The following is a 57,671-nucleotide window of genomic DNA, read 5'->3' as shown; positions in this document are numbered from 1 at the left end:
CCATCTTAAAATTGGGAATGGAGCTATTATTACCGATCAAAATGTAATTCGTAATTCATCACTCTTAATTGAAAGAGGCTACACCAGCCATGAGCATTTTACAGAAGTAGGAATCATTCATATGAACGGAAGGTTGTATGATCCTCTATTAAGAAGATTTTTAAATGCGGACGAGAATATACAGGACCCCACCAACACCCAGAATTATAATAAGTATGGATATGTATTGAATAATCCTTTAATGTTTAATGATCCCAGTGGAGAAGAATTGGTCACATTATTAGGGATTTCAATGTTTGCAATATGGAAAGCTGTATTTATAGGAGCTGCTGTAGGGCTGGTATCTTATACATTGACACTGGGACTCACAGGAAATATAGATAAATGGAGTTTTGGGGGAGCCTTAAAATCGATGTTCTTTGGCGCGGTCGGGGGTGCTGCTACCTTTGGGATAGGAACTATTTTTTCCGCCGCCGCGAAAACCTTTGGTAATGCAGTATTACAAGCCGGGGCTCATGGCCTCTCACAAGGAGTATTGGGAATGGTGCAGAATAATGGCAGTGGGTTTCTTCAGGCTTTTGCTTCAGGAGCTCTGGGAAGTTTAGGGGCAGCAGGTTTTCAGAAACTTGTAGGCGATGCTGCCAACAGTACCGTGGGTACGATTGCTTTTGGAGCCTTAGCAGGAGGGATTGGATCAGAACTCACAGGAGGAAACTTCTGGCAAGGAGCCGTTATAGGTGGTATTGTTGCTGGATTGAATCATGCGATGCATAGGATTGGAACTAAATCCATTGCTGAAAAGGAACTAAATGCAGTCGGAGTAAAGGACGTAAATGCAACAGCACCTAACACGCAGGAAAGCCTTGATACGGTTCTTAGTACAGACACATTATCTTCTATGCATAAAAAATCCGGAAATGTTCCTATCGGATATGGGACTACGGATCTTGGCAATGAAGCTGAAACAACACCAAATGCAAGTTCAAGAAGAGCTGTAAGTATTGTTTTAAATAAAAATTCGACATTTTCATACTTCAAACTTTATCAAACCGTTGGACATGAACTTACTCATGCTATTGATTTTATTTCAGGAGCAGCTGTAAGACAGTATGGTATTTATATGAAACGTTTTTCGAACAATCCAGAACGTTCAATGGAAAGGTATAACAATTGGAAAGAATATCGGGCATATGGTTGGGAAATGCGCTATGCAAAAGATTGGTGGTCATCACAACAATACAACAAATATAAATCATTATTAGGATTATGAAAAGAATAGTTTTTTTAATTACTACATTATTTTATGAATTTCTTTTTCCTCAAAATATTGATCTAAAATTGAGTGATAATTTGCAATACATAAATATTACTCTGAAATCAGGCAATAATCTTGAAATCAGGAAGGATATAGAATATGCCAATAATACATTTTATCAGGTCAAAAAATCAGGGATAAGGGAGAAAAAATTAACATTGTTTTTATATGATGAAAAAAATAATTTCATTGAAAGCGGAATTGCTAATAAAATAGGAAATATTAGATTTGAATCTATTGAACAATCTGAAGCGTATTGGAAAGAAAAAGAAATACTTGAAAAGGCACGTTTAGACCTAAGTCAAATCAATATAAATATTTCTAAATCTAAAGGCGTTTTATTGGAATTTCCATTTCGGGTCTATGCTGATATGGAATCTCTTTTCAAAGATTATCCATGTACATTATTAAATTGTTGGTATGAGTTTTATTCTTTAGAAAGAGGAAAAAAGTATAAAATGCAAGTTCAGTTAAAAATAAAATCTAAAATATATAAATCTAATATGGTAGAATTTGTATATTAAAAAATAACTCCTCATTACCGAACGAAATGAAAATCAACGAAGTCAATTCTTTTGTATGGTTAAAGAAAAAAGAGGTTAGATAATAACCCTAGATAAAGATAAAACTCTTACACCCCACTACCGCAAGAATCTTTCGTGTAGTGGGTAATAACAGAAACTTGTAGGCGATGCTGCCAATAGTGCCGTGGGTACGATTGCTTTTGGAGCCTTAGCAGGAGGGATTGGATCAGAACTCACAGGAGGAAACTTCTGGCAAGGAGCCGTTATAGGTGGTATTGTTGCTGGATTGAATCATGCGATGCATAGGATTGGAACTAAATCCATTGCTGAAAAGGAACTACATGCAGTCGGAGTAAAGGACGTAAATGCAACAGCACCTAACACGCAGGAAAGCCTTGATATGGTTCTTAGTACAGACACATTATCTTCTATGCATAAAAAATCCGGAAATGTTCCTATCGGATATGGGAAAACGAATCAATCTAATAGATTAGGAGAAACAAATGATAAAACAGGAAATATCATTTTAAATAAGTCAAAAACATTCTCATATTTCAAACTTTATCAGACTGTTGGCCATGAGCTAGTTCATTCAATAGATTTTATTAATGAAACCGCAAAATCAATATTTAATAGTTATTTGAAGTTTTACAAGAATGATCAAAAGCCTGCAAATATTTATTATAGAGAAGCGCTGGAGTTTAGAGCATATCAATGGGAGATAACATTTGCTCCCTCAGCATTATCTAAACAATGGTATAATTATTATAAAGTAAAAAATAATTGGTAATGAAATATATTATTTTTCTTTTGGCTTTCTGTTGTAGCTATGCTCAACAAGTAAGTATTAACTTGCAAAAACAAAATAATAATTTGAATGTTGGCATAATTTCTAATGAAAAGCTAAATTTAAATACAGATTTAACATCTACGAGTATTAATGGAGCTATGAATGAAACGGAGATATACCCTATGTATGAAAATAATTTATATTTATTTGTTTTTGATGGGGCTACCGTAGTTCCAATGCAAAATGCATACATTTTACCACATCCCGACGAACCACCCTCATTTTATAAAAAAGAGTTAGAAAATATTGAAAAAAGAAAAAATGAGAAAATATTTATTCATAAGGGAAAAATTAAAAAATTAAAGTATAAATTTTTAGTTTACAGAAATGCAAAGGAATTATTTCAAGATTATCCTTGTAGAATGTTTGACTGTTGGTATGCGTTTTATTCTTTAGAAAGAGGAAAAAAATATAAGATGCAAGTTCAGTTAAAAATAAAATCCAAAATATATAAATCTAATATGGTAGAATTTGTATACTAAAAAATAACTCCTCATTACCGCACGAAATGAAAATCAACGAAGTCAATCCTTTTGTATGGTTGAAGAAAAAAGAGGTTAGATAATAACCCTGGATAAAGATAAAACCCTTACACCCGATACCGCACGAATCTTTTGTGTGGTGGATAATAACAGTACCGTGGGTACGATTGCTTTTGGAGCCTTAGCAGGAGGGATTGGATCAGAACTCACAAGAGGAAACTTCTGGCAAGGAGCTTTGATTGGGGGTATAGTTACAGGATTAAATCATGTGGCGCATTTGAGAGACGCACCCTATAATGGTTACGATAAAGCTGGTAAAAAAATCAATAATGATGGAGGGAATACTACAGATTACATGTATGATGATAATGGAAATGTAATATCTTCTACATCGGTAAAAATAGGTACATTCCAGGGTGGAGAAGTTAGTTCAAGCGTAGAAGGCTATGGATACAGAATAAGAACTATTGGAACCGGAGGAGCCTCCTATGATGCTGGCTGGGATGTAACATCTATGTTTATTGGTACAGGAGAAGTGAAAGCTGGATTGGGTTTAATCAAAATGGGAGTAACTAATCTCAGTAAAGCTAAATTAGGTATTCCTGTTCTAGGTAAGGCTAGTAAAACCGTCTTAGAGTCTTCTCTTCACTACTCTAAAATTTATGGTTATAAAAAGATAAATTTATTGGGTGGATTAATAAAAAAACTTCCATATTTCACTGGAGTTAAAGCCGGGCTGACAAGGAATTGGGCTAGTTTTTATGGTCGAAATGCTGTTTGGTTCGGTGCAGGAAGATTCAGTATAGGAGGAGGATTAATCTATAATAATATAAACAAATAATTAAATGGATACAACTGATATTGTAGTAGATTATTTTCAAAAACGTGGGTATTATAATGAAGAACTGAAATATAAAACAATTATTAATGATAAAAATGAAGATTTTATGGATATGGAATGTCTATTTGAATCTTTTTTTAAAGATTTCAATATTAAAAACAGTAATGAGTTTAATGTAAATAAGTATTTTTACAATAATTTTCTGATAGAGAAATTTTTAATAAAAATAGGAATTAAGACTAATACCATTTCTAAACCTTCAATAACAATCGCTCACATGATAGAAGTAGCAAAAAGGCAGAAATGGTTTGATCCGGAATGAAAAAACTAGCTCCTTGCCTTTGCGAGGAGCTAGTTTTTATAACACAGTCATTATCATCCACAACACTTATGCTGCTCTGATAAGTAACTCGGGAAACACTTATGCTTAAGCTATGCTATAAATAATGCAGGGTCTTCTGTAAATGGAGATTGGATAGGTGGTGGATTGAGATATTATTCTTCCGCTACAAGAATGACAATGAATTATTTGAATAATTTCGGATAACAATACCCTTATATTATAATTAACCAAATACCTCGAAGCATAAGATGAGTAGACTACCCTATATATTTTTATTAATTTTGTTATATTCTTGTAATCAAAATAAAAAGAAATCATATTTGAATGGATTTGATGTTTCACCTGATATTAAGACTATAATTTTCTCTTACAAAGAGGATTCACTATATTCTGTATATGCTAAGCTTATTAATACCAATAATAGAATAACATACAATATTTTCAAAGGTCCCGGAAATTATATTAACCCAAAATATTCTGATAATGGTAAAACTATAATTGCTTTATATTATCCTAAAAATAAATTACGTCCCGAATTTCACTTTTACGATCTCCTTAGTCATAAAATAACTAAGAAATTAAAGTTGGTGATGGATTTATTTCCGATTATATATTTTCACAATCCAATAAAATATTTTATCTGCAAGCGAAAACTTTTCAATCGTATTCTCCAACTGTACCAAATGCTTATCATAATTATGACATTTATGAATTAGACATAAATAATTTAAAATCAAAAAAAATTTCAAATTTAAACTCATATTATATGCAGGAGATTTTAAATTTAGGAAAAGATAGCTTAGTAATTTCTATGCGAGGATCCCCAGATGAAAGTGGTTTGTTTTTCTTTAATCCAGACCATAACATAACGAATCCAAAAACACTTAATAAAATTATGATTACAAACGACACATTACGAAAATTCTACAATGTATTCTAACCCTGTATTACTGACAAATAATAATGTACTATGTGCATCATCATATCAATTAGTAATGTTAGACTTAAAAGCTAAAAAAGAATTTCCTGTTTTGCCATCTACAGGTTACCATTATAATATTATAAGAAGTGTAAATGACGTAATTTTTTATCAACAGAACGACAATACAAATAATATATATTATTTCAATTTAAATGAAAAGAAGATAAATTCTATAAACATTCATTACCCGCAATAATTCGGATTATCCTATTTTATAAAAAAATCCCTGTTGATAGAACAACAGGGATTCCTTTCATTAATACTCCTTCATTAAAATAATTCCCCTGCGACTTTCTTTATGTTATCACTTTTACCCATAGAATAAAAATGTAAAACAGGCACTCCAAAATCCAGAAGTTCCCGGCACTGATTGATTGCCCACTCTACCCCAATTTGCTTTACAGCTTCATTGTTTCTGGCATTTTCAACTTCACTGATCAATTCTTCGGGCAAATCGATTTTAAATACTTGTGGTAATAATTTTAAATGCTTTTTGGTTGCAATAGGTTTGATTCCCGGAATAATAGGAACCGTAATTCCCATTTCCCTTGCTTTGTGAACAAACTCAATGTATTTTTTATTATCAAAAAACATTTGCGTGACGATGTAATCTGCACCCGCATCTACCTTTTGTTTTAGCCATTTAAGGTCATAGTTCATTGAAGGGGCTTCAATATGCTTTTCGGGATATCCTGCAACTCCAATGCAGAATTTATTCAGTTCGTCACCAACCTCATCTTCATTATGAAGGTATTTTCCACGTCCGAGATCATTAATTTGATATACAAGATCCATCGCACTTTCATGTCCGCCTGGTGTTGCTTCAAAATACTGATGCCCTTTCATCGCATCTCCTCTCAGTGCCATAATATTCTCAATCCCGAGATACATACAATCTACCAAAAGGTACTCTGTTTCTTCTTTTGTAAAGCCTCCACATAATAAATGGGGAACGGTATCTACATTATATTTATGCTGAATAGCAGAACATATCCCCAAGGTTCCGGGGCGCATTCTTGTAATTCTGCGTTCCATCAGACCATTTCCTTTATCAAGATAAATATATTCTTCCCTGGAAGTTGTAACATCAATAAAAGGCGGTTTGAATTCCATTAAAGGATCTATATTCCTGTAAAGGTCCTCAATACCAATTCCCTTTTGTGGCGGAACCACTTCTAAAGAGAATAAAGTCTTTCCATTTGCTTTTTTTATATGTTCAGTAATCTTCATGCTTGTTTTAATCTGCTAAATTAGGTGACAGCCATTTTTTGGCTTCCTGAATGCTACACCCCCTTCGTGCGGCGTAGTCTTTTAATTGATCTTCTGTGATTTTCCCCAACCCGAAATATTTTGCATGAGGGCTGCCAAAATAATATCCGGAAACTGACGCTGTAGGGAACATTGCTAAACTTTCGGTAAGATAAACGCCTATATTTTCTTCTACTTTTAAAAGATCCCAAATGGTTTTCTTTTCCAGATGGTCAGGGCAAGCAGGATATCCGGGAGCAGGACGTATTCCTTTATATTTTTCGGCAATAAGTTCCTCATTGCTTAGCTCTTCCTGTTTTGCATACCCCCAATATTCTGTTCTTATTTTTTTATGTAAAAATTCGGCATATGCTTCAGCGAATCTGTCTGCCAAGGCCTTTACCATAATGGAATTGTAATCATCATTCGCCTTTTCATATTCTGCAGAAAGCTCATCTGTTCCAAAACCTGTTGTTACACAGAAAGCTCCCATATAATCTGTCTTTCCTGAACTTTGGGGAGCGATAAAATCACTTAATGCGAGATACTCTTTGCCTTTGGACTTTTGAACCTGCTGTCTTAAAGTCAAAAACCTTGTCTGTTCCTGATCATTTTCATCAAAGATGATAATATCATCCGTTTCATTAGCATTGGCTTTAAAAACTCCAAATATGGCCTTTGCAGTAAGAAGCTTCTCATCAAGAATTTTTTTCAGGATCACCTGAGCATCTTTAAATAGCTCTTTTGCCTGAGCCCCTACTACCTCATCCTCTAATATGTTCGGGTATTTCCCATGAAGATCCCAGCTCCTGAAGAAAGGTGACCAGTCAATAAACGGAACCAATTCATTCAGATCCTGATCCTGAAAGATTTGTACACCGATATTGTTGGGTGTAAAGATTTGTTCGCTTTCCCAGTCTATTTTAAAATGATTTCTTCTGGCTTCTTCAATAGAGACGTAATCTTTATCGATCTGTCTGTTCAGGAACTTTTCACGGAAATCCGAATATTCACTTTTTAAGTCATCCACATACTCCTTATTCCGGTCTCCCAATAAAGAACTTACCACATTTACCGCCCGGGAAGCGTCGTTTACATGTACAACAGCGTTTTTATACTTCAGATCTATTTTTACGGCTGTGTGCGCTTTTGATGTGGTAGCTCCTCCTATTAGTAATGGAAAATCCAAATTTTGTCTTTCCAGCTCAGCAGCAATATACACCATTTCATCAAGGCTTGGTGTAATTAAGCCGCTCAGTCCTATAACATCCACGTTTTCTTCAATTGCCGTCTGAATAATTTTCTCAGCCGGAACCATTACTCCAAGGTCTACGATTTCATAATTATTACAACCCAAAACAACACTAACAATATTTTTTCCGATATCGTGAACGTCTCCTTTTACGGTAGCCATAAGTATTTTACCATTCGCAGGTCTTGAACCATCTTTTTCCGCTTCGATGAAAGGCTGAAGATAGGCAACTGCCTTTTTCATTACCCGTGCAGATTTTACTACCTGCGGAAGAAACATCTTTCCGCTTCCGAATAAATCTCCTACAACACCCATTCCCGTCATCAGGTTGACCTCAATAACATGCAATGGTTTTTCTGCTTCTTTTCTTGCTTCTTCTACATCTTCTTCTATAAAACGATCTATTCCCTTTACCAAAGCATGGGTAATTCTGTCCTGAAGAGGTTTTGTTCTCCATTCCAGATCTTCCGTTTTCTCTTTTTTTACAGATTTATGCTTTTCAGAATAATCCAGAAGCCGTTCAGTAGCATCTTCCCTTTTATCTAGAATAACATCTTCTACAAGCTCCAGTAATTCTTTATTGATTTCATCATATACCTCAAGCATCGCAGGGTTCACAATCCCCATATTCATTCCTGCCTGAATCGCATGATAAAGAAAAACCGAGTGCATCGCTTCTCTTACCGTATCATTCCCCCGAAAGGAAAATGAAACGTTACTAACTCCACCACTTACAGAGGCATAGGGAAGGTTTTGTCTTACCCATCGCGTTGCATCGATAAAATCCAAGGCATTTCTTCTATGCTCATCCATTCCTGTTGCAACAGGGAAGATATTTAAATCGAAAATAATATCCTCAGCGGGAAAATCAATCTGATTAACTAAAATATCATATGACCGCTTTGAAATTTCTATTCTTCTGTCTAAGGTATCTGCCTGTCCTTCTTCATCAAAAGCCATCACAATAACAGCAGCACCATATCTTTTTATTGCTTTTGCCTGTCTGATGAATTCTTCTTCCCCTCCTTTTAAACTGATAGAATTCACCACACATTTTCCTTGAACAACCTGTAGTCCTGCTTCCAGGATCTCCCATTTGGAAGAATCCACCATAATGGGAATTCTCGCGATATCAGGTTCGGAAGCAATCAGATTCAGGAATTTAACCATTGATGTTTTTCCATCAATCAGTCCGTCGTCAAAATTAACATCGAGGATCTGCGCTCCCCCTTCCACCTGATGTCTTGCAATATCTAATGCTTCAGGAAATTTTTCTTCCTTGATTAATCTTAAAAACTTTTTAGAACCGGCAACATTAGTCCTTTCACCAACGTTGATGAAATTACTTTCCGGTGTTATGATAAGAGGCTCAAGGCCCGATAATCTTAAATATTTCATCAATTTTTTATTCTTCTAAAATGTAATATGCATTATTTGCATTTTGCCTCAGCAACTCCACATGTTTGCCTAAAGCGGTAAAAATTGGAAATCTTTTGTATACTAAACCATGTTCTCTAGCAAACTCTTCTATTTCTTCTGTTATCTCGTTATAGTACATATAGCTATAATTTGGAAAGAGGTGGTGAGCCACATGAAAATTGAAATTCCCCAATACATTTCTGATCATCCAATTATTATTGGTTAAATCATTGGTTACTTCCAACTGATGCCGAATCCAGCTGTATGGAAGTGAGTTTTTCTCATCTAATTTTGGAAAAGCATTATCGGGAAGCGGATGTAATGGCAATAAAACAAACAAAGCAAAAATGCTTGCTGTAATGACCTGTAAAAACCAGGCTCCTATCGCCAATCCAATCGAAACTTTAAAGAATACAACAGGAACAACAATCTGATAAAAGAAATAAAAGAGTTTATAAACAACCATCTTTACTTTCTCAACAACTGGAATGGCGCCCTGGGTTTTTAAAATAACCCTTTCCTTATCAAAGAAATCCCTGAAATCCCTGATAAACATCCAGTTGAATAAATATAAAGGATACACCAGAAAGAAAAACAGATGCTGGTATTTCTGCACTCCTTTTGCCCGGATCCATGGAACAATCAGCAGTAAACCACTCTGCTCTATATCAGTATCCCATCCGTCTACATTCGGATATGCATGATGGCTTGCAATATGCCTTTTCTTCCAGATATAAGAATTGGCTCCCACAAAATCAAAAATTTGCAGTACCCAGCTATTTAATCTTTTGTTTTTGAATATATTATTGTGAGCCGCTTCATGAATTAAATTCAGATAGATCAACACCAACATAATTCCCATTAACACAAAACTCAAAATATAAAGCAAAGATTTCTCAACATTAATCAACGCAAAAACATATAGCCCAATATAAATAAGGGGCAATAAAACAGCTTTAATCTGAATGTAGATATCTCTGTTTTCCTCTATGTTTTCGACTCTCTGGTTCACCTTTTTTCTTAATTCATTAAAGATTTTTGTGTCTTCTGCACTCTTTAAGTAACTCGGCTTTTCCATATGATTAGTTTTAGTTTAACTTAAAAATAATAATACTAAACCGTTATCTTACAATTGATTCAATGAAAAAAATCTATCAAATCATGCAAATTTCCTCAATTTTCTTGGCTCATACTTATTCACTAAGCCTGCTATAGCCCTGATATGTTCAGGGGTTGTACCACAACATCCTCCAATAATATTGATCAGACCTTTTTCCACATATTCTTGTATCTGTTCTGCCATAAACTCGGGTGTCTCATCATATTTACCGAAAGCATTCGGTAATCCCGCATTGGGATATGCTGAGACATAAAAATCCGAATTATGAGCCAATGTTTCCAGATAAGGTGTCAGCTGATTAGCTCCCAGCGCGCAATTAAATCCGACACTCAAAAGATTCAGATGTGAAACCGAAATTAAAAATGCTTCTGCCGTCTGACCACTCAAAGTTCTTCCCGAAGCATCGGTAATAGTTCCTGAAACCATTATCGGAATTTTTATTCCTCTTTCATCCTGAATTTCATCAATGGCAAATAAAGCTGCTTTAGCATTTAAGGTGTCAAAGATTGTTTCTACCAGCAAGATATCGGAACCCCCATCCAAAAGAGCTTCGGACTGCTGTTTATAAGCAATTCTCAGTTCATCAAATGTAATGGCACGATATCCCGGATCATTTACATCAGGGCTCAGACTTGCCGTTCTGTTCGTAGGACCAATAGATCCTGCTACAAACCTAGGCTTATCCGGGTTCTTAGCCGTGAATTCATCACATACTTTTCTGGCTATTTTTGCAGATTCATAATTCAGCTCATAAACCAGGTCTTCCATATGATAATCTGCCATTGCAATTGTAGTTCCCGAGAATGTGTTGGTTTCGATAATATCAGCTCCCGCTTCCAGATATTTTCTATGAACTTCTTCAATAGCATGAGGCTGTGTGAGGGAAAGTAGGTCGTTATTTCCTTTAACCAGATGCGGATAATCTTTGAAACGCTCACCACGATAGTCTTCTTCTTCAAATTTGTATCGTTGAAGCATCGTTCCCATCGCCCCATCAAGAACTAAAATTCTTTCGGAGAGTGCCTTATATAATTGTTCTGAACTTTTCATTTTGTAGATTGTGGCTAAAGCCGTTAATATTTTTTTCATAAATGGGCTAAAGCCCATTTCAATTGAGTTAATCCAATGCCTGTTTTAAATCAGCAATAACATCTTCCACGTTTTCCAAACCTACAGAACAACGTACAAGGCCGGCAGTGATTCCCACTTCGTTCCTTTCCTCATCAGTTAATTTGGAATGTGTAGTAGAAGCAGGATGTGTAACAATTGTTCTGGTATCACCAAGATTTGCTGAAAGTGAACACATCTTTATTTTATCTAAAAACTTTCGACCTCCTTCAATTCCTCCTTTGATTTCAAAAGCGACAATATTCCCTCCTAATTTCATCTGTTTTTTTGCTACTTCATAGCTTGGATGTGAAGGTAAAAAAGGATATTTTACTAATTCAACATTAGGGTGGCTTTCTAAAAATTCAGCGACTTTCAATGCATTTTCACAATGCTTTTCAACTCTGATGGCTAAAGTTTCAAGACTTTTAGACAAAACCCATGCATTAAAAGGAGACATGGCCGGACCTGTATTTCTTGCAAAAAGATAGATTTCCCGGATAAGGTCTTCTTTTCCTACCGCAACTCCACCAAGAACCCTTCCTTGTCCGTCAATTAATTTTGTTGCCGAATGAACCACAATATCAGCTCCGTACCTGATAGGTTGTTGAAGATAAGGGGTGGCAAAACAATTATCTACAATGAAGATAAGATTATGTTTTTTTGCAATTTTCCCGAAAAACTCAAGATCCAGAATCTCAATTGCCGGATTAGTCGGGGTTTCCAGATATAAAATTTTTGTATTAGGTTTGATAAGCTTTTCAACATTTTCTGCATCTTCTGCCTTAAAATAGGTAGTCTCAATATTCCATTTTGGGAAATACTTTGTAAAAAGTGTGTGTGTAGATCCAAAAACAGACTGGCAGCTTACAATATGATCTCCGGCATCAAGCAAAGTTGCAAATGTTGAATAAATTGCTGCCATTCCGGTAGCAAAAGCATATCCCGCTTCCGCACCCTCCATTTTCACAATTTTATCGGTGAATTCAGTAACGTTTGGATTGGAGAATCTGCTGTATAAATTTTTTGATTTTTCTTCTGCAAAGCTCGCCCTCATATCCTCTGCATCCTGAAAAATAAAGCTGGATGTAAGATAGAGCGGAGTAGAATGTTCATCAAACTGAGTTCGTTCAGTCTGCGTCCTTATTGCAAACGTTTCAAAATTTTCCATATAGTTTTAATTTTAATATCATGTATCAATGCAACAGTTTACCAATGAATCGATCGAATCTGATCTGAGCCATTTTTATCGGCACACTGTTATATCGTTACATTCGTACATTGATTTATTTTGTTTCACTTACTCTTAAAATATCACCAAAAACACCTCTCGCGGTTACCTGTGCTCCCGCACCGGCTCCCATAATTACAATAGGGTTTTCACCATAGCTCTCCGTATAGATTTCAAAAATGGAATCTGATCCTTTTAATTGCCCTAATGCGGAAGTAGCCGGCACAGAAATTAATTTTACATCAAGTTCTCCTTTTTCTTTTTGAAGATCGCCATGTAGATCGCCTACATATCGTAGAACATGATCTGCCTCCTGATTTTGTTTAATTTTCTGGTATTCCTCGTCCAATTCTCCCAATCTGGAAATGAATTCATTTTTGTCAATAGAAAGAAGGTTTTCAGGAATTAGATTCTGAATATTAATATCATTGAATTCATTAATCAGATCCAACTCTCTCGCCAGAATCAAAAGCTTTCTTGCAACATCATTTCCTGAAAGGTCCTCACGAGGATCCGGTTCAGTAAATCCTTTCTCCATTGCTTCTCCTATAATGGTTGAAAATTTCTCATCTCTAACTGAAAAATTATTGAAGATATAACTTAAAGAACCTGAAAACACGCCTTTAATTCTTGTAATATTTTCCCCCGACAGGTGCAATAGTTTAATGGTATCGATCAAAGGCAAACCTGCTCCCACATTGGTTTCGTAAAGGTATCGCCTGTTATTTTTATTCAACGTATATCTTAGTTTACGATATTCTTCTATTGGAAGGGTATTGAAAATCTTGTTGGAAGATACAAGATCAAATCCGTTCTCAGCTAAAGCATGATAATTCTTAACAAAATCCTTACTCGCCGTATTATCAACCACAATAAGATTCTCCAGCTGATTCTCTCTGGAGAAACTGATCAGTTCATCAACATTGGAAGGGTTTTCAGCAACTAAAACCTCATCATTCCAATTATGACCAAAACCTTTTTTATTGAATGCTATTTTTCTTGAATTAGCAACAGCCACTACTTTAAGATCTATTTTTTTCCGTCTCTTAATTTCTTCGGAAGATTCCAATACCTGGTCAATCAGAGTTTTACCCACATTCCCATGTCCAATGATTGCAAGATGAACGGTTTTAGGTTTTTTGGATATTTCAGATTCAATGATATTCTTAGTTTTCTCATCCTGAGAAGAGGTAACTACAATATTTACTCTTTTTTCACTTGCTATCTGATTCAGAAGCAAAGGAAAAACATTATTTCTTGCCAGTTCCGCCAGTATTTTATTAAAATCTTCAGCTACAAACCCCAGAACTGAAACGTTATTAATACTATAAATCTGAGATACTGCTCCTGATTTCCTTTCCGCTTCAAATTCCTCAATCAGACAATTAACCGCATTTTCAGAATCGTTTTCGTGAACCAAAATTGATATTCCGTTTTCTATAGCCTGTTGTGAGATCACTCCTACACTAATCCTGGCTAAAGTAAGTGCTTTAAAAATTCTACCGTCAATACCGATTTCCCCTAAGAAATCTTCTCCTTCAAATTTGATGATTGATCTGTTCTTTAAAAATTTTATTTCGTTAACATTTTTCATCTGTTCATTCTTTATTGTTTAGCTTTATTACAGGTTTCTTGTAATTGTTCAGTTTCTTTCTGTAATAAAATGGTTTTAATGATATTATTTAATTGTTTGTATTCCATTAGGAAGGCATCATGCCCGTGAACTGAGGTGATCTCGTGATAAGAAACATCCTTTTTTTTACCTTTCAGTTTTTCAAAACACATCCGGATTTCGGAAGCAGGAAAGAACAAATCTGTATCAACGGAGATCAAGTGCATTCGTGCCTGTACATTCTCCAGCCTTTCTTCCTCGGCATTAATGTTCATCAGCAAATGATTCATCAGTTGATAAGATTTTAAACTAAATCTTTCATTAAGAGCTTTTCCGTGATATTCAAGCCAATCTTCCGATTCAAGCTTATTTTTTGCGGTATTGTATTTATTTTGAAATCTGTCGTTTAAAGATTGTGGGGTTCTATAACATAGCATTGCATGGATTCTTGCCTTTTGTAACGGAGCGTCATTTCCATTTAATAAAAATTTCTGAACCATACATTGCGCATGCAGCCAATCATGAGTTCTGAAATCACAGGCAATGGGAATAAATACTTCTGCAAGTTCCGGGCGTTTAACCAGCATTTCCCATCCTATTCCTCCACCAAGAGAACCTCCGATAATCGCATATAGACTTTTAATGTTAAGTAATTCTAGCCCTTTTAAAAATATGCCTGCAATATCCGAAGGAGTAAACTCTTCATATTCTTCAATTAAAAAATCATCGTAACCATTTCCGGGAATATTGAAACACAAAACCGTATAGACATTGGTATCAACCACCTGGCCATCTCCTACTAATTGCTTCCACCAGCCATTTGTTCCCGATACATTGGAATTTCCCGTTAAAGCATGGTTGATTAAAATAACAGGTGCTGAAAACAGCTCTTTCCCGAAGGTCTGATAGCTCAACGGGATATTGCATTCCTTTCCGGAATTAGTTTGATACGAAAGATTAATATGTTTTAGTTCTGTTTTCAATTCTATTATACATTATTTATAATACAATTGAAAATGCCACAGGAAATGGCTGAAAAACTCAGTAAGTTATCTGTCCAAAAAATAATTTGGTAGAACGTAGCACCTTCTTCGCTTGCGCAAAGGGTTGCTAAGGTTTCATCGGGTCTAATCCCTCAACCTTTCTTGATAACATTTTCAATATTTGAATGATCGAATGGTGCAAAGATATAACATTTTATTTAATTTTTTCATGAAAAAAATAATTTATTCTGAAAATCCCTGTAATCATTATAGTTACAAGGATGTATTAAGAATTATTCAGATAGAAAAAATTGGAATTATTTTTCAAAAAAATTACCTTCGTAGTGAAAAATGATGAACTATGACTGCAGAAAAACAAAGATTACAGGATATAAAATGGAAAAACTGGGGGCCTTATGTAAGCAACAGACAATGGGGTAATGTTCGTGAGGATTATAGTCCCAATGGCAATGCGTGGAATTTCACCAATCATGATAAAGCTGAAAGTTATGCCTACCGTTGGGGTGAAGAAGGGATTGCCGGAATATCGGACACCAAACAGCTTTTTTGTTTCGCTCTTTCATTTTGGAACAAAAAGGACAAAATGATCAAAGAACGTTTTTTCGGATTGAGTAATCCCCAGGGCAATCATGGTGAAGATATCAAAGAGATCTTTTACTATCTGGACAACACGCCTACCCATAGTTATATGAAGATGGTGTATAAATATCCGATCCATGAATTTCCTTATGATCACCTGCTATCTGAAAACGGCAGACGAAGCAAAAAGGAAGCTGAATTTGAAATCTTTGATACCGGAATCTTTGATAATGATGAATATTTTGATATTTTCATCGAATACTGTAAAGCAGATGCTGAAGATTTTTTAGTCCGTATCACAGTTTGTAACAGGAGCCAAAACGACGCACCTATTGTTGTTGCTCCAACAGCCTGGTTCCGTAACAACTGGAAATGGGGATATAATACTTATAAAGGTCAGCTAAACGCCTCATACAACGGTTGTATTGATATTAACCATGATAGTATTTCCATCAAAAAATTCTATTCAAGAAATACCGGTGCCAAAAGTCTCTTTTGTGATAATGAAACCAATACACCTAAATTATACGGAGCTCCTTTAACAGATAACACCTATTTCAAGGATGGTATAAACGATCACATTATTCATAACTCCAATACCGTTAATCCGGAAAAAAGAGGTTCAAAAGCCGCTTTTGTGATTGAAGAAATTATTGGTGGGGGACAATCAAAAACCTTTGATTTCAGGTTGGCGCCAAACGACACCGATGAACCATTTCATCATTTTGATGAGATTTTCAACACCCGGATTGCTGAGGCCAACGAATTCTATGAAGAAGTTCAGCACGATGTAACGAATGATGATGAAAGAAATGTTCAACGTCAGGCGTTCGCAGGGCTATTATGGAACAAACAATTTTATCATTATAATGTTGGGAAATGGCTTAAGGGAGATCCTAATTTTGATGCACCGAGGGATTTCAATCATTATGTAAGAAATACAGAGTGGAACCACATGCACAATAAGGACATTATTTCAATGCCGGACAAATGGGAATACCCATGGTATGCTACTTGGGATCTCGCTTTTCACTGCGTTCCCTATGCATTAATTGATGCCCAGTTTGCAAAAAACCAACTTCTCTTGTTAACCAAAGAGTGGTATATGCATCCTAATGGACAACTTCCGGCGTATGAATGGAACTTAAGTGATGTAAATCCACCTGTCCATGCTTGGTCTTGTTTCAGGGTATTTAAGATTGATGAAAAGACCAATGGAAAACCGGATCTCCTGTTTCTGGAAAAGGTTTTTCAAAAATTACTTTTGAACTTTACCTGGTGGGTAAACCGTAAGGATAAAAACGGTAAAAATATTTTCGGCGGCGGTTTTCTAGGTCTTGATAATATCGGAGCTTTCGATCGTAATATGGAACTTAAAGACGGTGAGCATCTTGAACAGGCAGACGGTACAAGCTGGATGGCAATGTATGCATTGAATATGATGAGAATTGCAATGGAACTTGCCCAATACTATCAGGTATATGAAGACATGGCCATTAAGTTTTTTGAGCATTATCTTTACATCGCGGAAGCGATGGAAAACATGGGTGATGGAAAAGAAGGCCTTTGGAATGAAGAAGATGGTTTTTTCTATGATGTACTACAACTTGGGAACGGCGAAAGTGTTACGCTTCGTTTAAGAAGTATTGTCGGGCTTATTCCTTTATTTGCTGTGGAGATTATTGATCACGGATTATTGGAAAAAATGCCCAACTTTAAAATAAGAATGGAATGGGTGCTGAAAAATAAGCCGGAACTTACGAAACTGGTTTCCCATTGGGATGAAGAAGGTCACGGCAGAAAACATTTAATGAGTATCCTTCGTAAAAACAGACTAACAAAAGTCTTGACAAGAATGCTGGATGAAAAAGAATTTTTAAGTTCTTATGGTATCAGGGCCATGTCTAAAGTATATGAAGAAAATCCTTTTATTTTCTCTGTTCATGGGACAGAAAATGTGGTTTATTATACCCCTGCGGAAAGTGACAGCAGAATGTTTGGAGGAAATAGTAACTGGAGAGGCCCGATCTGGTTCCCTATTAACTTTTTGATTGTCGAAAGTCTGCAGCGTTTTCATTTCTATTATGGAAACAGCCTGAAAGTGGAATTACCGACAGGAAGCGGAGATAAAAGGAATCTGGATGAAGTAGCACAAAATATCAGTAACAGGCTATGTTCTATATTCCTTAAAGATGAAAATGGACAAAGAGCTTTTAATGGGGGAAACAATAAGTTTAATTACAATGAGCATTTCAAAGATTATATCACCTTTTATGAATATTTTCACGGAGATAACGGACGTGGAGTTGGCGCCTCACATCAAACAGGATGGACGGCAACGGTCGCTAAATTGATGAAACCGAGATAGAATAAAAATGTACCACTTTCTTAAGTGGTACATTTTTTTTATCAATTAATTAACCTTTAGTATTGAACATCATTGATGCCTTAGTTTTAGCCATAAGCTAAAATAAATAACAAAAATAATAATTATAATAGATTATTGATAAATATTTCATATATTTACATCGTTAACCTTTAAGAAAATGAAACTCAATGTTTAAATCTTAAAGAAAGAAAATACCCTCAACAACACATAATAAGCATAAAGCCGGATTTTAACAATCCGGCTTTTTTATTTTGTTTATAACATCCTTAAATTTTTTCCCCATTTACAAATACATCATAACCGATTTCTACATTAGGCTCCAAAGTTTTAGAAACAGAACAGTATTTATCAAATGATAACTGCGCTGCTTTCAAAGCCTTAGTGGGGTCGATGTTACCTTCCAAAAAAAACTGAACTTTAATTGATTTAAAAGGCTTAGCATCATCGACAGGTACTCTCTCTCCTTCTACTTCTGCTTTAAAACCAGTGATATCCTGTCTTTGTTTTTTTAATATGGACACGACGTCTATTCCACTACATCCTGCAACTGCCATTAAAACACTTTCCATGGGAGAAACTCCTTTAGCTCCGGGTTGTGATGTATTATCCAAAAGGATTGAATTTCCTTGAGAATTAGTACACTCAAATAAAAAGTCGTCGTTTATTCTGTTTAATGTAATTTTCATTCTAATTAATATTTTTCTTTATTCGTAAATTAATCCTTCTGCATCCATTTCTTTTTTTTCTTCAGGACTCATATATTTTCTTACAACCTTTATTGTGTAAGCCCCTTTTACAATATTCTTGTCATTATATTTCCAATCACTAATTCTTTCAATGGGAACTTCAACCGAATCTCCTAACTTGACCAATATTTTTTTATCAAACGGCTCATTTTGAACAATCCCATAGTATTTCCCATCCTTAAACTGAATATCTCCGATCCAGATATGTTCTCCACCTCCATCAGATGTGTCAAACTGCTGTTTTAATGTAAAATTGGAATAATCAGGGTTTTTACTTTGTATCGCGTTTTGAAATTCGGGTAAAGTTTCTTTCGCGTTTTTTACAGCACTATTCATTTCCTCATCAGCATTTTTAAAATACATGATATCGGGTTTACCTTCTCTCTTAAGTTTTTCTCGCTTCTCCTGGCAATTTATCAGAAATGCCAAAAGACAGATAACAGTTATTATTCTCATAGGCAAAATTATAAAATTCCTCTGGCTTTTATCTCCAGATATTTATTGATAACATCGATATTTAAATTTTCAGGAAGTGTATATACTGTATAAATCCCATATTTCCGTAGTTCCTGAATGATCAGTTTCTTTTCAAATTCAAATTTTTCAGCAATAACTTCATCATAAATCTCCTGCATACTCTCCGGATTCTTATGAATTAAAGTCTGGAGTTCCGAATTCTTAAAAAATACAACGACCAACAAATGATTTTTTGCAATGCCACGCAAGTACTTTAACTGCCTGTTCAAACCATCCAGCGTTTCAAAATTTGTAAAAAGTAAAATCAGGCTTCTTTGGTTGATTGAATATTTTACATCCTGATAAAGGCGATTAAAATCACTTTCAAAAAAATTGGTTTTTATATTATAAAGTGATTCCGAAATTTTCTTTAGCTGACCGGATTTGTTTTCTGCAGCTATCTTGTTTTCAGTTTTTTTAGAGAATGTCATCATCCCTGCCCGATCTCCTTTTTTTAATATAATATGAGACAGGGCCATTGTCGCATTGATAGAATAATCAAGAAGACTTAACTCTTTAAATGGCATTTTCATGGTTCGTCCAGTATCAATCAGCATGAAAATCCTTTGAGATTTTTCATCCTGAAACTGATTAACCATCAAACGATTGGTCTTTGATGTAGCCTTCCAATTGATTGTCCTGATATCATCCCCGGGAACATAATCCTTGATCTGCTCAAACTCCATGGTATGGCCGAGCTTTCTGATTTTTTTGATACCCCCCAATAAGAATTCACTTTGAAGAGCCATTAATTCATATTTCCGTAAATGAACAAAAGAAGGATATGCCGCTAAATTTGCATTTTTCTGGAATCTATATCTTTTCGAAACAAAACCTATCGGAGAAGAAGTATAAACATTTAAGCTACCAAAATTATATTCACCTCTTTCTTTAGGCTCAAGAATATATTGAAAGAATGCATTTCTGCCGGGATCAATTTCTTTTCGAATTAAAAAATCCCTTTTCTGAAACTGAAACGGAATTTCATCAATGATTTTAGTATTGATCTTAAAACCATAATTATTTTTAATATCAATTTTTATTGGATTCTCATCACCATTTGATAACTTTTCAGGTAAGATCCTTTGTGCTAAAACACCTTCTTTTTGATTAAAAAGTAAAAGATAATCTACCATTGCAGCCAAAAAGCAAAGCAAGAGCACAATATGAGCTACATAAATAAAAATTGGAAAGAAAAAAGCCAGAACATAAAGTATCCCCACTCCAATGAGCGTAAAGAAAAAGCGATTATTAATGTATAAGTTTCTCATTTTTCAGGTTGTGGATAACAGATTTTATAGCAGCCTTATAAATCCACTACAAGGAATCTATTACTCTCTTCAACATTTTGAAATTTTATAATATCACTTATTATTTATCTTGGAATTTCTATTCCCTCCAGAATCTGTCTGATAATTTCGTCAGCACTTAATCCTTCCATTTCTCTTTCCGGCGAAACAATTACTCTGTGTCTCAACACTGCATAACTGGCTTCTTTGATATCTTCCGGAGTTACAAAATCCCGCCCCCTTAAAGCCGCAAAGGCTTTAGATGCCGTAAGTAAGGCTAAACTTGCCCTTGGTGAGGCTCCTAAATATAAAAACTGATTTTCTCTTGTATTTACAATGATTTTAGCAATATACTCCATCAGCTGTGCTTCTACAATGATCTCTTTCACCAACTGCTGATAGTTTTTTAATTGCTGCGCAGTGATAACACGTCCTACTGCTTCTGTTTTATCTTCGGTCCTGCTTTCATGTTGATTCTTAATAATCAGAACTTCCTGTTCAAGATTAGGATACCCAACATTTATTTTAAACAAAAACCGGTCTAACTGTGCTTCCGGAAGCCTGTATGTTCCTTCGTGCTCAATCGGATTTTGTGTAGCAACGACTAAAAACGGCTCCTCCATCGTATATCGGATACCGTCCATTGTAATCTGCCTTTCTTCCATTACTTCAAACAAAGCAGCTTGTGTTTTTGCCGGAGACCTGTTGATCTCATCAATTAAAATAAAATTGGAGAAAATAGGTCCTTTTTTAAACTCAAACTCCGAATTTTTCACGCTGAATACTGAAGTCCCTAAAATATCCGAAGGCATGAGATCAGGGGTAAATTGTATTCTGCTGAAATTTACATCAATAGTTTTTGCCAGCAACTTTGCCGTAATGGTTTTTGCAACTCCTGGAACTCCCTCAATGAGAACATGTCCATTTGAAAGGAGCGCTGCCAAAAGATGTTCTATCATACTCTCCTGCCCCACAATCACCTTACTTATTTCGGCTTTTACTTTTTCTAAACTCACACGGAGTTCAATCATATCGATTCTCGATTGAAAATCGTTTTCTTCTTTATCAAGATTTATAGAACTTTTATTTTCTACATTTTCGTTCTCAAGGTTTTCCATACAATTTTAATTTATCATTTGTCAATGTATCCGTAACCACAGTTACTACATCGTTATATTATTATCGTATTATTTCATCCAGGATCTTATTCATTCTGGTGAGATCTTCTTTCATTACACTAGCATAAGGATCCTGAGCTTTCCGGATAAGAGCAATAGCTTCGGTAATTACCTCTATATTTTTCCCTGTTTTCAATTGCAGTTTCTTTGCAAACTCATTATCGAGATTCTGGGTATCGATAAGAAGATCCATTCTAACTTTATTCAGGAAATATTGGGCTTTTTTAGCCATCATATCATGAAAATCACCTTCCTGCAGATAAAGATTTCCGATACTTTTCACAAATTCCACAGAAGTATTTTTCAGAGGTTCTATTACAGGAACAATTCTCTGTTTCCTTTTTGCATTGAAAAAAATAAATAAGATCATCCCTCCTAAAAATACCCACCATGCATATTTCAGCGCTGGTTTTGACAGAATAAATCTCATAAAAAAGCGGGAAGAAGCCTTGGCATCTGCAGCTTCCACAAACCAAACGGTTTCTTTATCGTTAAGATACGAAAAAACATCCTGTGCATATTTTATATTTCCAGGTTTCAGAAGATAATAGTTGGTGAGAAAAAGTGGCTCACTATGAACGAAAATATTTCCCTTTCCCAACTTTACTTTTATAAAATTTGCCTGATCCGTGTTATTCTTTTCAACAGTCTTTCCTAGTATTTCAACACTGGGTTTAACATAAGAAAATCCTCTTCCAGACGGAAATTTATCTAAGTTAATAAAATCATTCTGATATTTCTTATCTGTAAGCTTTAACACATTCTGATCTTCAAAAGAGATTTGAGAAGCATAAAAGCCTATACTATCAGAAATTTCTTTTGGTATCCTGCCTGCAATCAACATAGCATCCGATCCTTTGGAGACTTCATTCAAGATACTGCGCCAGGATTCCCTGTCAATTTCTTTTTCTATTATTAAAATATTGTGAGACTGCTTTTTATTCTCATTATAATATTCATATGGTGTTTCAGCTATTTTCTTAAGCTGATTTTTAAAAAGATCTTTAGACTCTTTGTTAAATACAAATAACCCAAAAGGTGATTTTTCATTTGGATCAAAGTTCTTTCGCCAGTCTGTAACTTCCTTTTTATTAACTTCAAGCAATGCCAGAATCACCATGATAATGATGAAAATTACAGCATATATTTTGAAAGTTTTATTCATTTTTAAAGATTTTATTATGGCTTAAATGTCTGATATTGATTTTTAAATTTTAAATAATCCTGTTCGGTAATGCTAAATTCACCATACCATACATAATCAAATATATAAGAAAGGTTTGAAAATTCTTTTTTCAGGTATTCTGCTTTAAGCTCTGCCGCATAATCTTTATTTGTCTTTTCAGGATTCCAGATGATAAGCTTTTTATCGCTCAACTTTTTAAGAACGTACAAAAACTGATAACGTACTGCGGAACGGTAATCTCCTGTTACTTCAAATTTTGCAATGCTCTCAGGAAAATTGATTTCATGGATATTTTCATGCAATTCTTCTTCATTGATATTTACTTTTTTATTCTTTTTCCCAAAGAAGAAATTGCCATCTTTACTTATGAGATACCTGACAATAAAATATAGAAGAAAACCTATAAGTACAATGGCAAATAAACGCATCACAATAGTGGTAACCTTTGCAGAGGTTCCAAAGGTATCCTCACCGAAAATGCCCTCAAGAATTCTTGCTATTTTCCGTTGCAGTTTTTGCCAGAAAGATTCCCTGGGTTTTATTGTTGTGTAATCAAATTCATTTCCTTTGTATCTTGACTTAAGATTTTCCCTGAATTTTTTAGGATAAATCGTGTTTTCAGAAACAGGGTGCTCCATCAATACCGAATCTGCACGGTACATATTTTTATAATGCCCTGTACTCAAAGAATCTTCAACATATGCTTCCGGTGGCAATTCAATGTCATCCTGAGCATACACGAATCCTGTTGAGAAAAAGATCAGTAAGAAAAAAATAATTTTATTCATTATTACCGATGGTTTCTATTTCTGCAAGTTCCACCTTCTGATGCAGGTCTGTCCTGCTATCGTAATACATCAATCCAGAATTGATATACATAATATTTGAAAGAAAAAATGAAAGCAGCATGGAAATCCCATAAATCACAAAAAACAGCACTCCCATAGCTCCCTGAAAGGGGTTTTGTTCAAAATTTCCATCAGGAGCTGAAGTAAGAATTGAACTGTAGAAAAATATCATGGGAATAAATGTGAAAATGGTGGTTATGGTATACATGATAAGAAAAATGATCGTTGTAGCTCCCCAATACTTCCAGTAAGGAGACTTTTCCCTTCCGTTGGTATAAGAAAATTGTGATCTTATCGAATAACTTAAACTCTCAAAAAAACCGCGGCCACTATTAAAATAATCATACATCAAAAATGTAACAACATTAAACAATGTCGGATACACCAGTAACATAATAAATAATCCGATGATAATTAGTATCAATGCGTATGAGATGCCGATCATAATCAAAGCCAGGGGAGTTACAATAAATACCATTCCCAGGCAAAGTGTACCTATTCTTCCTGCGTTATTTTTAAAATCGCTGAGAATATCATCTGTCCTTATTTTTTCTTCGCCCTTTGAAAGTCTTTTCAGATAAAAAACAGGATAAAGATAATTGACAATCACCAGGATAAAAAAAAGCAGAAACGTAAGCAAGCAAACAACAATTAACATCCCTGCATTATCTTCAAAATATTGCTGAAAATAGTAACTGTTACCATTCATATTTGACCCGAATATCTGGGAAAACAGTTCCCTGTATCCAAAAACAAAAATGGTAGTCATTAAAATCAGCAACAAACCATTTAGCAAAATATAGTTTTTGAAATAATTCTTTCCATATAATTTGAAAAAATTAAAACTATCACTGATAAAGGTCCCGAAATCTCTTTTTTTATATAGCTGCATCATCTGTGTTTTTAATTTTTTTATTGACAACGGATGGATAAATAAAATAATAATATCCGATAACCGTTAGCGAACCTAGGATAATAATTAAATTTAAAGCTAATGGCATTTTTAAAGCATGCCTTGTAACATAGCCTTCAATAATTCCCGCACAAATGGTAAAAGGAATTGTACTTAAAAATATTTTGAAGGAATCTTTAAATCCATTTTTAAATGAGTTGAATCTCGACAGGGTTCTTGGAAATAAAATTGATGCCCCGAGAATTAATCCGCACATAGCTTCAACAACCATTGCGAAAATTTCAAAAACACCGTGTAACCATATTCCTCTTGCACTCTCCTTAAGTGCCCCATAGTCATAAAAGAAGTACTGGAAGGATCCGAGCATCACACTATTTGAAAGTAATGCATACAGTGTACCGACTCCTCCAAAAACTCCGTAAATATACAATTTAGCACCTACCCCAATGTTATTAAAGATAATCCCAATGGTACTTCCCCATGTAGAACCACTTTGATAGACACCAACCGCATTTCCTTTCTTAATATTCTCTATTGTTTCATTCACATAACTTTCACCCAGAATTATATTTACAAAATCCTTATCATAAATTGCTGAAAGGACTCCTATTGAAGTAAACAATGCAAAAAACAAAAACGCGTAGAGCAAATATCTTTTGTATTGATACACTAACAAAGGAACCTCTGTTTTGAAGAAATAAAGGACTCTGTTTTCCTCTACCCTTTTTGTTTTGTAAATTTTTTGGAATATCTGTGAAGAAAGATGATTTAAATAAACCGTAGTATTACTTTTAGGATAATAAGTCTGAGCAAAAGAAAGATCATTAATGAGGTTGATATACAACGATGACAGGTCATCCGGATTTTTTTTTATTTTCCCTTGAATAACCTGTTCAATTCCCAACCATTTTTCTTTATTTTGTTTTATGAAATAAACTTCTCTCATAATCTAAAGGCTAAAATAATAAAAATTATGTCTCAAATTGCGATTAATACCTCACAAAATGTAAATATTAATTTCAACATTGCCAGTGTTGGAGAAAGAATGCTTGCATTTATTATAGATCTCCTGATCAAAGTCGCTTATGCAGTCGTTACTTTCTATGTATTTTTCAATTTTCTTGATTTGGGATATTTATTAAATGGCCTGGATCAATGGTCTCAGATGGCTATTTATATTGCCATCACATTTCCCATTTACATCTATCCTTTGGTTTTGGAAAGCTTAATGGAAGGGCAGACTCCCGGAAAAAAAGTAATGAAAATCCGTGTGGTAAAAATCGACGGATACCAGGCTGGTTTTGGAGATTATCTGATCCGTTGGGTATTCAGGATAATAGACACATCTTTTGCGGGTGTTATCGGATTAATTTCCATGATTGTTTCTAAAAATAATCAGCGCCTCGGGGATATCGCATCAGGCACAGCTGTTATTTCATTAAAAAATAGCATTAATATTTCTCATACTATCCTGGAAAACATACAGGAGGATTATGTTCCTTCATTCCCTCAGGTTATTGCATTAAGTGATAATGATATGAGAATTATTAAAGATAATTACACAAAGGCCCTAAGAGTAGATGACCGGCAAATCATCAGTAAGCTTTCCGACAAGATCAAGAATATTTTGAAACTGGAAGTTGATCCCGTAAAAATGACGGAAAGACAGTTTATCAATATTATCATCAAAGATTATAACTATTATACAGGAAAAGATAATTAGAATTTCTGTTTGGAATTATCTTTGTCCATAGATTACACTCGAATCCAAGTCGGTGCAGTTTTTGCACGTGATACAATACTAAGCTTTTAATTATGAAATTTGAAAACAATAAATCCGGAAACGGAGGAGTACTTACACTAAACAATGAACTTACAGAAATTGGCAGACTGACCTATACCATCTTCCCGGAAGAAAACAAATTCATTATATCCTTCGTTTTAGTGCATCCTGAATTTGAAGGCAGAGGAATGGGAAAATATCTCGTAGAAGAGGCCATCAGATTCGCAAGAGAAAACAATTGGAAAGTGTATCCTCATTGTTCTTATGCCAGATCAGTAATGATGAGAATGAATGATGTAGATGATATTTTTTTAAAGAATTAAAACCTCGTTTAACAGTATTTGTTCAATATCATCAGGGTAATCTACTTTAATGTGATGATCTGAAGCTACCCATTCCATTATTTCCCCAAGCTTTAATACTTTAGAATTGGGAATTCCCATCGTATCCAGAGCACAGGCATTGCACTCCTGCTCATATTGATTATGAATTGGAATAACAAACAACTTTTTATCCATAAAGAGAGCTTCAGCCGGAGCTTCAAAACCTGCATTACATAAAATACCATCACAATTTTCAAAACAGGTCAGGTATTCCTTTTCATCGATGGGGAATATTTCAACATTTTTTATTTTAAGTCTCACTTTGCTGTACTTGGAAAAAACCTTCCACTGCACAGGAATTTGTTTTAATACTTTAATAATATTTTCATCAGAAAAGCTTGGTAAATAAACCAGGTAGTATCCTTTTTTATCAGGATTAAGATTTCGTATTTTATGTCTTATGACCGGCTTCTTTATTTGTGGATGATAATTTTCAAAATGAAAACCAATCCTTCTTTCACTGGGTACATAATACTTCAAGATAAGTTCACCCAGGAAATCTCTTTTTTTAGGTTTTGGAGTTTCAGCAAAACTCATCGAAGCCTGATGACTAAGCTCAATCATCGGAAGATTCTTTAGCTTGCTTGCCCACCCCGTTAACGGTTCATAGTCATTAATGATGAGATCGTACTGCTTTAGTTCCAGATCATTGATTGTTTTTGCCGCCTCAATAAATTTATTTTCAGTAAATGTTTTTCGATAGGATAAACCACCTGTTTTGTTATAGAGTAAGGAAATCCCTTTATATTGAAAGTTAATGTCAAAATCAGCCTTTAATTGCGATTGATGACCACTGATTAAAGTATCAACCGAAGCATATTTTTTTAATATAGGAATGATCTCCTGAGCCCTTGCAACATGTCCGTTACCTGTGCCTTGAAACGCATATAAGATTTTCATTCAGAAAAGTTAGTTACAATTTTAAGAAGTTCGTTGGTATCAAGATCCTGAATTTCATCTGTTTCATCGTCCTGCAGCAAGTGTTTATGCTCATCATAGTAAAAGATCTTCCATTCTTTATCATGATACTCCAAAGCTGATAAGTTCTCTATCCAGTCTCCGGAATTAAGATAAGTGCAAGCGCCTTTTTTATTGTTAACCTTACGAATTTGAGGCTGATGGATGTGACCACATATGACAAAGTCGTAATGATTATCTATTGCAAGTTCAGAAGCCGTAAGTTCAAAGTCACCAATATACTTTACCGCCTTTTTTACGTTATTTTTGATTTTTTTGGAGAATGAGTATTTTTCCCTACCCATTTTTTCCAGGATCCAATTAACGACGTTATTGATCATGATTAGCAAATCATATCCTTTTCCGCCTAGTTTTGCGATCCATTTAGAATGTTGAACAGATGCATCAAATACATCACCATGAAAGATCCATGTTTTCTTTTTATCAATATCAAGACAGATTTTGTTGCAGACTTTAAGTTTACCTAATTCGAAATCGGTAAACTTTCGGAACATCTCGTCATGATTTCCGGTAATGTAATATACCTTGGTATTTTTTGTTGCAAATGAGAGAATCTTTTTAATTACCTTCAAATGAGGTTTAGGGAAGTAAGACTTTTTGAATTGCCAGATGTCAATGATATCACCATTCAAAACCAGAATTTTCGGTTGAATAGAATTCAGATATCTTAACAATTCTTTAGCCTTACATCCATAAGTTCCCAAATGCACATCCGAAATAACAACTAATTCAACGTTTCTTTTCATAGTTTTATGCAAAGAAACTAATTGAAAGTTAACTGTATATGAATGTTATATTATTTTTTTACAAAGAGTTCATGAGCTCCTCTGTAATTTCCATGTTATGATAAACATTTTGTACATCATCATCTTCCTCAAAGCGATCAAGCATTTTCATATTGGCTTTAAACTGCTCTTCAGTAACTTCTTTTGTATTGTTTGGAATTCTTTGAAGCTCTGCACTTTTAACTTCAATTTTTAGTTCATCTAATTTATGAGATAAAGAACCGAAATCTTCAAATGCAGTAGTAATCATTATTTCTTCATCATCTTTATCAATATCTTCTGCACCACCATCAATCATCTCCATTTCAAATTCATCCCAATCCATTTTTACCTGGCTTGGATCGATGTAAAAGATCCCTTTTCTATCGAAGATAAAGGCAAGTTCCCCGTTTTTCCCCAGGTTACCATCAAATTTATTAAAGACAGCTCTTACATTCGCTACCGTTCTTGTCGTATTATTTGTAGTACATTCTACAAAGAAAGCAACTCCTCCTTGTCCATACCCTTCGTATGTTACCTCTTCATAGTTTTCAGCATCAGCTCCACTTGCTTTTTTGATTGCTCTTTCTACGTTATCTTTCGGCATATTTGCACCTTTGGCATTCTGGATGCATCTTCTTAACGCCGGATTTGATTCCGGGTCTGCTCCACCTGCTTTTACTGCTAACGCTATATCTTTACCAATTTTAGAGAAAGTCTTGGCCATTTTATCCCAACGCGCCATTTTCGAAGCTTTTCTATATTCAAACGCTCTTCCCATTTTTATTTTTAAATTTTGAACAAAATTACTTAAAAGTCAACGAAAAAAAAATACCTCCAAAAAATTTGGAGGTATTAATTATTTAGAAAAATTAATTATTTTTTCTTTTTAGCAGCAGCTTTTTTAGCTGGAGCTTTTTTCTTAGCTGTAGATTTTTTCTTAGCTACTGCTTTCTTAGCAGGTGCATCAGCGTAATCTTTCTTAGCGATTGAATTCCATTGAGCATCATCTTCGATAGCAGTTACAACTACTTTTCTATCAGCTTGTCTTTCAGCATCAGAAGCTGTTGCAGGAACTGTAGCTTTAGCTTTACCAACACCTACAGATTTAAGTGCGTTAGCATCTACTCCTCTTGCATCTAAAGCAGCAACTACAGAAGCAGCTCTTTCTCTAGATAATTTCAAGTTGTAAACTTCAGAACCTTTAGCATCTGTTCTTCCTTCTAATAGATAGTGACCTCCATCTTTCTTAATGATATCAGCTGCTCTATCTAACGCTGGCTTAGACTCAGCTTTGATTGAAGACTTGTTGAAATCGAAATAAACATTTCTGAATTCGTTTTCTACTTCAGTTGCAGTTTGTTTTTTAGGCTTAGGACATCCGTTGTATTCTGGTAATCCAGGAACTGTAGGACAAGCATCATCTTTATCAAGGATACCGTCACCATCTGTATCTGGCCAAGGACAACCGTTGTTTTCAGCTGGACCTGCTACTGTAGGACAAGCATCATCTTTGTCGATAACACCGTCACCATCTGTATCTGGCCAAGGACAACCGTTGTTTTCAACTGGTCCTGCTACATCTGGACATTGATCGTCTTTATCTGGAACTCCATCACCGTCAGTATCAGGACATCCTTGGAATTCTGGTAAACCTGGAGTATCAGGACAAAGATCGTCTTTATCTAAGATACCATCTTTATCTCTATCTCTGTTACCAAATCTAAAGTTCAAAGATGCAGAAGCTTGCCAGAAGTTTGCAACTGTAGATTTATCACCTGGAGTTGAAACATAATCTCCTTGAACACCTAAACCGAAGTTTTTAGTTACCCAGAAGTTGATACCTGCACCAGTAGAAACTGTAAAGAAGTTAGCTTTACCATTTTCATTACCGTTATCCCCGTTACTGATAACATAACCGTTAGCGTCAGTTCTTGGGAAAGTTAATGCAGTATAATCATGTCTTAAATAGTTCGCACCTACTCTTAAGTATGGATCAAACCAAGACTCCTCGTTCCATAAAAGACCCGCTGCCTTAGCTTGGAAACCAAGACCAGTCATTAGGAAAAATTCTTTCCCGCTGTTGAATCTCTTATTGTCAACGTTCCCTACTGAAGTCTGCCAGTCGATTACTAAACCTTTACCGATATTTCTTGCTACAGTAAGTTTAGATAATGGAGGCGTAATAGAGAAGTTGTTCATATTGAACAAAGTCTTTGTTAAATTTCTTGCAGCAAAAGTATTACTGAAGTTGTTTCTCTGAGCTGTATGATTTTCCGCATGAGCACCAACTCCGATCATCCACGGATTGTTGGTAGTCTGTGCGAATACAGTAGAAGCAACAGTAAGTGCCAATGCTGAAATTCCTAATTTTAGATTTTTCATAGAATTAAATGATTAAATAATTGATATTGCAAAATAAATATAATTTTTCTTTATATACAAAGTTTTTTGAATGATTTTTAACTTTTCTTTAATATTCTATCCAGGGTTCGTTTATTTTCTCTATCTTTTATCGCTTCCCTTTTATCAAAAAGCTTTTTCCCTCTTGCAAGGGCTATTAAGACCTTAGCTTTTCCCTTATCCGTAATATATAACTTCAAAGGTATAATTGTGTTCCCTGCATCTTTTAACTTTTTCTCGAATTTTTGTAATTCTTTTTTGTGCAAGAGCAATTTCCGTTCCCTTTTTGTTTTATGATTGTAAAAAGTGCCTAATTTGTATTCATCAATCATCATGTTAATGATGTACAACTCCCCATCAATAAACTGACAGAAGGATTCTGCAATGGATGCTTTTGAAGAACGTAAAGATTTTATTTCTGTGCCTGTTAAAACCATTCCAGCTTCAATTTCTTCAATGATTTCGTATTCAAAACGGGCTCTTCTGTTTAATATGTTAACTGTTTTCTCGATCTTCATTATATTAAAATTTCTTTATGAAATATACAAAAATACCTTTCATTTAAAAACTTGACTATTACATTATTATAAATTACCCAAATTCTTTTCGTATTTTTGCGCCAAATTTACAAAACTATATGTTAACAGTATCTAACTTATCTTTACAATTCGGGAAAAGAGTTCTTTTTGACGAGGTAAACATTATGTTTACTAAAGGAAATTGTTATGGGATTATCGGAGCTAATGGTGCAGGAAAATCAACATTCCTTAAAATACTAACCGGAAAACAAGACCCAACCACAGGAAGTGTATCATTAGAGCCTGGAAAAAGAATGTCTGTTTTAGAGCAGGATCACTTTGCATACGACCAATATAATGTCCTTGAAACAGTATTAAGAGGTAACAAAAAGTTATTCGAGATAAAAGCGGAAATGGATGCGTTATACGCAAAAGAAGATTTCTCTGATGAAGATGGTATCAAAGCTGGAGAGCTTGGTGTTATCTATGATGAAATGGGAGGATGGAATTCAGAATCTGATGCGCAAACAATGCTTTCTAACGTAGGAATCAAGGATGATATGCATTGGCAGATGATGAGTGAACTAGAAAACAAAGACAAAGTAAAAGTTCTTTTAGCTCAGGCATTATTTGGAAATCCTGATGTTTTAATTCTCGATGAGCCTACCAATGACCTTGACATCGACACTATCGCATGGCTTGAAAATTTCCTGGCTGATTATGAAAACACCGTTATTGTTGTTTCTCACGACCGTCACTTCTTAGACACCGTATGTACGCACATCGGAGATTTAGACTATGCAAAACTTAATCTTTATACCGGTAACTATTCTTTCTGGTATCAGGCGTCTCAGTTGGCAACAAGACAGAGAGCTCAGGCAAATAAAAAAGCAGAGGAAAAGAAGAAGGAACTTCAGGATTTCATCGCAAGATTCAGTTCAAACGTAGCAAAAGCAAAACAAGCTACAGCAAGAAAGAAAATGATTGACAAACTGAATATTGATGATATCAAACCTTCTTCCAGAAGATATCCTGCGATTATTTTTGAAATGGAAAGAGAAGCAGGAGATCAGATTCTTGAAGTAAAAAGTCTTGAAAAATCTAAAGATGGAGAACTTCTTTTTTCTGATATTAACTTAAACCTTAAAAAAGGAGATAAAGTTGCAGTTCTTTCAAAAAATTCATTGGCTATAACTGAGTTTTTCCAGGTATTGGCTGGGGAATCACAACCAGACAAAGGAACATTCAATTGGGGAATTACTACTTCTCAATCTTATATGCCTCTCGATAATACTGACTTTTTCCAGGAAGACATCAACTTAGTTGACTGGTTAAGACAGTTCACTAAAAATGATGAGGAACGCCATGAGGAATTTGTAAGAGGATTCCTTGGAAGAATGCTATTCTCCGGTGACGAAGCTTTGAAATCTTGTAAAGTGCTTTCAGGAGGTGAGAAAATGAGATGTATGTTTAGTAGAATGATGCTTCAGAAAGCCAATATTCTATTGTTAGATGAACCTACCAACCACTTAGATCTGGAAAGTATTACAACATTGAACAACTCTTTATCTAATTTCAAAGGAAATCTTTTACTGGCGTCTCATGACCACGAAATGCTTCAAACAGTCTGTAACAGAATCATTGAATTAACTCCTAACGGAATTATCGATAGAGAGATGAGTTATGATGATTATCTTGCGGATAAAAAAGTAAAAGAATTAAGAGAAAAAATGTATTCTTAATTGATCAAGGCAAATTGAAAATAAATAAAAAGTCCTCAAATAAATTGAGGATTTTTTATTTTCAGGTATTTACTATTTAGTAAGTTTAGTTGTTGGTAACGTGACAGTTCCAGGATCTTTCCATAGACCATCCTTTTCTGCTCTTTTCTTAATATTCTGAGCGCGCTTTTCACTATCTGGATGGGAATTAAACATTTTTTGAAAACCGGATTGTGTACTTCCTTCGGAAAGCAAAGCCAACTTTTTAAATGCTGTATATTCTGCTACGACATTATACTTATTCGTTTTCATAAAATCGTATGAGTATACATCTGCTTCAGATTCCTGTTTTTTACTGTGTGAAGCATCCATAAATGCATTAGCCATCTTCCCTATCTGGCTGTCATTTAATGTAGCTACCGCAGAGGATGCTGAAGATGCAGCATCTAATGCCGCAGCCTTTAAATAAGCCGATTTAATAGCGTCTTTAGTATCGTGATTTTTAACATGACCGATTTCATGTCCGATTACCGCCAGCAGTTCATCATCTGTCATTATATCCATTAATGAGGAAAACACGCGAACGCTTCCGTCTGCACAGGCAAAAGCATTAATGTCTTTTACTTTATACACTTTGTAATTAAGATTAAGACCATCTTGTGATTTATGTTTACCGAAAAGTTTATTCAGTCTGATGGTGTATGGGTCTTTAGGGCCGGCTACAGGATTATTTTTATCCATCCATTCTACAGATTCTTTAGATAACTTTACAGCATCTTCATTGGTAAAAGTGAGCGCCTTCGCTCCTTTAGAAGCAACCTCTGTAATTTTTCCTAAACTAATTTTTTGTCCCTGAAATGCGTGAACAGCTCCCAGTAAGCATACGCTTAAAACAATTCTTTTCATATTAATTTTATTTTCCTTTTGGCCGGCGAATATATGATTTTTTTCAACAAAAAAATCCTTTTCTGAAAAATTTCAGAAAAGGATCCACACCTAATATTAAGAAATCACCTACACAATAAATAAAGATGCAATTGCTGTTGCATCACTACCACTTAAAATTTCATCGTAAGCAGCAGAACCTGCTGCAGCTCCAAATGCAGTTGAAGTATTGTATCCGGCTTGATTTGTATTATCCTCACCCGCGTACACAGGGTTTGTTGCAGACGGCATGTTTCCTCCGTTGGCCAGTTCAATCCACCCTTTATTTCCTCTCATTCTTCTTACTTGCGAAGCATGTCTGGCTTCTACAGAGTGAATTTGTAAAGCAGCTTGTAATACTACTTTATTAGACATTACATTTCCTGCCTGTCCCTTATAGGCTCTAACGCCCGTATCTTCAAAGGCTTGCGCCAGAACAAGAAACTGATTATAATCTGTAAACGGAGTAAAATTACCTCCCGCCGTAAAGTCAAAAGTAGGTTTCGATGCGGGTGTAACTCCCAAAGAGGTCAATGTACTTTTCAAGAAACCAACATGTGCAGACTCATGTTTAGAAATTTGCATAAAAACGGTACGGTCAGCATTAGGAATTAAACTTGCTGTAGATAGTCCAATACTGTAATATTCATTTTCTAAGTATTCCAGCGTCAGGGCAAGTTGTAACGCATCGGTTAAAGCACTCTTTAAAAAGCTTCCTGTAACTGGTGTTGTATTTCGGTTTTCAGCTTTCGCCGGAGTTGACATTGCGACTCCTAAGCCCAGAGGAACAGAAGCAATAGCTGCTTTTTTTCCAAATGCTGAAAGATTTGTAATGGTCTCTAATCTTGATGCTTCTGTTGTAAAGAATTTATCATCAGAAAATCTATCTAGTAATTTAAGAATGTTCATAATAGTACGTTTTTAAAAGTAAATAATTTAGTTAATGCCTCTTTCTTTCCAGGTAAAAGGTGTCTTTATAAATCCTCCTGCAGCCATTACAACATCTTTTGGCTCTTTTGCCACATCCAATCCATTGGCATCAATCACATCATCCCCTGAAAAATCAGCAGATCCGGGATTGATAAGATTTCTGATCGCAGAAGCATGTCTTGCTTCCACAGAAACTATTTTCCCTGCAATTACTAAATAATTAGGATCCGTAATATACTTTCCTGCTGCATTATACGCAGCAACACCTGTATCTTCCAAAGCCTTAGCAGTAGCTAATACTGAACTTCTGTTATTAAAATTCACACCCGGATATTGAAATTCAAGCTTTGGCAGTACATTAGCAGTAACTCCTGATATTGCAGCTTTAAAGAAATCCCGATGGATTAATTCGTGATGATAGAGGTCAGTAAATAATTCTTTTTCAATGGTTGAAATACCTGAATAAAAACTGTTAACAACTTTAGTATAGAAATCTGCTTCGAGCTGCTCAAGAGCATAAGCATAATTCAATACCCCGACATCGCCTTTACCAAGGTCGAATACCTGGTCGTCTGTCATTTGAAAATCATCATTATCATCACAGCCTACTAATGCAAGACCTGCCATGGCAAGTCCAATGCCGCCGAGTTTTAAGAAATTTCTTCTACCGGTATCCAGTGTGGCTCCCTGGCTAGAAACATTAATCGTCTTTTTCATAATATTAATTTTTAAAGTGTTTAGTTATTTAATATCATTTACGACAATCAATTATCTTTGGATTTACAAAATCAAAAAAAATGTTAACTTTTCTCTAAAACTTTTCCAAATAACCTATTGAACATCTAAAAAGCGACTCGATAAATATTAATAACAAATCAGAATTGAAAGGTCTTTAACGTCACTTAAAATCTTTGTTTTATATTATTATATTAACAGTTCATCATTCCTTTTTAAAATATATTTTCCCTATTTTTGTGAAATGAGTCAAAAATGGATTTACAGACCTGAACCCGATGAGGAAGTTGTAGACAGATTAAGTTCGTCACTTGGTTTCGGAACTTTTGAATCTAAACTTCTCGTTCTTAGAGGAATTGACAATTATCAAAAGGCAAGAGAATTTTTTAAGCCCAATCTCACTGATATACATAGTCCGTTTTTAATGGCTGATATGCAAAAGGCTGTAGAGCGTATTGCAACAGCTATTGAGAATGGTGAAAAAATATTGGTTTATGGAGATTATGATGTAGATGGAACAACTGCTGTTGCGCTGATGTATTTATACCTCAGCAAAATAGTTCAGAAAAAATATCTTGATTATTATATTCCGGACAGAAACTCTGAGGGATACGGTATTTCAACAGAAGGGATAGATTTTGCAAAGGAGAATGGATTTTCTTTGATTATAGCTCTGGATTGTGGGATCAAAGCAATTGATATGATTAATTATGCGCAGAATTTAGGCGTTGATTTTATTATTTGTGACCACCACTTACCAGGAGAAGAAATTCCTAATGCAGTTGCCGTATTAGATCCTAAAAGAAGTGATTGCAGATATCCTTTCAAAGAGCTTTCAGGGTGCGGAGTTGGCTTTAAATTATGCCAGGGTCTAAATACAATCTACAAAATACCGGATTCGGAGCTGTTTGAATTAACCGATTTGCTTGCAATTTCTATTGCTGCAGATATTGTCTCAATGACCGGAGAAAACAGGGTTCTGGCCAAAATGGGTTTAAAAACCCTTCGAAAAACAAGAAATTTAGGATTAAGACTCTTAATTCCCGAAGATAAACTTTCTCATTTTGAAATTTCAAACATTGTTTTTGAAATTGCTCCAAAGATCAATGCTGCCGGTAGAATTTCTCATGGAAAAGCAGCTGTAGAACTTATGGTTTCAGATAATCTGAAACATGCGCATCAGATTGTAAGTGACATTATGGGACTTAATGATGAAAGACGGGAACTCGATATGAACTCGACGCTTTCGGCACTTAATCAAATCATTGAATCGCAACAGGAAACCAATCTGACAACGATTGTTTACCACCCTGAGTGGAATAAAGGTGTTATCGGAATCGTAGCATCCAGACTCATTGAGACTTATTACAAACCCACTTTGGTTTTTACAGATGGTAACAACGGAGAAATGGTTGCTTCCGCAAGATCAGTTTCTGATTTCGATGTTCATGAGGCGTTGGATATGTGCTCAGAGTACTTTTTGAAATTTGGAGGACATCATGCTGCAGCGGGACTTTCAATGGAAAAATCTAAATTCGAGGCATTTAAGGAAAAATTCGAAAAGGTGGTCGCTGAAAAGATTCAGGAACACCAGAAAGAATCATCGATCATTATAGATTCTGAAATAGAAATTGATGATATCAACCGCGAGTTTATAAATTTCCATAGAAAACTTGCACCCTTTGGTCCACATAATATGAAACCCATCCTCACTTTAAGGAACCAGAAATTATCCGGTTATATAAAAACAATGGGGAAAGATAATAACCACGTGAAATTTTATATTAAGCAGGAATCCACCGGTAGAAATATAGAATGCGTTGGTTTTAAATTAGGGCAATTCTCTGAAGACTTCAGAAATAAGCATTTCGATCTCGCATTTACTCTGGAAGAAAATCACTGGAAAGGAAATGTAACACACTACCTGAATATAAAGGATGTGAAGTTTAGGGACTAAGGATAAAATACAACTTTAACGCTATACTTTGCATCTCATATACACCTGCAAATGAAAATGAAAAAAATCGGTTTATTCTTCGGATCTTTCAATCCTATACATATTGGACATCTTATTCTTGCGAATTATATTCTGGAAAATTCAAATATGGAAGAATTATGGTTTGTTGTAAGTCCTCAAAACCCTTTTAAGGATAAAAAATCATTGCTTAAAGATCATAATCGACTGGATATGGTACAGGCAGCTATTAAAAATTACCCGAACATGAGGGCTTCCAATGTGGAGTTTTCTTTACCCAGGCCAAGTTATACTATTGACACTCTGACGTATCTCAATGAAAAATACCCTAATCATTCATTCAGCTTGATTATGGGAGAGGACAATTTGGAGGGCCTGCATAAATGGAAAAATTCCGAAACTTTATTAAAGAATCACCATATTATTGTTTATCCACGAATTTTTGAAGGCGAGAAAAAAGATTCTGAGTATGTACAACACGAAAATATTTCTTTTATCAAAGCCCCTGTCATTGAAATTTCTGCAACCGAAATTCGCCATATGATCAAGGAAGGTAAAAATGTGCGTCCTATGCTCCCTCCTGAGGTTTTTGAATATTTGGATGGTAGTAGTTTTTATAAGTAACAAATATGAAATTTTATATCTTTTTTTTCATTTTTCTCACTCAAGCCTTTTTATTTGGTCAAGATACATCTACTAAAATAGCAGATTCTTTACGAAAGGAAAAAGAGATAGAATACATAAAAAGATTTCAAGAAAGGCAAAAATATTATAATGAACAATGTAGTAATGATTCAATTAAAGCAGTTGAAGATTCAAAGATTGAAAATAAATATTTTACATACCTTATCGCACCAGGTGGAGATGATTTTCCAGCAAAGAAAGAGATCGAACAAGCTTTAAAAAAGCACAATATTATTTGGGGAGGAGCTTTTATGGGAAGCGACATACCAGCACATTACACCAGTAATTTATGTTATCATCGATATATGAATTACTTTACAGAAAAAAAATTTGGTAAAGATCTTATCGAGGACATTGTAAAACAATCACTTTTAGATCATGTGAATAAAAATCCTTCTATAATTTTTGAATATAATGATAATTTAAATTGGATCTATAAAGGAGATCCTAAATTAGCTGATATTTTACTCAATACCTTTTTTTCAAAAATTTCATGTATCCAAAAGGATACATAGATTCTTCACAAAAGAATCAATCTTTTACTAAAGTTATGTTATATGTAGATGAGAATGACGATACTTTAAAAGTGGAAAGCTTTGATCATCATATAATAAATCGATACAATAAGCAGTTTATTCCTTACTTTGAAAAAAAGATTAAGAGTTTTATAAAATCTAGTAAATTTGTCCTCTCAAAACGAGCCATTCTGTATAATGGTATTAAATATTCTTTTAAAATTTATTATAAGTAATCGAAATGAATTTCATCGAAAAATTTTTCTCAAAATATCCCCAGGAAAAAATCATTAAATGGTTCAAGCAAATCTGTGTAGCTGAAGCAGTTTCCTGTTTTTTACTTTATGGGGTTGCCATGATCTGGAAGAGATATGATGACGAAGGATTGCTTCCCACAATTTTTATTATTGTCATCGGAAACATTCATGGTCTTTTTTTTACTGTATATCTTTTACTTTGTATTCCGGTGAGAAAAATATTCAAATGGGATGACGAAGATTTTGTTTTTGCCCTACTCTCGGCATTTTTCCCATTTGCCACAATATGGGTAGATAAAAAATTAGCCCGTTTCGACAGAGAATAAATCGGTTCTCCACTGAATATACAATATATTAAAAAGGACTGATAAGTCCTTTTTTTATTTATCTACATTGCATTCCTATACATATCTATCACATCACTTTTAATTGAGTAATAATCAACATCGAAATATAACTGAGACAGAAACTTTTTTAAGTCTCTTTTATGTTAATTTTTCCTAATTGCCGATTATGATGTAACAACTTTAGAACTTAAGTTGTCTAAATAATTGAAACATCTTAATCTGTAAAATTTTTAATTTAAAATTTACATCCTGAAAATCAATAAGTTAATAATAAGTCAAAAACATTTTAAGTACTTTGTATTGCATAATACTAAATTTATTATATATCTTTGTAATGTTAAATAATAACAAATACAAGCTATTAACAAACTAAAAATAAAATCATGAAAACGCCACTTCTCATTTCAGCTTTATTTTTCAGCGGATTTATTTTTGCCCAACAAAAATCTGATACTTTAAAAACTAAAAATATAGAGGGTATAACTTTAAAGAAACAGGTCTTCAGAAAACAAAGCGACCGTTTTATTTATGATGTTGCATCATCCCCTATTGCGAAAGGAACAAACTCTTTCAATCTGCTAAAACAAACTCCTATGATTTCCAGCATTGACGGAAAATCGTTAAAAATTATGGGAAAGTCAGAGGTTGTTATCTACATCAATAATAAAAAGACCAACATGGATTCTGAATCATTAATTGAAATGCTAAAAAATACGCCTTCAGAGGATATTCAGAAAATTGAGGTAATTACAGTCCCTGGCAGTGAATTTCAGGTTGAATCCAACGAGGGAGTTATCAATATTGTGATGAAAAAGAAGAGGAATAATGGTTATAATGGAACTTTGAAAATGCAAAATGAACAAAGTTATTATAACAATCCTTCAGCCGGAGTTTCTTTTAATTTCAGACAGAATAAATTTGCTGTAAACACCAATTTCAATACAGGAAGCTGGACAGAAAGAGAAAAATACAGGTTGTCAAACGGAGATTCCACATTTAAAAATGAATCTTTTGGATTTAATGATGATCCAAACAAAAATTTTGGAGGAAGCGTAAATATTGATTATGAAATCGATAAAAAACAGAACCTCAGCTTCACTTATAATATGAGGTATAATAAGAGCTTTAACTCAATCTTAGATATCACAAATATTCAGAACGGAGTTTTAAAAAACAGAACCGTAAATGATGAAGACGCACAAAGAAGAAACCATTCTTTCAATTTAAATTATGAAATAAAAACGGATACATTAGGTAGTAAACTAACTTCCAATATTTCATATTTGTGGTTCAACAGGGATAAATACAGTATTAACGAAACCTTTCCATTTGTAACTGACAAGGATAACAAATATGGAGCGTTTAAACAATGGGTTCCCCAAATCATCAATAATTATGCTGCTAATATCGACTACCTTAAAAAAACAAAATCTGGAGATTCATGGTTGATGGGAGTAAGCTATAACAATACGAAAACAGATAACGATACAAGACAGGATATTTATACTGCTAATGGTTTTGTAAATGACTACGATCAAACAAATTATTTTATTTATAAGGAAAACATCTTAGGAGCATACATCACTTATGAAAGGAAATTAAACGAAAAATTGTCCGGTAAAATAGGAACCCGTTATGAAATGACTAAAAGCAGCGGAGAGATTCTGGGAAAAACCAGCTTCGACAGAAATTATAACAACCTGTTGCCGTATGTTAATATCAACTATGCAATTAATGAAGATAATAACATAAGCTACACTTTCTCAAGCCGGATCAGAAGACCAAGATTCTGGGAACTGAATCCATCAAGAACTTACTTTACACCGGATAATTATACTCAGAATAATCCTTTTGTATTAGCTTCTAAACATTACAATCAGGAAATTAACTATATGTTTAAGAATGCATTTTACGCAAATTTAAGCTTTAACTATGTAGAGGATGCTTCTAATCAGGTGCCATTACAAGGAACAGTCACCAAACCGGAAAAGGACAAAAATGGTCAGATCATTCTGGATGAAAATGGAAATCCTAAAATGGTTACGACTAAATTTCTAAGATATATCAGAACGAATTATGGTAATAACAAACAGCTGGGTCTTACTCTGGGAATGAATAAATCATGGATCAAAGAAATCTGGACAACCAATTACTCAGTTAATTTAGCTTATGTAATGTATTCAGGGACAGTAAGTGAAGATCCGACATCTGTTCAAATACCAGGACAAACAGAAGTTCTTGCCCCGTATATCGTTGATGTGAAAAATTTCAATTTTTCAGCACAGTTTAATAATACCATCCGCTTATCTGCCAAAAAAGACTGGTTCCTGGGAATCAATTATTTCTTTGCAAGCAAAAGTAAAATGGAAATCGGAGAAATGGGTATCAGACAGAGTCTTGACCTGAGTGTCAAAAAGATCATGGGTAACTGGACTTTTGTAGCAGAATTATATGATGTGTTTAACCAAAACTTCAATAAAATCAATGGTGTCCAGCCTAATGGCAGCTATAATAATGTGACCAATTTTGGTTATCCAAGAATATTGAATATCGGGGTCACTTATAACTTCGGAAACCAGAAACTGCAAAAAGCAAGGGAAATAAAATCAGCAAATGATGCTGTAAAATCGAGAACTTAATTAACTAACCTATTACAGCTTTAGATCAAATACATAAGAGTCCAAAGCTGCACAAAAAAATAAATTTCATGAAAACGCCACTACTCATCGCAGCCTTATTTTTCAGCGGATTAGCACTCGCCCAGGAAAAAAAATCAGATTCGGTAAAAACCAAAAATATCGAAGGAGTTACTCTAACAAAACAGATTTTTAAAAAGCAGAGCGACCGCTTTGTATATGATGTAGCTGCTTCACCAGTTGCTAAAGGAAATACAACATTTGATCTTTTGAAGCAAACACCACTGCTATCAACTACAGATGATAAAACATTAAAAATAGCAGGAAAGAATAATGTACTGATCTATATCAACGGACGAAAAACCAATATGGACTCTGAGTCTCTGGTGCAGTTCCTTAAAAATACTCCTGCAGAAAATATCCAGAAAATTGAAGTCATTACGGTTCCCGGAAGTGAATACCAGGTAGAGTCTTCTGATGGAATCATCAATATCGTTTTAAAGAAAAAAATGAGCGACGGATTGAATGGGAATATGAGAATGTCCAATAGCCAAAATAAATACAATGCAAGCTCAGCCAGTTTTTCTGCTAATTACAGAAAAGATAAATTAGGAATCAGTGCTAATCTCAACGGGGGAGAAAATATTCAACCTCAATCTTATATTCTGCGAAATGGTACAGATCAGCTAAAAAATGAATCGGTAGGAGATATTGATGATCCAAATAAAAATATTGGTGGCTATCTGAATATTGATTATCAACTGACCGAAAAAAGTAATCTGGCATTATCATGGAATTCCTGGGCTAACAGAAGTTACAACTCCACGATCGATTTATTTAATACCTTAACGCAGCCAAACTCGTTGGGTGTGGTAGAAACAACGCATACATGGACTAAAAACAGAGAAGATTCCAGAAACTACAATAACTCTGTGAATTTAAACTATGAGCTAAAACTGGACTCCCTTGGAAGTAAATTTAATGCAAATGCTGCATATCTTATTTACAAAAGGTTTCAGTTTTCAAAAAATAACACCATGATTCCGGATGAAAATGGTAACGGTTATTCCAGACCAGGAAAAACAATCACACAAAATACTCCGCAGGTCATTAAGAATTTTTCAGGTACAGTAGATTATATTCAGAAATTTAAGAATGACTTTACCCTCTCTTTAGGTGGAAATTTCAATAAAACCAAAACTGATAATGATACAAAGAACTTTACATATCAGTTTATAGATAAGGATGGTAATTATAACAATAATCCACAGCCAGCACCGGATTTCAACCATTTTATATATGATGAAAATATCTATGGAGTGTATCTCACTCTTGAAAAAAAGTTTTCAGATAAATTTTCAGGAAAGGTGGGTGCCCGATATGAAATTACAAACAGCCTGGGAACAGCGGATAGTCCTACCAATATAATTGAAAGCCAAAAACATCAGAGAATTGAGAGAAATTATAATAATTTCCTGCCGTACCTCAGCTTCAATTATGCTATCAATGATAAGAATAATATTTCCTATTCATTTTCAAGCAGAATGAGAAGACCAAGCTTCTGGGAATTAAACCCGATAAGAAATTACATTACAGAGTTTAACTACACACAAAACAATCCCTTTGTAAAAGCTTCATCAACATACAATCAGGAATTGACCTACATGTATAAAAACTCTTATTTCCTGATTTTAAACCACTCTTATTTTAAAGATCAGATCACACAGGTTCCTTTACAAGGCTTTATAAAATCTGCGGATGGAAAAATAGGCACTCAAAATGTACTGCGTTACATCAGAACAAATTTTGGAGACAAGCAGGAAATGTCTGCCATGGTAGGAATTCAGAAAAATTTCTTTAAACAATACTTGACCCTGAATTTTAATACCGGTGTTCAGCACAATATCAACAATGGTTCTTTGGCTGAAGATCCAACTACAGGAGACACTTTTGTTGATAAGGACGGAAAGCCATTGGTTTATACTAATACTGTAAAATCGACAAGCATTGTAATCACGAGTAATAACACCATTCGTCTAGATAAGAAAAAAACCTGGTTTTTAGGAGTTAATTATTTCTTTATTGACAAACAACAAATAGAGCTTGGAATGCTGAAAAACCTGATGAGTCTTGATTTAAGTATAAAGAAAAACTGGAACGACTGGACCTTTGCTCTTAATGTGAATGATGTTCTAAGAACCAATATCGTAGAAATAGAAGATTATCAGCCAAACGGAAATTACAATTACATCAGAAACGATCAGTACAGAAGAGGAATGACTTTAAGCATCACTTACAATTTCGGAAATCAAAAAATAAAAAAGGTAAGGGATATTGAAAGCGCCTCAGATGATATTAAAAACAGAACCCGATAAAAACATTCATTCTTCATATCAATTATTTTTGCCAAACTCACTGATTTCTCAGTGAGTTTTTTATCTTAGAGCATATGAAAAATCTGATATCCTTTTGTAGTTTATTATTAATCCTGTGTAGCATAAGTTGCAAAAAGAAGACAGTCAGTCTTGGTAATAAGATATGTTTTAAAAGTGAGGAAAATATTTCCTACGGTGAGAGTCCGGACCAAAAAATGGATTTATATTTCCCACCTCATTACAATTCAAAAACTGATGTCTTTTTAATTATACATGGTGGAGGCTGGCGTAGTGGAAATAAATCTCAATTAACATTCTTTACTCTATCCCTGATGCAAAAGTTCCAGAATTCCATTTTCGTTAATATGAACTACAGATTAGCTTCAGTTTCACAGTTTGGAATTCCGAATCAAACCAATGATATTGATCGTGTTTTATCCCATTTGGAAAAAACACTTAAATACAAACCACGTTTTATTCTTCTTGGAAATAGTGCAGGAGCTCATTTATCAATGATATATGCTTATAAATTTAATAAAAACAAGAGGATAAAAGCAGTTATTAACATTGTAGGCCCTACAGACCTGGCAGATGCAGGTTTTAAAGGGTATTTTGATTACTCATTTGTTGAAAAGCATCTGATTGATACAAAAGTGATCCCTTCTGGTATCTCAACAGTACAGTTTGCGAGCCCCGTTAACTGGATTACAAGAACCTCAGCTCCTACTTTATCTTATTACGGAAAGAATGATCAGGTTATCCCCGTATCTCAAAAAAAAATTCTTGATTCTGTTTTAAATAAGAATAATATTTTTCACGAATCTTTTGAATTTAATGGCGGACACCTTGATTGGGATAAAGAATATAACAGTACTTTTCTTATTACAAAGATTGATCAATTTTTAAAGCAAGCTGATAAAAAATAAGCGCTTTGAAAAATCCAAAGCGCTTATTTTTTATTCTGATTTCATTACTTCTGTTCTTTCTGAGATTCCATTAGCGTTGAAAGCTTCTATCTGAAAATAATACGCATCCGTTCTGTCTGCTCCAGTAAAGAAATACTCATTCTTTCCATATACCATGATGCTTCCGTATAATTTATCCGGCGACTTACCCCAATATATTACATACCCATCGGCATCCTGGTTTTGCTGCCATTTCATCCAGATACTTCTTCTTTCTCCATATTTCTTTGCATCAGCACGCAAAGGAACAAAGTTCTGAACTTTTGGAGGTTTTTGTCCCGCTCCTTTTCCAAATACCCTGAAACCACTTAATGCAAATTTTCCGGTAGGCATTTTAAGGTTTTCCATTTTAAGGAATCTTGCTTTTGCCGGTTTTTCCAGCTCCACATAATCGTGAGGAACATCCTTTGTGTTTTTACTTTTATCCACAATAACAGTCCATTTTTTCCCATCATTGGATCCATAGATTTTGTATTGATGCATTTTCCCTAAAGTCTTCCCTAAGAATTCCACGTCCTGATCAGCATAATTGATCTGAATTGCATTGATCGTGGAAACTTCGCCAAGATCCGTCTGAAACCACTCACCAGAATTACCTGTTTTAGCACTCCAATAGGTCTTTATATCTTCATCAACAGCGTAGTTTGAATGATATCCTCCTAAGGTCGAAGAAACCTGGACAGGCTTATTATAATTCAACAGCATCCAACCTGCAAAAAGATCTTTGGAGAAATCTTTTCCCTGAGCATATTGTGGAAGATAAGTAGGGTAATCTCCATAGGATGTATTACAATACATTACATCATCTTTATCGAAACCTGCAGGCCAGATCCCCAGTCTTCTCTCAAAATTATTTTTTGTGGAAATAAAAATTGTTGAAACATGCCACCAGTTTTTATAATTGTCTTCGAAGGTTGCTCCATGTCCGGCACCTCTGGCAAAACCACCTGGTTTGTATGAAAAGGGATTATGCTGTTGATATTCGAAACCTTCTAAAGGGTTTTTACTCACATACACTCCATCAGAATATCCACTGAATTCAGTAGCGGGAGCTCCGTACTGCATATAATATTTGTTATTATGTTTCGTCATCCATGCACCCTCAACAAAAGGTTGTAAAAATACGTTATCATTATATTCTCCAAAACGTTCCCAGCCATGATCCTCCGGCTTTAATCTCAATATAGGTTTTACAAACCCTTCAGATTGTAATGTCTTTACTTTTACTTCTGTTCCAAGCAAGGGCCATTCATTACTTGAACCCCAATACAGGTAGAGTTTATTTTTGTCTTCGTCATAATGAAAGGCAGGATCCCAGGCTCCGACTTTTAAAGTATCTACAGCAATTTCCCAATCATCTTTCGTAGGATTTGTACTTTTCCAGATCGGAAAGTCCTGTTCCCAGGTCGAGCCGAAAACATATAAAGTATCTTTCATGGCCCAAACTGCAGGTGCATTTAGATCATGAATATATTTCTTATCCCGTAAAAATTTTCTTTGTACAAATTTCCAGTCAAGCATATCATCACTATACCAATAACCTTCCTGGTTTGTGGAAAACAAAAAAAGTTTGTTTTTAAAGTTTACGATAACAGGATCAGCAGTCGCCCGGTGTTTTCCCTGTTGAGAAAAAGATTCAAAGGGCGTATATCCGTAGTCAATATTAATGGGATTACAAAATGTTTTTTGCTGGGCTTTCAAACTTGTTCCCAACAAAACAAGCATCATAAAAAAGTACTTCTGCATCTTCATAATTTTTATGTAAGATCCAAATTTACTTAACTTTTTTCGGTTTACTTATAAATTAAAAGTATCAATATCTTCAAGTCTACTCATTTTTAAATAAAATCTTCCGGCATAGAAATCAGGCCGGAAGATAATATGTAATATTTTTTGGTTTATTTTATATTGTTTTTTTGGGTAAAAAAACTTCCGCCAGCATACAACGTGCACTTCCACCACCATTTACTTCTATTGTATTTAGATCTGAATAGATAATTTCACAATATTTTTCAATGGCTGATACTTGATCTGATGTTAAAGATTCATATGCAGTCTGGCTCATTACTAGAAATTTCTGACCCTCCTTATTCTGGACCTGAAGCATATTCCCCGCAAATTGCTGCATCTGTTCTTCTGAAATCTCAATAATTTCTTTTCCTGAATTTTTGATGGTTTCAATAACCTTGCTTCTTTCAAGCTCGCTATCTATACAGTCCAGGCAAATGACAACAAATTTGTCAGCTACACACATCATAACATTGGTATGGTAAATAGGAAGTCTCTCTGAACCTACGGTCTGAAAAGAATGAAAAACAATAGGCTCGAAACCATATTTTTCGCAAAAATCTCTGAATAATTTTTCATCCAATCTTAAAGAAACAGAACCATAAGCGATTTTATTGTCATGGTCAAAGATCATGCTTCCGGTTCCCTCTAAAAAGTGTCCCTGGATTTCAGGAAGTGACCAATCATCTACTTCCGTTATTTCAAAACCTTTACTTTTTATTGTTTCCAGGATATCTTCTCTTCTTTCAACTCTTCTGTTTGAAGCAAACATAGGGTATAAAACTACTTTACCATCATTATGGAAGCTTACCCAGTTATTCGGAAAAATAGAATCCGGAGTATGAGGATCCAATGTATCTTTGATTGTGATTACATTGATTCCTTTATTCCTTAGTTTCTCAACAAAAATATTGAATTCTCCTAATGCTTTAGCCTGAACATCCGAATCTTTCTGTTCAACCTGAAAGTAATTATTTTCTGCGGTCTCCGCATTATAACCGAAAGCAATCGGTTCAATCATTAATACTGTATCTGTAGTTTGCATTGTTTTTTAATTTAAAAATTGAAAGATTGGGCTATTAAAACTCTTTACTCTCTCACACTCTTACTTTATTATTCTCTCACTAATGGCATTGTAGAGCAGCGTAAAAGTCCGCCCATTTTGGAAATTTCACGGTATGGAATCTCTTCTACGGTCATTCCCCATTCATTTCTCAGATGGTTGTTCATTCTTGTAAATGTTTGATCTGAAACCACTATTTCAGGAGATATAGAAAAGATATTGGGAAACATTTCAAACATCTCTTCATCTGTCAAATGGAAACAATTTTCCTCCCCGAAAATATCAACAATCAAACGATAATCGCTTTCGTCCACAAAACCATTCTTATAGATAAGGCATTTATCTTTTCCAACAGGATTAAATGTACAATCCAGATGAAGGATACCCTCGAAAGGAATTTTATCATTCTTTTTTAATTCCAGGTCTATGATCCTCTTTTTAGGAAAGTATTCTTTTAGGATCTCTATGGCGTATTCGTTGGTTCTCGCTGTTTTGTAATTTCTGTAATCTTCGCTAAAGCAAGTTCCTATGAACAGGAAATCATCCCAGACAATAACATCTCCACCTTCAATATGAGCCGTTTCCGGGAGATTAATAATTTTTCTCCAGGCCACTTTCTCAAAAACTTTTTTGTAAGCTTCCTGCTCATCTGCCCTGTCAGCAATTACATTGGAAATAATCATCTTATCATCAATTACAAAAGCAACATCTCTTGCAAAAACCTGATTGTAATCTTTGATAATGCTCGGACGCAAAACTTCCACATCGTATTTTTTCAGTACTGCTTCAAAAGCATTCATTTCATCAATAATATCCGATTCTTTAGGATATATGTTGTGTTCGATTGAGTAGTATGACTTGGCATCATAGCTTTCCTCAAGGGTGGGAACCGGTCCCAGAGAATTAGGTTGGCCCAGAACAACTGATTTTAACCTCCCCGTTTCGTTTTTAATATTTAGTTTCATAAAGATTTATGCAATGTACAAATATAAGTAAAGGTCCCTAGCTGGAAAACTTTTGAATTAGTTTCTCTAAGAATTTATTCTTGGTTACAATAGAATAATGCTACTCATTCATTTCTGAGACCCGTTAAACTTTAAAAAAATCTATAAACAACTGTTTATCATCTACATTTGTTGAAAAATAATAGTAAATATTACAAATAAAACTCCTATATTAGTGATATAATTTTATGTAAAATTAAAACTAAATCATCAACATCAAAAAATCAAAATCATGAACAAGAACATTTCAGTGCTAAAAAATGCACAAAAATTAGGAAGAGATCAACAGAAATCAATTATTGGAGGTGCTGGCCCAACGAAGCCGAGATACTGCTGTGAATGGAATGATGACGGAAGCTGCAGAATCTGGACATGTGGTAATTGTGTATGTCCATAATTAAAAAAAACAAAAACCTGCTATTTCTTGTAGCAGGTTTTATTTTATCTTGATCTATTCTCCTCGTCAGTTTTCTGTATTTCCTTTCCCTGATATTTTGAGCTTCCGAAATTGTAACTTACCGCAACCAGAAATCTCCGGCTGTCCCACCAATGGGTAAATTGGTTATCTATGATTTGCTTATGCCTGAATACCAGACGTTGATCATATGAGTCAAACATATTATTATAACTGATCTTTGTATTCAGCTTATTGTCAAACCATGTTTTTTGTATTGAAAGATCGACCGTATACATGGGCTTAATGATATACAGGCTATTTCCCGTTTTAGATTCATAGTTTGTAAAAAGATTTACAGTGTAGCCCTTAGGTAGTGAAAATACCTGATTAAATCTCAGCTCATAATTGTAAATTGAAAAAGCAAACACCTCATTAAAATAAGGCCGGAATTCGTAATTATAATATCCTGTAATCTGCGTATTGATATTCCACCACTTTGTAATTTTTATAGGAAAGCTCATTTCCAGAATAGCAAAATTCCGATAAGGTAAGTTCGTCCCTAAATATTCTAAAACATTTGTTTTGGGATCATATCTCGGATATCGGACCATAACATCCGTTTCTTTTCCTATCGTTAAATCTGTCACCCAATTTTTATAACGATAAGTTGCCTTGATCTGACTGGTAAATGAAGGTTGCAAATAAGGATTTCCAATCCAATAGTTCAATGGGCTGAAGTAAAACCTAAAAGGATTGAGCTGTGAAAAAATCGGTCGTGTAATTTTCCTGCTGTATGAAACAGAAATCTCATTAGATTTGTTAAAGGCGTAATTTATTCCAAAGGATGGCAACCACTCAACATAATTTCTTGCTACCACAGAATCGGAACTGATTGCATCGGAAATACTTTTTGTGTTTTCAAATCTTATTCCCCCATTGATTTGAAGTTTGTTAAGTTTCCGGCTGAAAGCTACATATCCTGCAAATACCTCTTCCTTGTATGAAAACATATTACTACGCGTAGGATCCGGAACAAACTGATTATTTAACGCCAATGTATCATACCTGATGTTGTTGCTGGTTTCTGTATTGCCATATTTTATTCCGGCTTCAAAATTAGTATTTTTCACTTTTTGACGAACATCAAGTTGAGCAGTATAAATTTTTATCCTATTTGATAAATCGGATTTCCAATATGATAATAACGCATAATCAGGTCGCTTCTTATTAATAAAATCATCTTTTTGCTTGTTGTTAACCAGTAGATAATTTCCTAAGAAATTCACTTCAAAGTTTTTGCCCCTCCATGAATAATCTGTCGATATTCCATAATTCTCCTGACCGTATTCTGTGGGATTATTGCTTTCAGTATTAAAAATTAACTGCGTTTCATCTTCATTGGTAGTATACAATGATCCTGTTCGTGTCCTGTTATTATTTCTAAAATTCCCTCTCAGTGTAAACCGTAGTCGATTCTTACTATTTATCCGGTAATCAATGCCAGTAAGAACAGAGGTTACCTTCCCCGCATCTTTTTGATAGGTTTCAGTTCTCATAACATTTGTGTTAGCAAGTCGTTGCAGCGCATTGTAACGATAAGTTGAAACTCCCTCATTATAACCCACCTGCATTTGATATGCTATCTTTTCAGTGTTATAAGATAACGTCAAAGAGTTTTCCCGGTAATTGAACTTATTAACTGAAATATTTCCATTATAATTTCCTTTCCAGCCCAGATTCGCATTTCTTTTAAGTCTGATATCAATGATACCTTTGAACTCAGCATCATACTTAGATGACGGATTGGTATTTATTTCAATAGATTCAACCATTTCAGGAGATAAGGACCGCAGATAAGCTCGAGTTTCCTGAATACTCATCACTACAGGCTTTCCATCAATGAAAATTGCAGGAGCTATTCTTCCACCGATAAATATCCCGTCTTCCTGATCCACCGTCACTCCAGGTGTTTTCCTCAGTACATCCAGCATGTGAGTTGCCGTTTTAAAATCCTTATTCCCGGCTATATTCATTACCGTATTTCCATCATTCAATTTTACATTACGGGTTGGTGATTGTAAGACAATTTCTTCAATAGTTTTTCCGGATGGAATCATTTCAATGACAGAAATTTCCCTGAATGTATCCAACCGTTTTGTTTGATATCCTCTTTTTTCTACTATTACATAAAGTCCTTCCGGGAAACCTTTAAAACTAAAACGGCCTAGAGAATCTGTCGTTTTTTTCTCAATAAGTTGGGAAGTGAGTCCATTGAAAAATGAAAGATTAACGTCCGAAAGGTTAGCCTTTGTCTCAGAATCCACAATTTTCCCTTGAATATTCTTTTGGGCTTTAGCAAAATATGACAGAAACAATACCATGATCAGCGTCCACAATCTTAGGTTCATAAATTTTAAATTTTATGAAACCAAAAGTAGGATTCGGAAATACAAAGGAGGTTTTAAAGTTTAAATTCCGAAGTACGAAATTATAAATTTGAACTCTGAAGTTCGCTTACAGATGGCGTTTGCGAATGTCTGTATAAAAGAGGTGTAGTATTTTTTATTTTCTTGAATGTCGAAAAGAATGTCGATTTAGAATTAAATCCTACTTCGTATCCGATTTCTTCAATTTTTAGAAATGAACCGTTTTCAATGATCACACAGGCTTCGTGAATCCTGTACTCATTAATGTAAGTTGAAAAACTTTTTCCCAGATTATCATTAAGCAACTGAGAAAGCTGGTGAGAGGATATCCCCATTTTTATTGCCAGATCATTTAATTTCAAATTAGGATTTTTGTGCAGTTCTTCGACTTCCATTAATTTCTCGAGTTTTGAAACAAAGCTGTCTACCTGCTCGTTCGATATTTTCTTATTAGAATACCTGCCAGGCTCCTTTATTTCGGTAGTATGGTACTTTTTATTAAACAAAATGAGAAAATTCGCATACAGAACAAATGAAAACACTAAACTCCCACCTGCACAATAGATCTGAACCCAGCCTGTAGAAATAAGCTGATATGTTAAGAATATAATCAGATTACTAATAAGAACCGGTAGTATGAATTTATCCGGCTTTTGTGATTGTTTTATAGTCCTGTTATAATACTCATACACCGACATGAATACAAATATTGTCCATACTGAATAAATAAAAGTACCGAAATAACTATCCCACGTTACCGGAAAAAAAAGGTATAAAAGACCTACAGTACCCAAAATTAATGTCAAGATACCAAATGACTTTCTGCAATTTTTAAGGATAAACTGTTCTTTTAAAAAAGATGATCGGATATAATAATATATCGCAGGTCCGGTAAAAAACAATGCAGACAATCCAAGATGAGGAATAATCCTGGGTAAGTCCGGATAAAAATAGATGCATACAGATATGCCGACTCTTATGCTTAAAGTTAATAAAATCAGGCCTAGAAAGAAATCAGGAAGGTACTTCAGCTTTTTAACAAACAAAAGGTAAATCCCAAGCAAAAGCCCGTTAAAAGCTCCTACAGCACTAAAGAAGAATAACAATTGTTGCCCGAAAGTCATTGTATATTAGTTTTTTACACCAAGTAAAAATAAGAAATTTCAACATCCGATTTTTAAAATCCCATCATTTTTTTATTATAATTCTTCCTCCTACACCCTACAAAGAATATGATAAGAAACAAAAAATCCCAAAGCTCACTTTGGGATTTTTTTATTGTTGAAGCAGATATTATCTGTTTACCATATCGATATAGTCTCTTTGCTGAGCTCCTTGATATACCTGTCTTGGTCTTCCGATAGGATCTCCTTTTAATCTCATTTCTTTCCACTGAGAAATCCATCCCGGAAGTCTTCCTAATGCAAACATTACAGTGAACATTTCTGTAGGAATTCCTAACGCTCTGTAAATAATTCCTGAATAGAAATCTACGTTTGGATATAATTTTCTTTCAATGAAGTATTCATCCTCAAGAGCTACTCTTTCTAATTGCATTGCAATATCTAGAGCTTTATCCTGGATTCCTAATGCACTAAGAATATCATCAGCAGCTTTCTTAATGATTTTAGCTCTTGGGTCGAAGTTTTTGTAAACTCTGTGTCCGAATCCCATCAAACGGAAGTTATCGTTCTTATCTTTTGCTTTTGCAACATATTTAGAAACATCTCCTCCATCTTTTTCAATTAATTCAAGCATTTCAATTACTGCCTGGTTAGCGCCACCGTGAAGAGGCCCCCAAAGTGCAGATACCCCAGCAGAGATAGAAGCAAAAAGACCTGTATGAGCAGAACCTACCATTCTTACAGTAGATGTAGAACAGTTTTGCTCGTGGTCAGCGTGAAGAATTAATAACTTATCCAATGCACCTACAACTACCGGATCGATTTCGAAATCAGCATTTGGTAATCTGAAAGCCATTTTATAGAAATTCTCAACATAGTTAAGATTGTTATCTCCATGGTTTAATGGTAAACCTTGAGTTTTTCTGTAAGTCCATGCACAAAGATGAGAGAATTTAGCAATCATCAATTCAGCAGCATGGTCCATTTCTTCTTTAGAATTTACGTTAACAGCTTTTGGATTAAAAGCGGTTAATGCAGAAGTCAGGGAAGATAATACTCCCATAGGGTGAGCAGAACGAGGAAAAACATCAATGATCTTTTTCATTTCGTCTGCGATGAAGTTATATTTTTTGATATTGTTTTCGAAAGAACTGTACTGATCCTGAGTAGGTAATTCACCGTGTAATAAAAGATACATTACCTCCGTAAAGTTAGATTTTTCAGCAATCTGCTCGATTGGATAACCTCTGTAGAATAATTCTCCTTTATCTCCGTCCAAGTAAGTAATATCACTAATGGTAGCTCCGGTGTTTTTATACCCTAAATCCAGGGTAATAAGACCCGTCTGGTCTCTTAGTTTTGAAATATCTATCCCTCTGTCTCCGATAGTACTATCCACGATAGGATATTCATATGAATTACCGTCGTAATTCAATATAACTTTGTTGTCTGACATTATTTATTTATTTTTTTTAAATTTACTAAAATTCCATAAAAAAACAGCAAACAAATTATCGTTCGCCGTTATTTATATTTTCAATTATCTTTTAATTTTAAATGCTTCCAATCCTGGGAAAATAGCTGTTTCTCCAAGAGCTTCTTCTATTCTCAATAACTGGTTGTATTTAGCCATTCTGTCTGATCTTGAAGCTGATCCTGTTTTGATCTGCCCGCAGTTCATAGCTACTGCTAAATCAGCAATAGTAGAATCTTCTGTTTCTCCTGATCTGTGAGACATTACTGAAGTAAATTTGTTGTGCTGAGCCATTTGTACAGCAGCCATCGTTTCAGATAGAGAACCTATCTGGTTTACTTTTACAAGGATTGAATTGGCAATACCTTCTTTAACACCTCTTGCAAGTCTCTCAACATTGGTTACGAATAAGTCATCTCCTACAAGCTGAACTCTGTCTCCGATTTTATCCGTTAACATTTTCCAACCTTCCCAGTCATTTTCCTGCATACCATCCTCGATAGAGATAATAGGGTATTTAGCTGCTAATTCAGCAAGATAAGAAACCTGCTCACTGCTTGTGAACTGAGCAGCGTCAGCCGTCTGGAATTTTCTGTAATCGTAAATTCCATCTTTATAGAATTCTGATGCAGCACAGTCCAGCGCCAGCATAATATCATCTCCAGGTTTGTAACCTGCTTTCTCAATAGCCTGAAGTAATGTATCCAAAGCATCTTCCGTTCCTGTAAACGTTGGAGCAAAACCTCCTTCGTCACCCACCGCTGTAGATAAACCTCTTGAATGAAGAATAGATTTTAAGCTGTGGAAAATTTCAGTCCCCTTTCTCAATGCATGGGAAAATGAATCTGCTTTTACAGGCATGATCATAAATTCCTGGAAAGCAATTGGCGCATCTGAGTGTGATCCTCCATTGATTACGTTCATCATAGGTACAGGAAGTGTATTTGCATTTACTCCTCCTACATATTTATATAATGGCATTCTTAACTCTGTTGCTGCTGCTTTTGCTGCTGCTAATGAAACTCCAAGAATAGCATTTGCTCCAAGATTTCCTTTATTCTTAGTCCCATCAAGGTCGATCATGATCTGATCTAAAAGGTTTTGGTCATAAACCGGAAGCCCTACTAATTCTGGAGCAATAACTTCTCTTACATTCTCAACGGCTTTAAGGACACCTTTCCCCAAATATTCTGAACCTCCGTCACGTAATTCAACGGCTTCATGCTCTCCCGTAGAAGCTCCTGAAGGTACCGCAGCACGCCCCATTGCACCATTCTCCGTGAATACATCAACTTCTATTGTAGGATTCCCTCTTGAATCCAAAATTTGTCTCGCTTCAATGTAAGAAATGTAACTCATAATTTTTCTGTTTATACTATCTGCAAAATGCTTCCAGTTGTTTATTATTAATTAATATACTTGAGTTACAAATTTAATGAAAAAAACAGTGGTATGAAAAAACTGGACTTTAATATTTGGTAATAAAAACATAAAATTCTCCAAAATTTTCAGGGTAATTTGGAGAATTTAAAAATGCATGACATAGCAACTGATTTTTGTTGGTTATTTCACGGTGTCAAATCATATTTTTTTCGTTCTTCCGGCGTTAATGTTCTTAAAGTTTTAGCTTTTTCTTCTTCAGCCTGGGCTTTTGCTTTATTAGCTTCCTCTTTTGCCGTTTCTGAAATTTTGCCCTGAAGTTCAGTGATATTATTAACAATATTATTAAAACTAGTCCAATAGAGCTCTCCTTTGCATTGCTCTTCAAAATTAATACAGTGTTCTTCCAATCTGTATAATGCATCTCTAAGCATATTAACCGGAGCAGTCCTTTCACCAAGTCTGGAAAGGCTTTCTGTAATTTTAGTCATTTGTTCAGCAGAAACACTATCCCCCGACTTCAGCTTACCCATGAGCGTACTTGTTATATCTGTGGTTCTGGCAATGGCAGCATCTGGTTGCACCTCCGATAATATTTTGTTGATTTTTCCATCTGGTCTAATGCTTACTATGGCTCCTCTTCGCATGGCATCATACGACATCTGATAGTTTGAGGTTGTACTTTTCAGTTCTTCCAATGTTGCCTTATGCAGGTTACTGCAAGAAGTGAACAAAAGAACTGTTCCCAATGTTAAAAATATATTTTTCATCACATTACATTATAAATTGAGTTATCAGTTGGGTCATATTTGGCTTTGCCTTTTCCAAGTACATGTGCTAATGCACTGAAAGTTTCGTAATCTAAATCCTCCATGATTTCTTCAGATCCTGCATCTTTAAACTTTAAGATGATCTTTCCGCTTCTGGATTTAATGTTCCAATCTAAGAGGTAGTTTGTGATAATTTTAGTCATGATTATAGTTTTTTAGGTTATTTGTTAGGTGAAGGAGCTAAAAGTCCTGCCAGGGCTCCAATCGCTCCTGATGAAATAGCAGTAAAAATGGTAATTAACTGCTCGTTTAAAGTAATTTCCTTGTGCAAGGATAATATAATCAATCCTGTTATGATACCAATAATCGCAAGCCCAA

The 57,671-nt window shown here is 34.7% G+C and carries 51 protein-coding genes and 1 riboswitch (2 of these 52 only partly in view); of the genes, 18 read left to right on the top strand and 33 right to left on the bottom strand.

Translation table 11 applies throughout. From position 1 onward, the window contains the following. The 6 genes from AC0INN_RS13530 to AC0INN_RS13505 all read left to right on the top strand — a co-directional run. Positions 1-1,270: part of an RHS repeat domain-containing protein coding region (locus AC0INN_RS13530; RefSeq protein ID WP_306613557.1), annotated on the top strand (this coding region is incomplete at its 5' end). 417 nt of the annotated region lie to the left of the window's left edge; the window shows 1,270 of its 1,687 annotated nt. Further along, complete coding sequence (locus tag AC0INN_RS13525) at positions 1,267-1,839, top strand: hypothetical protein (protein ID WP_273650582.1); 573 nt, start codon at positions 1,267-1,269, stop codon at positions 1,837-1,839. The genes AC0INN_RS13530 and AC0INN_RS13525, both read left to right, overlap by 4 nt. Positions 1,840-2,023: 184 nt before the next feature. Continuing rightward, positions 2,024-2,629 carry a hypothetical protein gene (locus tag AC0INN_RS13520; protein ID WP_273650581.1) on the top strand — a complete coding sequence of 202 codons (606 nt, stop codon included), beginning with the start codon at positions 2,024-2,026 and terminating at the stop codon, positions 2,627-2,629. Further along, on the top strand, positions 2,629-3,171 hold the full coding sequence (locus tag AC0INN_RS13515) for a hypothetical protein (protein ID WP_273650580.1): 543 nt from the start codon (positions 2,629-2,631) through the stop codon (positions 3,169-3,171). The genes AC0INN_RS13520 and AC0INN_RS13515 overlap by 1 nt, the downstream gene beginning before the upstream one ends. 139 nt (positions 3,172-3,310) lie before the next feature. Then, complete coding sequence (locus AC0INN_RS13510; protein ID WP_273650579.1) at positions 3,311-4,012, top strand: hypothetical protein; 702 nt, start codon at positions 3,311-3,313, stop codon at positions 4,010-4,012. A 4-nt stretch (positions 4,013-4,016) separates the two neighbouring features. Continuing rightward, complete coding sequence (locus tag AC0INN_RS13505; protein WP_306613554.1) at positions 4,017-4,334, top strand: DUF1493 family protein; 318 nt, start codon at positions 4,017-4,019, stop codon at positions 4,332-4,334. A 1,273-nt stretch (positions 4,335-5,607) separates the two neighbouring features. Here the strand turns inward: AC0INN_RS13505 and metF are convergent. The 7 genes from metF to AC0INN_RS13470 all read right to left on the bottom strand — a co-directional run bounded on the left by metF (position 5,608) and on the right by AC0INN_RS13470 (position 15,309). Continuing rightward, a complete protein-coding gene (gene metF / locus AC0INN_RS13500; protein WP_273650577.1) occupies positions 5,608-6,567 on the bottom strand; it encodes a methylenetetrahydrofolate reductase [NAD(P)H] in 960 nt (319 codons plus the stop codon). 7 nt (positions 6,568-6,574) lie between these two features. Continuing rightward, positions 6,575-9,235 carry a methionine synthase gene (metH, locus tag AC0INN_RS13495; protein WP_273650576.1) on the bottom strand — a complete coding sequence of 887 codons (2,661 nt, stop codon included), beginning with the start codon at positions 9,233-9,235 and terminating at the stop codon, positions 6,575-6,577. Between the two features lie 7 nt (positions 9,236-9,242). After that, positions 9,243-10,334 (bottom strand): fatty acid desaturase family protein, encoded by a 1,092-nt coding sequence (locus AC0INN_RS13490; RefSeq protein WP_273650575.1) that lies wholly within the window; start codon positions 10,332-10,334, stop codon positions 9,243-9,245. Between the two features lie 81 nt (positions 10,335-10,415). Further along, positions 10,416-11,426, bottom strand: a complete 1,011-nt coding sequence (locus AC0INN_RS13485; protein ID WP_273650574.1) for a homocysteine S-methyltransferase family protein — start codon at positions 11,424-11,426, stop codon at positions 10,416-10,418. Between the two features lie 67 nt (positions 11,427-11,493). Beyond that, positions 11,494-12,654 carry an O-succinylhomoserine sulfhydrylase gene (locus AC0INN_RS13480; RefSeq protein ID WP_273650573.1) on the bottom strand — a complete coding sequence of 387 codons (1,161 nt, stop codon included), beginning with the start codon at positions 12,652-12,654 and terminating at the stop codon, positions 11,494-11,496. A 115-nt stretch (positions 12,655-12,769) separates the two neighbouring features. Then, positions 12,770-14,308: an ACT domain-containing protein gene (locus tag AC0INN_RS13475; RefSeq protein WP_373428018.1), complete on the bottom strand. Its 1,539-nt coding sequence runs from the start codon at positions 14,306-14,308 to the stop codon at positions 12,770-12,772. An 11-nt stretch (positions 14,309-14,319) separates the two neighbouring features. Beyond that, complete coding sequence (locus AC0INN_RS13470) at positions 14,320-15,309, bottom strand: alpha/beta fold hydrolase (protein WP_373428017.1); 990 nt, start codon at positions 15,307-15,309, stop codon at positions 14,320-14,322. Positions 15,310-15,372: 63 nt separating this feature from the next. Continuing rightward, positions 15,373-15,481, bottom strand: a riboswitch (SAM riboswitch). A 189-nt stretch (positions 15,482-15,670) separates the two neighbouring features. Here AC0INN_RS13470 and AC0INN_RS13465 point away from each other — a divergent pair. Then, positions 15,671-18,277, top strand: coding sequence for an MGH1-like glycoside hydrolase domain-containing protein (locus AC0INN_RS13465; RefSeq protein WP_273650572.1), 2,607 nt, complete (start codon positions 15,671-15,673; stop codon positions 18,275-18,277). A 287-nt stretch (positions 18,278-18,564) separates the two neighbouring features. Here the strand turns inward: AC0INN_RS13465 and AC0INN_RS13460 are convergent, their stop codons facing one another. From AC0INN_RS13460 to AC0INN_RS13425, 8 genes are all read right to left on the bottom strand, one after another. Beyond that, complete coding sequence (locus tag AC0INN_RS13460) at positions 18,565-18,984, bottom strand: OsmC family protein (RefSeq protein ID WP_273650571.1); 420 nt, start codon at positions 18,982-18,984, stop codon at positions 18,565-18,567. A gap of 18 nt (positions 18,985-19,002) precedes the next feature. After that, positions 19,003-19,500 (bottom strand): YegJ family protein, encoded by a 498-nt coding sequence (locus AC0INN_RS13455; protein ID WP_172284421.1) that lies wholly within the window; start codon positions 19,498-19,500, stop codon positions 19,003-19,005. An 8-nt stretch (positions 19,501-19,508) separates the two neighbouring features. Next, positions 19,509-20,831, bottom strand: coding sequence for a DUF58 domain-containing protein (locus AC0INN_RS13450; protein WP_273650570.1), 1,323 nt, complete (start codon positions 20,829-20,831; stop codon positions 19,509-19,511). 104 nt (positions 20,832-20,935) lie between these two features. Continuing rightward, positions 20,936-21,967 (bottom strand): AAA family ATPase, encoded by a 1,032-nt coding sequence (locus AC0INN_RS13445; protein WP_273650569.1) that lies wholly within the window; start codon positions 21,965-21,967, stop codon positions 20,936-20,938. A 61-nt stretch (positions 21,968-22,028) separates the two neighbouring features. After that, a complete protein-coding gene (locus AC0INN_RS13440; RefSeq protein ID WP_273650568.1) occupies positions 22,029-23,192 on the bottom strand; it encodes a DUF4350 domain-containing protein in 1,164 nt (387 codons plus the stop codon). A 14-nt stretch (positions 23,193-23,206) separates the two neighbouring features. Continuing rightward, positions 23,207-24,001 (bottom strand): DUF4129 domain-containing protein, encoded by a 795-nt coding sequence (locus tag AC0INN_RS13435; protein WP_273650567.1) that lies wholly within the window; start codon positions 23,999-24,001, stop codon positions 23,207-23,209. Then, a complete protein-coding gene (locus tag AC0INN_RS13430) occupies positions 23,994-24,956 on the bottom strand; it encodes a DUF4013 domain-containing protein (RefSeq protein WP_172284429.1) in 963 nt (320 codons plus the stop codon). Before AC0INN_RS13430 ends, AC0INN_RS13435 begins: the two co-directional genes overlap by 8 nt. Continuing rightward, positions 24,940-25,920: a stage II sporulation protein M gene (locus AC0INN_RS13425; protein ID WP_273650566.1), complete on the bottom strand. Its 981-nt coding sequence runs from the start codon at positions 25,918-25,920 to the stop codon at positions 24,940-24,942. Before AC0INN_RS13425 ends, AC0INN_RS13430 begins: the two co-directional genes overlap by 17 nt. Before the next feature lie 27 nt (positions 25,921-25,947). Here AC0INN_RS13425 and AC0INN_RS13420 point away from each other — a divergent pair, with 27 nt between their 5' ends. Both AC0INN_RS13420 and AC0INN_RS13415 read left to right on the top strand, forming a co-directional pair. After that, positions 25,948-26,697, top strand: coding sequence for an RDD family protein (locus tag AC0INN_RS13420; RefSeq protein WP_172284431.1), 750 nt, complete (start codon positions 25,948-25,950; stop codon positions 26,695-26,697). 92 nt (positions 26,698-26,789) lie between these two features. Next, complete coding sequence (locus AC0INN_RS13415; protein WP_172284432.1) at positions 26,790-27,080, top strand: GNAT family N-acetyltransferase; 291 nt, start codon at positions 26,790-26,792, stop codon at positions 27,078-27,080. Here AC0INN_RS13415 and AC0INN_RS13410 read toward each other — a convergent pair. The 5 genes from AC0INN_RS13410 to smpB form a co-directional block, all read right to left on the bottom strand. After that, complete coding sequence (locus AC0INN_RS13410) at positions 27,069-28,040, bottom strand: glycosyltransferase family protein (protein WP_273650565.1); 972 nt, start codon at positions 28,038-28,040, stop codon at positions 27,069-27,071. The two genes, AC0INN_RS13415 and AC0INN_RS13410, sit on opposite strands and share 12 nt — an antisense overlap. Continuing rightward, positions 28,037-28,864: a UDP-2,3-diacylglucosamine diphosphatase gene (locus AC0INN_RS13405; protein ID WP_273650564.1), complete on the bottom strand. Its 828-nt coding sequence runs from the start codon at positions 28,862-28,864 to the stop codon at positions 28,037-28,039. The genes AC0INN_RS13410 and AC0INN_RS13405 overlap by 4 nt, the downstream gene beginning before the upstream one ends. A 58-nt stretch (positions 28,865-28,922) precedes the next feature. Next, positions 28,923-29,663, bottom strand: coding sequence for a YebC/PmpR family DNA-binding transcriptional regulator (locus AC0INN_RS13400; protein WP_172284435.1), 741 nt, complete (start codon positions 29,661-29,663; stop codon positions 28,923-28,925). A gap of 95 nt (positions 29,664-29,758) precedes the next feature. Further along, positions 29,759-31,267: an OmpA family protein gene (locus tag AC0INN_RS13395; RefSeq protein WP_172284436.1), complete on the bottom strand. Its 1,509-nt coding sequence runs from the start codon at positions 31,265-31,267 to the stop codon at positions 29,759-29,761. 77 nt (positions 31,268-31,344) lie between these two features. Beyond that, the gene (gene smpB / locus AC0INN_RS13390) at positions 31,345-31,803 is read right to left on the bottom strand and encodes an SsrA-binding protein SmpB (RefSeq protein WP_172284446.1); all 459 of its coding nucleotides are present in this window, start codon (positions 31,801-31,803) and stop codon (positions 31,345-31,347) included. Between the two features lie 119 nt (positions 31,804-31,922). On the opposite strand from smpB, the gene AC0INN_RS13385 reads away from it, so the two are divergent. Then, positions 31,923-33,545, top strand: a complete 1,623-nt coding sequence (locus tag AC0INN_RS13385) for an ABC-F family ATP-binding cassette domain-containing protein (RefSeq protein ID WP_273650563.1) — start codon at positions 31,923-31,925, stop codon at positions 33,543-33,545. Between the two features lie 72 nt (positions 33,546-33,617). Here AC0INN_RS13385 and AC0INN_RS13380 read toward each other — a convergent pair whose 3' ends face one another. The 3 genes from AC0INN_RS13380 to AC0INN_RS13370 form a co-directional block, all read right to left on the bottom strand. Next, positions 33,618-34,430: a M48 family metallopeptidase gene (locus tag AC0INN_RS13380; RefSeq protein WP_306613543.1), complete on the bottom strand. Its 813-nt coding sequence runs from the start codon at positions 34,428-34,430 to the stop codon at positions 33,618-33,620. 108 nt (positions 34,431-34,538) lie between these two features. Then, complete coding sequence (locus tag AC0INN_RS13375; protein ID WP_172284452.1) at positions 34,539-35,357, bottom strand: ferritin-like domain-containing protein; 819 nt, start codon at positions 35,355-35,357, stop codon at positions 34,539-34,541. Positions 35,358-35,384: 27 nt separating this feature from the next. Next, the gene (locus AC0INN_RS13370; RefSeq protein WP_172284454.1) at positions 35,385-36,095 is read right to left on the bottom strand and encodes a ferritin-like domain-containing protein; all 711 of its coding nucleotides are present in this window, start codon (positions 36,093-36,095) and stop codon (positions 35,385-35,387) included. A 262-nt stretch (positions 36,096-36,357) separates the two neighbouring features. Here AC0INN_RS13370 and recJ point away from each other — a divergent pair, with 262 nt between their 5' ends. The 7 genes from recJ (at position 36,358) to AC0INN_RS13335 (ending at position 45,828) form a co-directional block, all read left to right on the top strand. Then, a complete protein-coding gene (gene recJ / locus AC0INN_RS13365; RefSeq protein WP_172284456.1) occupies positions 36,358-38,070 on the top strand; it encodes a single-stranded-DNA-specific exonuclease RecJ in 1,713 nt (570 codons plus the stop codon). A 57-nt stretch (positions 38,071-38,127) separates the two neighbouring features. Continuing rightward, on the top strand, positions 38,128-38,712 hold the full coding sequence (gene nadD / locus AC0INN_RS13360; protein WP_306613567.1) for a nicotinate (nicotinamide) nucleotide adenylyltransferase: 585 nt from the start codon (positions 38,128-38,130) through the stop codon (positions 38,710-38,712). Between the two features lie 5 nt (positions 38,713-38,717). Next, on the top strand, positions 38,718-39,287 hold the full coding sequence (locus AC0INN_RS13355) for a hypothetical protein (protein ID WP_306613539.1): 570 nt from the start codon (positions 38,718-38,720) through the stop codon (positions 39,285-39,287). A gap of 241 nt (positions 39,288-39,528) precedes the next feature. Next, on the top strand, positions 39,529-39,870 hold the full coding sequence (locus AC0INN_RS13350) for a DUF3817 domain-containing protein (RefSeq protein ID WP_273650559.1): 342 nt from the start codon (positions 39,529-39,531) through the stop codon (positions 39,868-39,870). Between the two features lie 404 nt (positions 39,871-40,274). Next, the gene (locus AC0INN_RS13345; RefSeq protein WP_273650558.1) at positions 40,275-42,530 is read left to right on the top strand and encodes an outer membrane beta-barrel family protein; all 2,256 of its coding nucleotides are present in this window, start codon (positions 40,275-40,277) and stop codon (positions 42,528-42,530) included. 68 nt (positions 42,531-42,598) lie between these two features. Then, a complete protein-coding gene (locus tag AC0INN_RS13340) occupies positions 42,599-44,902 on the top strand; it encodes a TonB-dependent receptor domain-containing protein (RefSeq protein ID WP_273650557.1) in 2,304 nt (767 codons plus the stop codon). A gap of 215 nt (positions 44,903-45,117) precedes the next feature. Next, entirely contained in the window at positions 45,118-45,828 is a 711-nt protein-coding gene (locus AC0INN_RS13335; protein ID WP_273650556.1) for an alpha/beta hydrolase, read from the top strand. A 30-nt stretch (positions 45,829-45,858) separates the two neighbouring features. On the opposite strand, the gene AC0INN_RS13330 is transcribed toward AC0INN_RS13335, so the two are convergent. The 3 genes from AC0INN_RS13330 to AC0INN_RS13320 all read right to left on the bottom strand — a co-directional run bounded on the left by AC0INN_RS13330 (position 45,859) and on the right by AC0INN_RS13320 (position 49,683). Next, positions 45,859-47,613 carry a discoidin domain-containing protein gene (locus tag AC0INN_RS13330; RefSeq protein ID WP_273650555.1) on the bottom strand — a complete coding sequence of 585 codons (1,755 nt, stop codon included), beginning with the start codon at positions 47,611-47,613 and terminating at the stop codon, positions 45,859-45,861. Between the two features lie 157 nt (positions 47,614-47,770). Further along, positions 47,771-48,700 carry a citrulline utilization hydrolase CtlX gene (ctlX, locus tag AC0INN_RS13325; RefSeq protein ID WP_273650554.1) on the bottom strand — a complete coding sequence of 310 codons (930 nt, stop codon included), beginning with the start codon at positions 48,698-48,700 and terminating at the stop codon, positions 47,771-47,773. Positions 48,701-48,768: 68 nt separating this feature from the next. Further along, positions 48,769-49,683: a dimethylarginine dimethylaminohydrolase family protein gene (locus tag AC0INN_RS13320; protein WP_172284472.1), complete on the bottom strand. Its 915-nt coding sequence runs from the start codon at positions 49,681-49,683 to the stop codon at positions 48,769-48,771. A gap of 271 nt (positions 49,684-49,954) precedes the next feature. Between AC0INN_RS13320 and AC0INN_RS13315 the strand changes: the two genes are divergently transcribed. Then, positions 49,955-50,119: a hypothetical protein gene (locus AC0INN_RS13315; RefSeq protein WP_172284474.1), complete on the top strand. Its 165-nt coding sequence runs from the start codon at positions 49,955-49,957 to the stop codon at positions 50,117-50,119. 44 nt (positions 50,120-50,163) lie between these two features. Here the strand turns inward: AC0INN_RS13315 and AC0INN_RS13310 are convergent, their stop codons facing one another. The 7 genes from AC0INN_RS13310 to AC0INN_RS13280 all read right to left on the bottom strand — a co-directional run. After that, positions 50,164-52,527, bottom strand: coding sequence for an outer membrane beta-barrel protein (locus tag AC0INN_RS13310; protein WP_273650553.1), 2,364 nt, complete (start codon positions 52,525-52,527; stop codon positions 50,164-50,166). An 80-nt stretch (positions 52,528-52,607) separates the two neighbouring features. Next, positions 52,608-53,669 carry a helix-turn-helix domain-containing protein gene (locus AC0INN_RS13305; RefSeq protein WP_172284476.1) on the bottom strand — a complete coding sequence of 354 codons (1,062 nt, stop codon included), beginning with the start codon at positions 53,667-53,669 and terminating at the stop codon, positions 52,608-52,610. A 169-nt stretch (positions 53,670-53,838) separates the two neighbouring features. Further along, on the bottom strand, positions 53,839-55,125 hold the full coding sequence (locus AC0INN_RS13300) for a citrate synthase (RefSeq protein WP_172284486.1): 1,287 nt from the start codon (positions 55,123-55,125) through the stop codon (positions 53,839-53,841). Positions 55,126-55,209: 84 nt separating this feature from the next. Next, positions 55,210-56,502: a phosphopyruvate hydratase gene (gene eno / locus AC0INN_RS13295; RefSeq protein WP_172284488.1), complete on the bottom strand. Its 1,293-nt coding sequence runs from the start codon at positions 56,500-56,502 to the stop codon at positions 55,210-55,212. A 209-nt stretch (positions 56,503-56,711) separates the two neighbouring features. Then, positions 56,712-57,293 carry a hypothetical protein gene (locus tag AC0INN_RS13290; RefSeq protein WP_172284490.1) on the bottom strand — a complete coding sequence of 194 codons (582 nt, stop codon included), beginning with the start codon at positions 57,291-57,293 and terminating at the stop codon, positions 56,712-56,714. Beyond that, complete coding sequence (locus AC0INN_RS13285) at positions 57,293-57,496, bottom strand: hypothetical protein (protein ID WP_172284491.1); 204 nt, start codon at positions 57,494-57,496, stop codon at positions 57,293-57,295. Before AC0INN_RS13285 ends, AC0INN_RS13290 begins: the two co-directional genes overlap by 1 nt. A 17-nt stretch (positions 57,497-57,513) precedes the next feature. Beyond that, positions 57,514-57,671 carry the 3' end of a hypothetical protein gene (locus AC0INN_RS13280; RefSeq protein ID WP_273650552.1) on the bottom strand. Its footprint extends 169 nt past the window's final position, so the window shows 158 of its 327 coding nt (coding positions 170-327); the start codon falls outside the window, past its right edge; it ends in the stop codon at positions 57,514-57,516.

It is taken from the genome of Chryseobacterium subflavum, assembly GCF_055762745.1.
Note: the sequence above shows the minus strand (reverse complement) of the source record. Positions and strands in the feature narration are given on the sequence as shown.

What these genes read in the sequence shown, in the direction of transcription:
- AC0INN_RS13525 (WP_273650582.1), top strand. Translation starts at nt 1,267, where the DNA reads ATGAAAAGAATAGTTTTTTTAATTACTACATTATTTTATGAATTTCTT.
- AC0INN_RS13515 (WP_273650580.1), top strand. Translation starts at nt 2,629, where the DNA reads ATGAAATATATTATTTTTCTTTTGGCTTTCTGTTGTAGCTATGCTCAA.
- AC0INN_RS13505 (WP_306613554.1), top strand. Translation starts at nt 4,017, where the DNA reads ATGGATACAACTGATATTGTAGTAGATTATTTTCAAAAACGTGGGTAT.
- metF (WP_273650577.1), bottom strand. Translation starts at nt 6,567, where the DNA reads ATGAAGATTACTGAACATATAAAAAAAGCAAATGGAAAGACTTTATTC.
- metH (WP_273650576.1), bottom strand. Translation starts at nt 9,235, where the DNA reads ATGAAATATTTAAGATTATCGGGCCTTGAGCCTCTTATCATAACACCG.
- AC0INN_RS13490 (WP_273650575.1), bottom strand. Translation starts at nt 10,334, where the DNA reads ATGGAAAAGCCGAGTTACTTAAAGAGTGCAGAAGACACAAAAATCTTT.
- AC0INN_RS13485 (WP_273650574.1), bottom strand. Translation starts at nt 11,426, where the DNA reads ATGAAAAGTTCAGAACAATTATATAAGGCACTCTCCGAAAGAATTTTA.
- AC0INN_RS13480 (WP_273650573.1), bottom strand. Translation starts at nt 12,654, where the DNA reads ATGGAAAATTTTGAAACGTTTGCAATAAGGACGCAGACTGAACGAACT.
- AC0INN_RS13475 (WP_373428018.1), bottom strand. Translation starts at nt 14,308, where the DNA reads ATGAAAAATGTTAACGAAATAAAATTTTTAAAGAACAGATCAATCATC.
- AC0INN_RS13465 (WP_273650572.1), top strand. Translation starts at nt 15,671, where the DNA reads ATGACTGCAGAAAAACAAAGATTACAGGATATAAAATGGAAAAACTGG.
- AC0INN_RS13460 (WP_273650571.1), bottom strand. Translation starts at nt 18,984, where the DNA reads ATGAAAATTACATTAAACAGAATAAACGACGACTTTTTATTTGAGTGT.
- AC0INN_RS13455 (WP_172284421.1), bottom strand. Translation starts at nt 19,500, where the DNA reads ATGAGAATAATAACTGTTATCTGTCTTTTGGCATTTCTGATAAATTGC.
- AC0INN_RS13450 (WP_273650570.1), bottom strand. Translation starts at nt 20,831, where the DNA reads ATGAGAAACTTATACATTAATAATCGCTTTTTCTTTACGCTCATTGGA.
- AC0INN_RS13445 (WP_273650569.1), bottom strand. Translation starts at nt 21,967, where the DNA reads ATGGAAAACCTTGAGAACGAAAATGTAGAAAATAAAAGTTCTATAAAT.
- AC0INN_RS13440 (WP_273650568.1), bottom strand. Translation starts at nt 23,192, where the DNA reads ATGAATAAAACTTTCAAAATATATGCTGTAATTTTCATCATTATCATG.
- AC0INN_RS13435 (WP_273650567.1), bottom strand. Translation starts at nt 24,001, where the DNA reads ATGAATAAAATTATTTTTTTCTTACTGATCTTTTTCTCAACAGGATTC.
- AC0INN_RS13430 (WP_172284429.1), bottom strand. Translation starts at nt 24,956, where the DNA reads ATGATGCAGCTATATAAAAAAAGAGATTTCGGGACCTTTATCAGTGAT.
- AC0INN_RS13425 (WP_273650566.1), bottom strand. Translation starts at nt 25,920, where the DNA reads ATGAGAGAAGTTTATTTCATAAAACAAAATAAAGAAAAATGGTTGGGA.
- AC0INN_RS13420 (WP_172284431.1), top strand. Translation starts at nt 25,948, where the DNA reads ATGTCTCAAATTGCGATTAATACCTCACAAAATGTAAATATTAATTTC.
- AC0INN_RS13415 (WP_172284432.1), top strand. Translation starts at nt 26,790, where the DNA reads ATGAAATTTGAAAACAATAAATCCGGAAACGGAGGAGTACTTACACTA.
- AC0INN_RS13410 (WP_273650565.1), bottom strand. Translation starts at nt 28,040, where the DNA reads ATGAAAATCTTATATGCGTTTCAAGGCACAGGTAACGGACATGTTGCA.
- AC0INN_RS13405 (WP_273650564.1), bottom strand. Translation starts at nt 28,864, where the DNA reads ATGAAAAGAAACGTTGAATTAGTTGTTATTTCGGATGTGCATTTGGGA.
- AC0INN_RS13400 (WP_172284435.1), bottom strand. Translation starts at nt 29,663, where the DNA reads ATGGGAAGAGCGTTTGAATATAGAAAAGCTTCGAAAATGGCGCGTTGG.
- AC0INN_RS13395 (WP_172284436.1), bottom strand. Translation starts at nt 31,267, where the DNA reads ATGAAAAATCTAAAATTAGGAATTTCAGCATTGGCACTTACTGTTGCT.
- smpB (WP_172284446.1), bottom strand. Translation starts at nt 31,803, where the DNA reads ATGAAGATCGAGAAAACAGTTAACATATTAAACAGAAGAGCCCGTTTT.
- AC0INN_RS13385 (WP_273650563.1), top strand. Translation starts at nt 31,923, where the DNA reads ATGTTAACAGTATCTAACTTATCTTTACAATTCGGGAAAAGAGTTCTT.
- AC0INN_RS13380 (WP_306613543.1), bottom strand. Translation starts at nt 34,430, where the DNA reads ATGAAAAGAATTGTTTTAAGCGTATGCTTACTGGGAGCTGTTCACGCA.
- AC0INN_RS13375 (WP_172284452.1), bottom strand. Translation starts at nt 35,357, where the DNA reads ATGAACATTCTTAAATTACTAGATAGATTTTCTGATGATAAATTCTTT.
- AC0INN_RS13370 (WP_172284454.1), bottom strand. Translation starts at nt 36,095, where the DNA reads ATGAAAAAGACGATTAATGTTTCTAGCCAGGGAGCCACACTGGATACC.
- recJ (WP_172284456.1), top strand. Translation starts at nt 36,358, where the DNA reads ATGAGTCAAAAATGGATTTACAGACCTGAACCCGATGAGGAAGTTGTA.
- nadD (WP_306613567.1), top strand. Translation starts at nt 38,128, where the DNA reads ATGAAAAAAATCGGTTTATTCTTCGGATCTTTCAATCCTATACATATT.
- AC0INN_RS13355 (WP_306613539.1), top strand. Translation starts at nt 38,718, where the DNA reads ATGAAATTTTATATCTTTTTTTTCATTTTTCTCACTCAAGCCTTTTTA.
- AC0INN_RS13350 (WP_273650559.1), top strand. Translation starts at nt 39,529, where the DNA reads ATGAATTTCATCGAAAAATTTTTCTCAAAATATCCCCAGGAAAAAATC.
- AC0INN_RS13345 (WP_273650558.1), top strand. Translation starts at nt 40,275, where the DNA reads ATGAAAACGCCACTTCTCATTTCAGCTTTATTTTTCAGCGGATTTATT.
- AC0INN_RS13340 (WP_273650557.1), top strand. Translation starts at nt 42,599, where the DNA reads ATGAAAACGCCACTACTCATCGCAGCCTTATTTTTCAGCGGATTAGCA.
- AC0INN_RS13335 (WP_273650556.1), top strand. Translation starts at nt 45,118, where the DNA reads ATGGATTTATATTTCCCACCTCATTACAATTCAAAAACTGATGTCTTT.
- AC0INN_RS13330 (WP_273650555.1), bottom strand. Translation starts at nt 47,613, where the DNA reads ATGCAGAAGTACTTTTTTATGATGCTTGTTTTGTTGGGAACAAGTTTG.
- ctlX (WP_273650554.1), bottom strand. Translation starts at nt 48,700, where the DNA reads ATGCAAACTACAGATACAGTATTAATGATTGAACCGATTGCTTTCGGT.
- AC0INN_RS13320 (WP_172284472.1), bottom strand. Translation starts at nt 49,683, where the DNA reads ATGAAACTAAATATTAAAAACGAAACGGGGAGGTTAAAATCAGTTGTT.
- AC0INN_RS13315 (WP_172284474.1), top strand. Translation starts at nt 49,955, where the DNA reads ATGAACAAGAACATTTCAGTGCTAAAAAATGCACAAAAATTAGGAAGA.
- AC0INN_RS13310 (WP_273650553.1), bottom strand. Translation starts at nt 52,527, where the DNA reads ATGAACCTAAGATTGTGGACGCTGATCATGGTATTGTTTCTGTCATAT.
- AC0INN_RS13305 (WP_172284476.1), bottom strand. Translation starts at nt 53,669, where the DNA reads ATGACTTTCGGGCAACAATTGTTATTCTTCTTTAGTGCTGTAGGAGCT.
- AC0INN_RS13300 (WP_172284486.1), bottom strand. Translation starts at nt 55,125, where the DNA reads ATGTCAGACAACAAAGTTATATTGAATTACGACGGTAATTCATATGAA.
- eno (WP_172284488.1), bottom strand. Translation starts at nt 56,502, where the DNA reads ATGAGTTACATTTCTTACATTGAAGCGAGACAAATTTTGGATTCAAGA.
- AC0INN_RS13290 (WP_172284490.1), bottom strand. Translation starts at nt 57,293, where the DNA reads ATGAAAAATATATTTTTAACATTGGGAACAGTTCTTTTGTTCACTTCT.
- AC0INN_RS13285 (WP_172284491.1), bottom strand. Translation starts at nt 57,496, where the DNA reads ATGACTAAAATTATCACAAACTACCTCTTAGATTGGAACATTAAATCC.